The sequence below is a fragment of the Blattabacterium cuenoti genome (assembly GCF_014251955.1).
Lineage (GTDB): Bacteria > Bacteroidota > Bacteroidia > Flavobacteriales > Blattabacteriaceae > Blattabacterium > Blattabacterium cuenoti_L.
Genome location: NZ_CP059203.1, coordinates 541,305 through 588,782 on the forward strand (window position 1 = coordinate 541,305; position 47,478 = coordinate 588,782).

Here is a 47,478-nt window from a genome sequence, read left to right on the forward strand (position 1 = left end):
GAAGATGAATAATTATACAATTTCAACAATCGACTCAAAATAGCATAATCCATTTTAGCATTTGCTTGATGAATAAGAATTTTATTAATATCCTTAAGATGTAAATCTGCATGATCCAATATGCTTTTTATCATATTAGGAACTTCTGTTAATGCATATTCATAAATACGTCTTCCATTCATTTTAATATTCACTAGAGATTTTTTATAACTAGGATTTAAAGAAGGACCATTCGATAAATAATGTAATTCTTCATTATTATTACATTGAGAATCATAATAAATAATTCCGTGATTCTCATTTTCTATTTCAATTGCAGATAAAACGGCAGCTCCTGCTCCATCCGAAAAAATCATTGCATTTCTATCATGTGGATCTATTACTTTAGATAAAGTTTCAGAACTTGTTATCAAAATATTCTTAGCATATTTAGATCGTAAAAGTTGATCAGCTAAAATCATTCCTTCTATCCATCCTGGACATCCAAAAATCATATCATATGGACGACATTTTCTATTTCTGATTTGAAGTTTATTTTTAACTCTAGCTGCTAAAGATGGCATCAAATCAGATTGAAAAGAAATAGGATTGATATCTCCATAATTGTGAGCAGATATAATATAATCTATTTTTTCTTTATAAATTTTAGAATTAATTAAAGCTCTTTTTGCCGCAATAGTAGCAATATCAGAATTCAATAAAGTATTATTGATATATCTTCTTTCTTCTATTTCTGTTATTTTTTGGAATTTATTAATAATTTCTTTGTTAGACTTATTAATCTTTAATCCTTTCTTGTCGTAAAATGTATATTTAAAAAAATGATTACTTTTTATAATCTTTTTTGGTAAATAATGCCCAGTTCCTGTAATGATTGATCGAATCATTTTTAATACTTTGAAAATAATAACTAAAAAAATCCTTGTAAGAAAATCGTTTTTTTATTAATTTCTTACATAAAAAATTATGTAATATAAATAATCTTATGAACAAAGATCCTATTTTTTCAAAGGAAAAAGAATTAACGAAAATGTTTGACGCTATTTCCTATAAATATGATTTGATTAATCATATTTTGTCTTTTGGAATAGATTTTTTATGGAGAAGAAAAGCTGTACATCTACTTAGTCAGATGACTGTAAAAAAAAAAAAATATTAGATATAGCTACTGGAACTGGAGACTTGGCGATCCTACTTGCTAAAAAATTTTACGATACCAATGTTATTGGATTGGATCCATCTGATAAAATGCTCAAAATAGCTAAAGAAAAAATAAAAAATAATTTTCTGGAAAAAAAAGTTAAAGTTATTCAAGGATATTCACAAAAAATTCCATTTGAAAATAATACTTTTGACGTAGTGACTATTGCATTTGGATTAAGAAATTTTCAGTCTTTTCATCTTTCTTTTAAAGAAATATATAGAATTCTTAACCCTTTAGGAATTTTAGAAATTATGGAATTTTCCAATCCTTCAAATATTTACGTAAAAGAATTTTACCATTTTTATTCTCATTTTATTTTGCCTAAAATAGGAAATTTTTTATCTAAAAATCATTTTGCCTATAACTATTTAGAAAAATCTATTAAATCTTTTTCTTATTCCTATTACGGAAAAAAAATGAAAAAATTCTTAAAATATCACAGATTTAAAACTATTTATACAAAAGAATTAACATGTGGAATTGTATCTATTTATTTATCAAAAAAAATAGTTTAATTTTTTTAAAAAAAATAACTGATTTTTAATCAATTAAAATTTAAAATTACTTATGAAGTATTTATCTGGATATTTAACATCTGCTTTTATCAAAAAAAGAATTAGAAATATAGAATCTATTATCCGTAATCCAATAGAAATACAACATAAATTATTAATTCATCAATTGATTTTATATGCAAAAAACACTGAATTTGGAAAAAAGTATGGATTTTGTGATATCAAAAAATATCAACAATTCTCTGAAAGAATTCCCCTATGCAAATATAGGGATTTGCATTTTATCATTGATAGAATTCGTAAAGGAGAAAAAAATATATTATGGCCAGGTCAAGTTAAATGGTTTGCTAAATCATCTGGAACAACAAATACAAAAAGTAAATATATTCCTGTCACAAAACATTCTATGAATGAATGTCATTATAAAGCAGGAAAAGATATGTTATCTATATACATTCATAATCATCCAAAAACAAAATTTTTTTTCGGAAAAGCTCTTCGTTTAGGAGGAAGTTTTGAATTATACAAAAATTATAACACTTTTTATGGGGATTTATCTTCTATTTTGATAAAAAATCTTCCATTTTGGGCAGAATATATTAGTATTCCTAAGAAAAAAATTGCTTTAATAAGTGAATGGGAAAAAAAATTAAAAACTCTTATCAAAGAAACGGCATATAAAGATGTGCGGATTCTTTTAGGAGTTTGTTCTTGGCTATTGATTTTTTTAAATCAATTGTTAAAAACATTTAAAAAAAATAAAGTTAATGAAATATGGACTCACATAGAAGTGATCTTCCATGGAGGTGTAAGTTTGAAACCATATCTTACTCAATTTAAGAATTTATTTTCTAAACCTATTAATTATTATGAAATATACAGTGCCTCAGAAGGTTTTTTTGCTGTACAAGATAGAAAAAATAAAGAAGATCTTTTACTTTTGTTGGATCATGGAATTTTTTATGAATTTATCCCTATGGAAGAATTTGACAATCCCTACCCAAAAATTATTCCTATTGAAAAAGTAGAATTAAACCAAAATTATGCCCTTGTCGTTTCTACAAATGCTGGATTATGGAGATATGTGGTTGGAGATACAATAAAATTCACTAGCTTATCTCCATATAGAATATCTGTTTCTGGAAGAACGACCCATTATATTAATTCTTTTGGAGAAGAATTAATCATTGAAAATGCTGAAAAAGCATTATACATAGCTTGTATAAAAACGGATTCTATCATTCATGAATATACAGCGGGTCCTATTTATATGAATCAAAAAAATTCTGGAGCTCATGAATGGATTATAGAATTTAAAAAATATCCAAAAAATTTGAACGATTTTAGAGATATTTTAGATAATGAATTAAAATCATTGAATTCTGATTATGAAACAAAACGATACAAAAATATGATCTTACGTCCTCCTGTTATATACGTTGCCAGAAATGGATTATTTTACGACTGGTTAAAAAAACAGAAAAAGTTAGGAGGACAAAATAAAATTCCACGTTTATCTAATGACAGAAAATATATAGATTCTCTACTTAAAATAAAGTAAATAGAATGAAAAATATTTTTAACTTTATCACCAAAAAGACAAAAAAAACTACTAAATAACTATATATGTATTTGACATCAGATAAGAAAAAAGAAATATTTAAAACTTATGGGACATCTATTTTAGATACAGGTTCATCCAAAACACAAGTTGCTTTATTTACTTATAGAATTAACCATTTAAGTAAACATCTAGAAAAGAACAAAAAAGATTTCAATACAGAAAGAGCCCTGGTAAAATTAGTAGGGAAAAGAAAAAAATTCCTGAAATATATAGAAAAATATGATATAAATACTTATAAAGAACTCATAAAACTCTTAGGTTTAAGAAAATGAATGAATGCCCACTCCTTATTTATTATTATTGCATTTTATTCTAAAATATTAGTAGTTAGTATAGTAGTAGATTTTTTATCTAGGTTAGGAGATAGAAAAAAAATAATACTCTAATTAATCTATGTTTAGAATACTAGGTTAGTTAAGTTAGTTATTAAGAATAAAAATAGATAACGCTGCTGCTATACAATAAATACATATCATGATTATGTGATTTCTTTTCAAATCAAAAAGAATAGAAACACAATCTTTTTGTTTTTTATAAAAGAAAAAAAATTCAATATGTCAGATACAATAAAAGAAATCATTTCTCTAGAAAATGATCGTACTATTGTTCTAGAAACAGGACAATTAGCTAGACAAGCAGATGGGGCCGCTATTGTACGTGTAAAAAATACAATGCTGTTAGCGACTGTCGTTGTTTCTAAGGAAATTAATAAAAAAAATGAAATAAATTTTTTACCATTAACAGTAGATTATAGGGAAAAATATTCTGCTGGTGGAAAAATTCCTGGTGGATTTATAAAAAGAGAAGGAAGGCCTTCTGATGAAGAGATTTTAACAATGAGATTAGTAGATCGTGTTTTGAGACCTACTTTTTCCGAATCTTTTCGAAGAGAAATACAGATTATGATATCTTTGTTATCATATGATAAAACTGTATTACCAGATGGATTAGCTGGATTAGCAGCATCTACGGCTTTATCTGTGGCAGGAATTCCATTTGACGGTCCTATATCAGAAATACGTATTATCCGTGTCAATGAAAAATTTATTCTAAATCCTAGTTTAGATCAATTGGAAAAAGCAGATATAGATTTAATAGTCGGAGCTTCTATCAATTCCATTATCATGATAGAAGGAGAAATGAAAGAGATTCCAGAAAAAGAATTTTTAAACGCTATTACTATAGCTCATCAAGCTATAAAAACTCAAATAAAAGCACAAATTCAACTTGTGGAAAAATTACCAAAAAATCGTTTTTTTTTCTTTGACTATGATTCTGATATGGAAGACTCTTTGTTAGAAAATGAAAATTTTAAAAAAAAACTATTTTCCTTCTCCTACAAAAAAGTTGAAAGAATTTATAAAAATTTTTTGAATAAAAAAACGAGATCTATTCAGGAAAAAAAAATATTAAATAAATTCAAAAAAAATTTGTCTTTAGATGAAAGGGAAAAAAATGAAATTTTTATTCATCAATGTTATGAAGAAATTAAAAAAAAAATAATTAGACATATGATTTTGGAAGAAGGAATTAGACTGGATGGAAGAACGAATCAACAAATTCGACCAATATGGAGTATTGTTGATTATCTTCCTGGAGTTCATGGATCTGCATTATTTTCAAGAGGAGATACTCAATCTTTAACTACAGTCACATTAGGATCTTCTTTAGATGCTAATAGAATAGATAATGTTATCATGGAAAATCAAGAAAAATTTTATCTTCATTATAATTTTCCTCCCTTTTCCACTGGAGAAATTCGTCCTATTAGAGGAGTTACTAGACGTGAAGTCGGTCATGGAAATTTAGCACAAAGAGCATTAAAAAATATTATTCCTAATAATCCATACACAATTCGTGTGGTTTCCGATATATTAGAATCTAATGGATCTTCTTCTATGGCGACAGTTTGCGCAGCAAGTTTAGCATTAATGGATGCAGGTATTCCTATTGAAAATCCTGTTTCTGGGATTTCTATGGGGTTGTTTACAGATAAAGAAAAAACAGTTATTATTTCTGATATTATGGGAGATGAAGATGGTTTTGGAGAACTTGATTTTAAAATCACAGGAACAAAAAATGGAATTACAGCATGTCAAATGGATGTTAAAAAAACACAAGGATTGACATATAATCTTTTAAATAAAATTTTAATGCAAGCTTTAAAAGGTCGGATATTCATACTTAAAAAAATGCTAGAAAGTTTACCAAGTTATAGAAAAAAATTGAAACCTAATGCTCCAAAAATATATACTTTAAATATTCCAAAAGATTTTATAGGGGCAGTCATAGGCCCAGGAGGAAAAGTCATTCAAGAAATACAATCTGATACAGATACAAGTATCTTAATTGAAGAAAAAGGAGGAATAGGATATATTGAAATTATAGGAAAGAATTATAATAAAATGGAAAAAGCTGTTAATAGAATCAAAGAAATTACTTTTGTTCCTGAAATAGGAAAGGTTTATAAAGCAAAAGTAAAATCTATAAAAGATTTTGGAGCTTTTGTTGAAATATCTAAAGGAATAGAAGGATTATTGCACATTTCTGAAATAGGATGGAAGAGGTTAAGTAATATAGAAGAGGAATTGCACGTAGGAGATCTTATTGATGTCAAATTTATGGGTATTGATGATAAAAACAAAAAAATGAAACTATCTAGAAAAGTACTTTTACCTCGTCCTACAAAAAAATAATTCTATTACAAAAAATGAAAAAAAAACATGAGACAACTCAAAATTACTAAACAAGTAACAAATCGTGAATCTGAATCGTTAGATAAATATCTTCATGAAATAGGAAAGATTCCATTATTAACCCCAGAAGAAGAAGTAGAATACGCTCGTAGAGCAAGAGAAGGGGATGCATCTGCTATAAATAAGCTTGTTAATGCAAATTTACGGTTTGTTGTTTCTGTTGCAAAACAATATCAAAACCAAGGATTAAGTTTATGTGACTTAATCAATGAAGGAAATTTAGGGTTGATCAAAGGGATATTACGTTTTGATGAAACAAGAGGATTTAAATGTATTTCTTATGTTGTTTGGTGGATCAGACAAGCTATTTTACAAGCAATAGCAGAACAATCACGATCTATTCGTCAACCTACCAACAAATTAGCTTTATTAAATAAGATACTTAAAACTCTTTCTCAATTAGAACAAGAATTACAAAGAACTCCTTCTGTAAGAGAAATAGCAGAACATTTAAATATGAATGAAAAAGATGTGGAAGAATCCATAAAAAATTCAGGAAGACATGTTTCTATGGATGCCCCTTTAGTAGAAGGAGAAGATTCTAACTTATATGATTTAGTTAGATCTGATGAATCCCCTCGTCCAGATGAACATTTAGAAAAAGAATCTCTTAGAAAAGATATAAAAAGAATTTTAGAAACTTTGAGTGAAAGAGAACGTCGTGTCATCATTTTGCATTTTGGTTTAAATGGATCTCCACCAATGACATTGGAAGAAGTAGGACAATCTTGTGATTTAACAAGAGAAAGAGTGAGACAAATTGAAAGCATTGCTCTAAAAAGATTAAAACATTCTTCTAGAAGTAAAATACTTAAACCTTATCTAGGATAAAAAAAGACCTCGAAGGGATTCGAACCCATAATCTTCTGATCCGTAGTCAGATGCTCTATCCAATTAAGCTACGAGGTCGTTGTTTCTATGTAAAGAAAAAATAAAAAACAAAGATAAAAAAAATATTTAGGATGAAAGTATTTTTAAGAATTTTTCTATTTGAAGTGAAGAATTTCCAACAAGACCTCCATCTATATCTTCTTTAGAAAAAAAATTTTTTGCATTAATCTCGTTGAGACTTCCTCCATACAAAATAGAAATTTTTTTGGATATTTTTTCTCCATATTTATCTATAAACAAAGTACGAATATATTTATGCATTTTCTGAGCTTGTTCAGGAGTAGCTGTTTTTCCTGTTCCAATAGCCCATATAGGTTCATATGCGATAATAAAATCGATCATTTTTTCTGAAGAACATTGAAAAACAGTTTCTTCTAACTGGTTTTTTACGACAGTAAATTGTTCTTTTCTTTCTCTTTCAAAAAATGTTTCTCCAACACAAAAAATAATGTTTAATCTATATTTAAATGAAATATGAATTTTTTTTAGTAAAATATCATTTGTTTCATAACAATACTTTTTACGTTCACTATGTCCTAATATTACCTTTTGAATTCCTATAGACTTTAGCATGGAAGCAGACACTTCTCCCGTATAAGATCCATTTTCCATTTGATGAACATTTTGAGCCGCAATGCTGAAAGCAGTTCCCTGTAAAATTTGATTTGAAATTTGTAAAAAAGGAAAAGATGGGGCTATAATTACTTTTTTTTTGTGATTTATTTTTTTATCAAGAAGAATTTTTAATAAATTTCTAAGAAACGAAGTAGTTTCATAGAAATCATGATTCATCTTCCAATTTGCAATTACAATTTTTTTTTTCATTTTTATTCTATTCTTTCTTGAGAAAAATTCTAATTTATTTTATCTATCTTTTTAACTAATAAAAATGTTATCATTTTTAACATTTTTAAATAAAATTTTTCCAAATTTTGGGAAAAAAAATTTTTTTTCTTTTTACAAGATAAAATATTTTCTATTATTGTATCTATTGAAACCTCATCATTATCATTTACTTCTTTTTCGTTAAAATTTTTAATTTTATTTAATTCTTTAGTATAAATATTAAAAATTTCATAATGTGAAATGTTTCTTTTTTCTAAAAAAGAAGTAAAATTTAATTTTATTAATGTTATTATAATATAATTAATAACATCTAGATATGTATCTACAATGTTTTCTTCTTTTACTTTTTGATTCCCTTTTTTTTGAAGATTTTGTATACGTACGATTTTTATAAAAATTTGATCTATCATAGAAGAAATTTTTATAATTTTCCATGACAAATCATAATCTTTTAATTTTTCTTGAAATAATTTTTTACATTTTTTAATGATAAAACCAACGACAATATGATTCATATCATTTAATTTTATTATTCAATAAATTACAAAAATAGTTTTTGAATGACAATTAATTTTGCAGGATCTTTATTACGGTTCAAGGAACCAAAAATTATGGGAATAGTAAATGTAACTCCTGATTCTTTTTATGATGGAGGAAAATTGAGTTCGGAATACAAAATATTACAACATGTAGAATCTCTATTAAATGAAGGATGTGATTTTATAGATATTGGAGGTTGTTCTACTCGTCCAGGAGCTAAATTCCCAACAGAAAAAGAAGAACTCAAACGAGTAATCAGTCCCATTCGTTCTATATTAAAAACATTTCCAAAAACTAGAATCTCTATAGATACTTTTCGTAGCAAAGTAGCAGAAATATCTGTAAAAGAAGGAGTTGTAATGATAAATGACATATCTGGAGGAATGCTGGATAAAAAAATGTTTCTCTTATTGTCTAAAATGAAGATTCCATATATATTAAATCATATGAATATCAAAAAAAAAATTGATGAAAAAAATATCAATACAATTATTATAGAAATCAATAATTTTTTTTCTACAAAAATTTACTATTTGAAACAATATGGGGTCAATGATATCATTTTAGATCCTGGATTTGGTTTTGGAAAAACATTGAAACAAAATTTTAAATTATTGAAACATTTATCTCTGATAGGTTTTGAAGATCATTTAATTATAATCGGTATTTCTAGAAAATCTATGATTCAAAACTTTCTAAATATTTCTTCTGAAGAATCATTAAATGCTACTTCTATCATTCATACTTTATCTCTATTACAAGGAGTCAAATTGTTACGTGTACATGATGTGAAAGAAGCTATAGAATGTATAAAATTAGTACAATATTATAGAAAAATATAATAGAAAAAAACTTATATTATTTTTGTGTAATCCCGTTTTTTTATTATTATTTTTTTTGAAAATTTCCTTCATAGATATTTTAGATATTTTTCTAGTAGCTATTATTTTATTACAAGTCTATAGACTTGTTTATAACACAGCGGCTTTAAATATTTTTTATGGAATTATTGCTACTTTCATTTTTTGGAAAATAGTAGAAATGTACGAAATGAAACTCCTTAGCATAGTTATAAGTGCTTTTTTCAAAGGGGGTTTCTTAGCTTTAATTATCCTATTTCAACCAGAAATAAGAAAATTTCTTCTTATAGTTGGTAGCAGAATTTTTTTGAAAAAATTTGTTCTTTCTCTATTTGGAAAATCAGGAATTACTTCTTCAATAAAAACTGAAACTATAGATAGTATTGTCAAAGCTTGTGCTATTTTATCAGGAGATAAAACAGGAGTATTGATAGTGATTCAATTACATCAAGATCTAAAAGAATTTATCCAAAATGGAGATGAAATGGATGCTAAAGTTAATATTCCTATTTTAGAAAGTATTTTTTATAAAAATAGTCCATTACATGATGGAGCTGTTGTTGTGATAGGAAATAAAATCGTGAGAACAAGAGCCATTCTTCCAGTTTCTTATAACAAAGAAATTCCATCTCGTTTAGGTCTTCGTCATAGAGCTGCTATTGGATTATCTGAAAAAACAGACGCAATCTGTCTCGTTATTTCTGAAGAAACTGGTTATATATCTTATATAAAAGATCAAAATAGAATAGTCATTACTAATATTAATAATCTAAAAATGAAACTTGAAGAAGATTTGCTTTAATTTTATTTATTCAAAATAGTTTTAATCACGTATGTATTTTATGAACATCATTAATTTATATAGATTATATACTATTTCTTCTGGGATAGGAATAAATAGTAAAAAAGTAAAAAAAGGTTCTATTTTTTTTGCTTTAAAAGGAAAAAATTTTGATGGAAATCAATTTGCTAATGAAGCCATTTCAAATGGAGCAATGATGGCAATAGTAGATAATCCAAAATATTCTTTTCCTTTTAGGAATATTTTTTTTGTAAAAAATACTTTGTTTTTTTTACAAAGACTAGCAATCTATCATAGATTACAACTTAAGAACATTCCGATTATTGCCATTACTGGAAGTAATGGAAAAACAACAACTAAAGAATTAACAACAGCTATTTTAACTGAAAAATATAATTTTGTTCATTCTACTAAAAATAATTTCAATAATCATATAGGTATTCCATTAACTATCCTATCTATGTCTAAAAAAACACAAATTTCTGTGATAGAAATAGGAGCAAATCATGAAAAAGAAATACAAAAAATGTGTTCCATAATTAATCCAGATTATGGATATATAACTAATTTTGGAAAAGCTCATTTAGAAGGATTTAAAAATATAAAAGGAGTGATTCGTGGAAAATTAGAATTATATGATTTTTTGAAAAAAAATAAAAAAAAAGTTTTTGTAAATGGAGATGATCCCATTCAATTAACCAATAGTTTAGGAATTAATAGATATATTTTTTCTGAAAAAAAAAATTCAGATGTAACAATTCAATACTTATGGAATCAAAAAAATTTAACATCTATTTTATGCATAAAAAATATACAAATAATTTCCAAACTAATAGGAAATTATAATTTATACAATATAGCTTCTGCCATTACTATTGGTAATTATTTTCAAATACCTTTAAAAAAAATTAAAAAAGCTGTAGAAGAATATGTTCCCAACAATTATAGATCTCAAATTTTAGAAAAAAAAAATATAAAAATTATTATAGATTGCTATAATGCCAATCCTACTAGTATGAAAAAAGTTATTGCATATTTTAATAATCAAATTGAAGGAAAAAAGATGGCTATCTTAGGAGATATGTTGGAATTAGGTCGCTATTCTAAAGAGGAACATCAAAAAATTATTTCTTATTTAGAAGAGAGTAATATAAACACAATTTTTTTAATTGGAGAAATATTTTTTCACACAACTATAAAAACTTCTGATAAAATCAAAAAATTTATTAATAAAAATATTTTCATCCAATGTATGAAAAATTCTTATTTTAAGAATATAGATTATCTTCTTATTAAGGGTTCTAGAAAAAATTCTTTGGAAAATTTGATAAACTTAATCTAATTTGTAGATTTAGATCTTAAAGATTAAATTTGTATCAAAAACTTCATAGAAATTTTTTTTATGAAAGAAATTACCACAGAAACCTATCTGAAGTGGTTTAAAGATATGTCTTTTTGGAGAAAATTTGAGGACAAATGTCGTTCCCTATATTTAAAACAGAAAATAAGAGGTTTTTTGCATTTGTATAACGGTCAAGAGGCGATTCCTGCAGGATTAACTCATGCAATGGATTTATCTAAAGATAAAATTATAACTGCTTATCGATGTCACATTTTACCCATTTCTATGGGAGTTGATCCAAAAAAAGTAATGGCAGAACTTTTAGGAAAAACGACAGGAACTTCTCATGGAATGGGAGGTTCTATGCATATATTCAGCAAAAAACATCGTTTTTATGGAGGACATGGAATAGTAGGAGGTCAAATTCCATTAGGAGCGGGAATTGCTTTTGCTGATAAATATTTTAACAGAGATTCTGTGACCCTAACACTTATGGGAGACGGAGCAGTGAGACAAGGTTCTTTACATGAAACTTTTAATATGTCTATGATATGGAAACTTCCTGTTGTTTTCATTTGCGAAAATAATAAATATGCTATGGGTACATCTGTAAAAAGGAGTACTAATGTAGAAGAAATTTACAAAATAGGGGGATCATATGGAATGCCATCTTATCCTGTAGATGGAATGGATCCTGAAAAAATAGCAAAAATAGTTTTCTCCGCTATTGAAAGAGCTAGAAGGGGAGATGGCTCTACATTTATAGAGGTGAAAACTTACAGATATAGGGGCCATTCTATGTCTGATGCAGAATCATATCGTAATAAAGAAGAAATTCATTTCTACAAAAAAAAGGACCCCATTTTAAAATTAAAAAATATTATTATTAAAAACCAATGGGAAACTATAGAAAATTTAAATTTGATTGAAAACGAAATAAAAAAAGAAGTAGAATCCTGTGTTGAATTTGCAGAAGAATCGGATCCTCCTTCTTTAGAAGAAATGTATAATGTTGTTTATAAAGAAACAAGTTATCCTTTTTTAGATAAAAAAGTTATCCCAAAATAATTAAAATAAAATAATATATTAATTAAAACAAAGAATGGCAGAAATAATATCTATGCCCCAGTTAAGTGATACAATGGAAGAGGGAACGGTTATAAAATGGAATAAAAAAGTAGGAGATAAAGTTTCAGAAGGAGATATTTTGGCTGAAATCGAAACGGATAAAGCAATTCAAGATTTTGAAATTGATGTAAATGGAATTCTACTTTTTATTGGGGTAAAAGAAGGAGAAAAAACACGTGTTAATGATACATTAGCTATCATTGGAGAAGAAGGAGAAGATATCAGTTTTCTTTTATCTAAGTTTAAAAAAAATAAAGAAAAAGAGAGAAGATTTATATCTCCTGTAGCAAAAAAAATGGCAAAAAAAATAGGAATTCCTATCAATCAAATAAAAGGAAGTGGGGAAAAAGGTCGTATCATTAAAAGAGATATTGAAACATATGAAAAAACATTTGATATAAAAAATTTAAATCATAATAAAAATAAAGAAGTCATAACGCGATATCCTCATTCTTCAATGAGAAAAAGAATTGCAACACATTTAACAAATTCTAAATTTACGGCTCCTCATTATTATTTAGTCATTGAAATTAATGTAGGAGAAATGATACAATTAAGAAAAAATTTGAATGAAAAATTATCTATAGAAGATAGAATTTCTTTTAATGATATTATTATTAAAGCAGTCTCTATATCTTTGAAAAATCATACTAATGTAAATGCTTCATGGAAAAAAGAAGAAATTATATATCATCCTCATATTAATATTGGTGTCGCAGTATCGGTAAAAGATGGATTGCTAGTTCCAGTAATTAGAAATACTGATCAAAAATCATTACTTCAAATATCTAAAGAAATAAAAGATAAAGTATTGCGTTCTAAATCAAGAAAAATACAACCAGAAGAAATAGAAAATAGTACGTTTACAGTTTCTAATTTAGGAATGTATGGAATTGAATTTTTTACTTCTATAATTAATATTCCTAATTCATCTATTCTTTCTGTAGGTGCTATTATGGAAAAACCTATTGTTAAAGATTCCAAAATTGAAATAGGACATGTTATGAAAGTGACTCTTTCTTGTGATCATAGAATTATAGATGGTACAACAGGAAGTAGTTATCTTCATTCCCTAAAAAATCTGTTAGAAGACCCTATTACCATATTAGTTTAGTTATTTATTGATTTATGAATTTTTATGTTTTTTTTTTGGAATTGGAAAAAAATAAGATATAAAAATTGGAAATAAAAATATAATCACAGTAAAAAATGGAAAAAACTTTTCAAAATAAATCAGGAATTGATTCAATATGTAAAAATGATATTTTCTCTCTAAAAAAGAAAAAATCAGTTTTATTCCAAGTATTATGATTACATAAAAAGCAGAATCTTTCAAAAAAGAATTTTTTTCCATTAATTTTACAAATATTTGAGTGACCCATCTCATAGACAAAATTCCTGCAAAAACACCTAAAAAAATTAGAATTAAATTTTCTGATAAAGCAATAACTGCAAAAATGTTATCTATAGAAAAAGCTAAATCCATTATTTCTATAATAATAAGGATTTTCCAAAAAGAATCTATCCTTTTTATATTTTTTTTATTATTTACATAATTTTTTTTAGAAAATTTAGAAAAAAAATACCTTGATCCAAGATAAATTAAATAGATTCCTCCCAATAGTTTTAACCACCATATTTTAATTAATTGATATGTAAATATTAAACATATACTTCTAAAAAAATAAGCACCAAAAATACCATATTTTATAGCTTTTTTTCTATCTTTTTTTTTTATATGATCCATTATCATGGATGCCAACAATACTGCATTATCTATTGATAAAATGCTTTCTATCAAAAAAATATTTCCTAGAATAGAAATAGAAACTATAGGATGATTAATGATGTTTTTAATGTCATTTGCAATGAAATCATTATTCATAAAAAACTTTGCAAAGTGAGTAAGTTTCTGTAAGCACCTTTTTTTGAAATCAAATACTTATGTTTTCCTTGTTCAATAATTTTTCCTTTTTCTAATACAATAATATAATCTGCGTTTTGTATGATAGGAGAAGATAGTCTATGAGCTATTACTAATGAAGTTTGGTTTTTCATCATCTGATTTAAAGCTCTCTGAACAGCTATTTCAGATTCTGTATCTAGGGAAGAAGTTGCCTCATCTAATATCAGAATGGGAGGTTTTTTTAACACGGCTCTTGCAATGCTAATTCTTTGTTTTTGTCCCATAGATAATTTGTTTCCATTATATCCAATAACTGTATCATATCCTTTTGGAAGTTTTTTAATGAAACAATGCGCATTTGCAACTTTAGCTGCTTGTATTACAGAATCCATAGAAACTATTTTTTCTCTACCTAATGCAATATTATTGAAAACAGAATCATTAAAAAGAACTGGTTCTTGAGTAACCATTCCTAATAATCTTCTATAATCTCTGGTTTTTAAACATTTAATATTTGTTCCATCAATAGTAATTTCTCCAGAAGAAACATTATAAAAATTAGTAAGCAAATTTGCTATAGTAGATTTCCCACTGCCAGATCTTCCGACTAAGGCGATGGTTTTTCCTTTTTTTAGAGAAAAATTCAAATTTTGAATTAAAACTAATTTATTATATGTAAACGATACGTTACGAAATAAAATTTCATCTTCAAAATGAAAAATAGATTTGTATCGTTTTTTTTCATTTGAAACACATTGGGCCTTTAATATTTCCACAACACGTTCTACAGATGCTCTTCCTTTTTGAATATTAGATATAGAATTTACTAAACTTTTTGCCGGATTAATCATTTGAAAAAAAAGACCTATAAAAGGAAAAAGAATTTCTGGTTCCATTCCTTTTTTTTCTAAAAAAAGTTTTCCTCCATACCAAACAATTAAAATCATAGTAATAGATCCCAAAAATTCACTAATAGGAGAAGCTAACTCTTTTTTTCTATTTACACGTGCGGAAAGTTTTTTTTGACATTCAGATATGTTTTCAAAACGCCTTTGCATTTGATTTTCTGCATTAAAAATATTTATAACTTTTATAGAAGTTAATGTTTCCTCTATAACAGAAAATAATTTTCCTAATTGATTTCTAGATCCTATTGCATCTTTTTTCAAACTTTTTCCTATAATAGATATAAATGTTCCCATTAACGGAAGTAAAATAAAAACAAATAATGTTAACTGATAACTCATAAAAAATAAAGTAAATAAATGAAAAAAAACCATAATAGGATAACTAATAATGTTAGCGAAAGAACTAACGATAGATCCTTCTATCTCATTTACATCATTAGACAATCTTGACATTAAATCTCCATTTTTTTTATTAGAAAAAAAAATGATAGGTAAAGACAATATTTTCTTATGGAAATCATTTCGTATATTTCTAACTATAGAAGTCCTTATTCCTATCATAAAATATTCTGCTAAATATCTAAAAATATTTCTTATTAAAAAAAGGACCATAAGAAAAATACAAAAAATGGCAAGTGTATTTATTTTTCCATATTGATATGACAATAAATCTATATAATGGTGAAAATATTTTCTCACAAAGTCAAAAGATCCATTAAAAAAATTAAAAAATGTTATTTTATTTTCTTCTTTTTTGTCAGGAATTTCAAGTAAAAGACTTAATACGGGAGAAATAGATATTATAGATATAACTGAAAATAAAGAATGTAAAAAATTACACGATATATTAAGAATATAGTGATATTTATAAGGTTTCGAATAAGTTAAAATTTTTTTCAAATACATTCATTTAATTTCTTTAAATTCTATTTTTTTTCTTTGTTTGTTTTTTAGAAACAAAGTTATGTTATTATATTAATATAAAATTTTATAATTAAACGACTAACCTCATATCATCATAATAACACAAAGAAATAATTTCATATCTAAATTTTATATTTTTAATTATGAAAAAAATACAGATATTTTATACAAAATATTTTTATTGGTAATATTTATTTATATTTTGATTAGATTAAAAAAATAGATTGTTATTGGGATTTTTTCTAAAATTTCTATTCTAGAATTCTAGAAATAGATCAATCATTTATAGCATATTTCCTTAGAATGGGGATTCTATTATCAATGATACTATGATAAAATTATAAAATTTTCTACTAAAAAAAGTGATTTTATGAGTCTGATAAGAATAAATAATGGAATTTGTAAGACTTTAAGAACTATGAATAAATACTACTTCATTTATTATTATTATAATATAATTACCATACTAGTTATCTCTACTATTTTTTTATTTGGAGAAATAACTATTCGAAGTTTTTTTATGCTATGTTTCTTCTAGACTTACTTATTGGAATAAAATAAGTATTGGAACTTATTCCTACATATTTATATAGCAGCGCTATCCTATGATTTTTCAAAAAAAAATACACAATCAAAGAATGAACCTTTTATTTATTAGCATTGAAGAAAGTTTTTTCATCATTTTTATAGCTCTTCTTATATTTGGACCAAAAAAAATACCGGATATCGCTCGTGGAATAGGAGAAGGAATTCGATATTTAAAAAATGCTAGAAATAAAATTCAAAATGAAATAATGAAAAATACCATTCACAATCCTATTGAAAAAAAAAAGAAAAAATTTTTTTCAGATCAAAAAGAAAATAAAACAAATATATTTCCTATAAAACGGAACAATAAATAATAATTAAAAACTAAATATTTTTTCTATTTCTATAATCTTTTATGATTGATTTATCTATCAAGACTCTTCCTAAATTTTCTAAATAATTTTTTCTTAAATAAGAATTTAAGACTTCCATTTCAGAAGAAAAATAAGAAGGTTTTTTATAAGGAAAAATATGTTTTAAAGGTCTTACAAAAAAGATTCCTTTTTCTCCTAATATAGGTTTAGAAGTTTCATATAATTTTAATGAAGAAGCAAAACCAACAACTTTAGGTTCTTTATGATCATCAATCATGGAATCATGAAAATTTATTTTATAAGACTTTTTTATTTTTTTAGAAAAATAGAATCCTATTTTTTCCAAATTTTTATTAGGAAATTTTTCTTTCATCATTTTAGACAAAAACCTATCTATTTTTTCTTTTTTTAGAAAAAAAATCAAATTTTTTTTTATTTCTTCAATGGAAAAAACTCTATTTTGAATCTTAGAAAGATATACGAGTATATAATCTTTATTTGAAGTAGAAATAATTTTACAATCTCTTTTTTTTCTATTTTTTTCAAATGCCCAATGAATGATTTCTTTATCTACTTCTGTATTTAATTCATCAATATTAGATTGAGAAAATCTAACATTTTTCAAAAATATAGTTTCATATTTATTTTTTCTTGCATGATTAATAAATGTATTTAAACTAGAATTTTTGTTTTTTATCAAAAACTTTCTCACTTTTTTGTAAAGAGAATCTTCTGTTTTTTTAGATGGAGTTAAAGTTTTTAGAATGATTGCAAATTGATAAGCAGGAATAGGAATACTTTTATTATCAATTCTAAGAATATGATACCCAAATTTTGTTTCAGTAATTCCTATCGTTCCTTTTTTATTTTTCAATGCAAAAATATCAAATGAACCAATAGAATTTTGATCCTCATATTTCATCCATCCCAAACTTCCTTTATTTTTTTTTGCATTTATTAAATCATCTGATTTTTTTCTTACAAAAAAATCAAACAAATAAGGATTTTTTTTAAGAGTATTATATATATTTTCAGATATTTTTTTAGCTTCTTTTTTTGTTCTCTTATGATTAGAAGAACGTATTGCGTTTTTATGAGATATTAAAATATGGCTTACTAAAACAGAATCAGATATCATTTTTTTTCCAGTTAATTTAGCCATTATATAAATATTTTCTTCTTTAATAGGTCCAAAAATACTTCCAATTTGATTGTTTTTTGAAATAAAATTTTGTAAAACAGTAGGAAGAGATCTTTTTAAGTAAAAATTTGAATCAAAAGGTTTTTCAGATTGATTGGAAACAAAAATAGAATCCTGATTGGTGGATTGAAATTGATGAAATAATTCTTTCATTTTTTTTCTCATTTTATTTTCATCATCTAAAGAAGGTTCAGAACGAAAAATAACAAAACTAAGACTTCTTATATTTTCTTTTTTATAAAAAAATTTGTGTTTTTCAATATAATCATAAATTTCATTATCGTTTATTAAAAACATGTTTTTATATCTATTTTCGATTTCTGAATAGGGAATAAAAATATAATCAATGAAAGAAAAAAAATTTTTATCCTTATAATTCAATTCTGCTTCTACTAAAGATGTATTTAATCCATACATTAACATCTCTATATATTTTTTTGCAAAAATTCTTTTTATGATATTCTTTTTTTCGTATGACCAAATATTTTTTTCTTCCTCAATTTGAGGATTAGAAATTTTGGATGTTTTCTCCAATTTTTTCAAATAAGATTGAAATTTTTCAAGATCCATTTCTCCATTAAAATCATGAAAATCAGATATATTACTATAAATAGATTGCTTTGCTACAGCGTTCCAAAAATCTTTTTTCGTACTTTGTATTCCTAATTTTACAGCTTGTTGATTTAAAATTTTTTCGTAGATTAATAATTTCCAAGCTTCATTTTTTAAATAAGCATCTGGTTCTCCTTGACGAAATCGTTTTAAAAATTGAAAACAATCAATATATTCTTTTATAAAAATGTTTTCCCCATTTACTTTTCCAATAATATTTGGATTTTCAGAAAAAATTTTTAACAATACATTAGGATCTAATATAAAAAGAAACAAAGAAATTCCTATAAATAAAAATAGAATCCATGTATTTTTTCTTATTTTTTCTAAAAGACTCATTTATAATTTTCTTTTCTTTTTTGAAGAAAAACTTCTTCTATTTTGTTTTTAGATACTTTTTTTATTTCAATATACAAAATATCACTAATCATTATTTTTTCTCCTTTTTTAGGAATATTTCCTGTATGAGACACAATCAAACCTCCTAAGGTTTCATATTCCTCTGATTTAGGAAGATCTAATTTATACTTAGCATTAAGAAAATCAATCTCTAAACGAGCCGAAAATAAAAATTCATTTTCATTTAATTTTTTTTCTACAAAAAAAATTTCATCATGTTCGTCTTTTATATCTCCGAGAAATTCTTCTAAAATATCTTCTATAGTTATCATTCCTGCTGTTCCTCCGTATTCATCCAATACTATCGCGATACTTTTTTTTTTCTTAATAAGAAGATCCATTATTTTTCGTATGGGAGTAGTCAAATGAACTAATTCTACTGGTAGAATTATAGATTCAATATTCTTTGGATTTTTAAAAAGTTTCAAATAATGAATATACCCTATGATATTATCTATATTATTTTTGTAGATTACAATTTTTGAAAATCCTTTTTCTGTAAACTTATAACGGATCTTATCAATAGAAGAAGTGTATATATTAGAAGAAACCATTTCTTTTCTAGGGATCATACACTCTCTCGCTTTTTTTTCAGAAAAATCTAAAGCTTTATGAAAAATTTCTACTTCTGATTCTACTCTTTCCTGAAGATTATTTTCTATCTTTTCTGAAAGAAAAGAAATTAAATCTTCTTTATCAAAAATTTTGGTTTTTTCATTTTCTTTTTCTCCTAAAAAATTTAGAAAAATATTGGATATGAAAATAATAAAATTTGTAATAGGAGAAAAAATTTTGTATATAAGATATACAGGAACAATAAATAAACTTAACAATTCATTGGAATATACACTAAATATCATTTTTGGAATAAATTCTCCAATAACAAGAATGATAATAGCGGAGAAAACTGTTTCTAAAAGAAGAAACCAAAAAGAATGATTGTAAATCAAAAACCATTTTGGAAGTATAAATAAAAATAATTTCCCCATATGAATTCCATATACGACTAAAGATATAGTATTCCCTATTAACATTGTTGTTATAAATTTTTTTGGATGTTTAATGCTTTTAGAAAGTAATTTAGAACGAAAAGAACCTTTCTTTTTTTCTAATTCTATTTGAAAAAAACTAGAAGAAATTAAAGCCATTTCTATTCCAGAAAAAAAAGCAGATATAAGTATAGTCGCAAAAACTATACTAATGTGAAAAATCATAGTATTTTTTATATAGAGAGAATTCCACTAATATTTTTTAACCTAATATTTTTTAAATCATCAGATGCTTCCAATCCATTCATTGCATGTAATATAGTTCCATTAGAATAATGGATAATTGTATACTTATTATTAAATATTTTTTTGTCTTTTTTATTCCAAAAGATTTCATTTGTTTTCAAAAAATCTCCATTAGGACTTATAATTATAATATTTCCTTTAATATGATAAAATATTTTTTTAGTTAATTTTATCCAATCTGCAGTGAGATAAATATATTTATTTGGATTTGTTTTTTCATAAAAAAATAATTTTACTCCTTTTGGAAACAAAGTATAAATAGAATATTCTTCCACAACTGGAGAATAAATAAAAAATATAGGAATTCCATCTTCTTTATATAAAATACTTGTACGAGTCAAAATCCTATGAGGGAGTTCTTTCCTATTTTTTTTCAATTTGATTAAAACTTTTTTTTCTGTAGTACATGAAAAAAAAGAAAACACTAATAATAAAAAAAATATTTTTACGAAATTTTTCAGATGATTCCTTCTTACTTTTATTGTATTTTTGTATTTTATTGAAATACTACTACTACCAACATCATAACATCATCTATGTATGTTATGTTATGTATTATGGGATGTATGTTGTATATTATTATAGTTGGTATCTTAGCTCAGTTGGTAGAGCAAAGGACTGAAAATCCTTGTGTCCCCGGTTCGATTCCGGGAGATACCACTTTATTTTTATAATATAAATTAATTATTAATCAAATTCCTAATTCTTTTCTTACTTCCTCTGTAAGATCTATTCCTTTATTAACTAAAACTCCTTTTCCAGGACTACAATCATCAACACGGATAATAGTTTTATTTCTTTCCATTACTCTATTAATAGCATTTTCTATTTTTTTATACAGAGGATTGAACAATTTATTTTGTTTTTTAGATAAGTCATCTGCAGCGGTTTTTTGATATGCATGAGCTCTGGCTTGTAATATTTCTAATTCTTTTTTAAGAATTGGATTTTTATTTTTCTGAAATTTTTCCGCTTTTTTATGAAATTCCTTTGCTAATTTTTCCAACGCATTTTCATGATTTTTAGTTAATTTTTCTAATTCTTTCTGAGCAATAGAAAATTCAGGCATTTTTTCTATAATAATCGTACTGTTAAGACAAACAATTTTTTGACTACATTCTTTAGAATATCCTTTTATACAAAAGACACCAAAAAAGATAAAAAATAATAGACAATAAAAAATCGTGTTTTTTTTCATACAAAAATTTTTTAAAATTTAAATTTATTATATTTATTATTCATTTTCATCAATCTTTACCTACAATAAAATGTGTTTTCCATTTTGATTTTAAAAAATGATTTTTTTCCTTATTTATGGGATATCCAAAATCTATTCCAAAAAATCCTATTGGAGAAAAATAAATACGAAATCCAAATCCAAAAGATTTATTCATTTTAAATAATGGATTAAATTTTTTATAAGAATCACTAATACTTCCTCCTTCTATAAATACAAAAGTCCAAAATTTGGATATATTAGAAGAAAACGTTTTAATCAAATAACGAATTTCAAAAATAGATTTATTATAAATAATTCCTCCATCATTGGGAGTGATAGAAGACTCTAGATGATTATTCCTCATATGAGGAGAGGAATATCCTCTCAACGGAATATGATCTCTATCTTCTAACTTTAACGCAGTTCCACCCATATAAAATTTTTGAAATGGAAATAATTTTTTTGCATGATTATATTTTCCTAACATTCCAAATTCCCCACCAATTTTAACCACCATTTGATCTATAATTTTTTTATACCAAAAAGAAGTAATTTTAAATTTAAAAAATTCCATCCAATCAAATTTATTTTCATCATCATAATTAAAAATAATAGAATAAGGAAGAGTAAAAATGGTATTTACCTGTATTTTTGATCCATTAATAGGATAAATTAAGTCTGGTTCTCCATAAAATCTTTTCAAAGAAATTAAATAGCTTAAGTTATTAAATTGGAAAAACCTCTCCTTATGATCCGAATCTAAATTTTTGTTGTAAACAAACTTATCATAATCTATAGATAATCCTATTTTAGAATAGGGGTCCAAAAAAGTTAAAAATTTATTTAAATGAATAGAAGCTCCTATTTTTTCTAAGAAAACTTCATGTTTTTCTGTTTCAGAGTTAAATTTTTTGGTGGAAAAATAAAAGGATTCATCGTTTTTTATTTTCTTCTTTAAAAAATTAATTTCAAAAGTAATAGATGTGGGAGTTGTTTTTTCTATCCAAGGTTCTGTAAAAGAAATTCCATAAAATTTCTTATCTTTTCCAAATTGACTAAATAACAACAATTTTTGTCCATCTCCTTGAGGAATAGGTTTCCAATATTTTAATTTATAAAAATTTCCAATAGAAAAATTTCCAAAACTTAATTTAAAATTTCCAATAAGTTTTCCTTTTTCATATCCTCCATGTAATTGGATTTGATTGGATCCTTTTTCAACTACACGCCATTCTATATTTACACGATCATTATCTTTATTAGATCGACTAATAGATGTATTTATTTTATTATTATCAAATAGATTTAAATTCACTAAACGAAGTAAACTAGATTTAATTTTTCTAGGAGAAAAAATATCTCCTGGATAAGTGGTTAACTCACGTCGAATGACATGATCTTTGGTTATTGTATTTCCTGATATATTGACTTTGTTTATATATACTGGATTATTTTCTTCTATTTTTATTTCTAAATGAATTTGATTCTTATTATCTATTTTTGTTTCTACAGGAATAATTTTTACAAAAAAATATCCTAAATCCAAATAGTTTGAAATAATACTAGATGCATAAGTTGCATTTGCAATATTATTATTAATTCCAATTTTGTCATAAACATCACCTTCTTTATAAAGAAAGATTTTCCTCAAAAGATCTGTTTTAAAAACAGTATTTCCTACAAAATTAACATTTCCTAGATAATATTTTTCTCCTTCAATCACTTTGATTTTTATGCTGTAATTACCAGATTCTTCTTTCCATATAGAATCTAAAATAACTTGAATATCTAAAAATCCCATTGATAGATATTTATCTTTAATATTTTTTAAATCATCTTTTATATTTTCATATACAAAAAAAAAGGGTTTTTCTATTATAGGAATATAGAATTTTTTTCTAGTCTTAACCATAAGATTAAGTAATATTTTTGGATTTAGAATTTTATTTCCATCAAAAAAAATATTTTCTATCCAAATTTTTTTTCCTTTTTCTACAGATATATTTAAAATATTCTTATTATTACAAGGAATAATCTCTTTTTTTATAGAAATTTCTTTATATCCTTTTTTAAGATAATAATCTTCAATTTCATTATGAATAGATTGAATCAAATCATATGAGATTTTTTTATCTTCCTTTTCCTTATGGATTTGTTGAACAGTATTAAATTGTGTTGTTCCAGTTCCTTTAATGTTTATTTTATGAATTTCGATTGAATCTTCTAAATCAAAAAATAAATCAATTTCATTATTTTTTGATGATGAAACTCTATGTTTCTTATAAATAGATATTGTTTTAAACAGATTACTTTCCCATAACTTTTTAATGGCATGATCTATTTCTTTACCAGGAAGATCAATTTTATTTCCAGGAAAAATACGAGATAAATTTGAAATAAAAATAGGATCATATTTTGTTTTTCCTATTATTTGAATGTTTTTTACAACGAAAGAATTTTTTTTTGTTGTATGAATCCAATCTCTAGTTTTTTTAGAATTTTTAGAAAATGAAAAATGCATCATCATTAACAATAGAAAGAAAAATATTATATTTTTTTTCATAAAAATAATACTCTAGTCAGTTAGTTAGTTTATTAGTTTTTTTATACAACTCTTCCAAATCGACGTTTTCTTTTTTGATAATTTATTATAGCTTCAAAAAAATCTTTTTTACGAAAATCTGGCCATAATACGTTTGTGAAATAAAGTTCTGCATAAGCGGATTGCCAAAGTAAAAAATTGCTAAGACGTTGTTCTCCACTAGTTCTAATTATAAGATCTACATCTGGGATATCGTTAGTATATAAATGATTTTGAAAAGAAGAATGAGTCACATCTTTTAATGATAAATGTCCAATATGAACTTTTTTAGCAATATTTTTTGCAGCTCTTAGAATTTCTTCTCTTCCTCCATAACTTAAGGCTAAAATTAAGGTTCCTGATCTATTATGTTTTGTTTTTTTTCTAAAAAAAATTAATTCATTTTGAATAAGTTCAGAAAATTTTTCTATTTCCCCTATGGGAATAATTTTTACATTATTTTCATGTATTTCTTCTAAATGATTTTTTAAATGAACATGAAATAAATGCATCAAATTATCTATTTCTTTTTTAGGACGATTCCAATTTTCTGAAGAAAAAACATATAAAGTGATATAGGGAATTCCTAATTCTTTTCCTACAGTTATAGTTTCCCTTACAGATTGAATTGCGTTTCCATGACCAAATGTCCTTAATTTTCCTCTTTTTTCAGCCCAACGTCCATTTCCATCCATGATAATAGCTACATGATGAGGAATATTCCTGTAATCTATTTTTTCTAATAAATTTTCCATAAAATCATAATACATCGTTACTAATCTTAAGAACAAATATATTATAAAATTTTTATTACAGATTTAAAGAAAAGAAAAAATAAAGATAGATTAGATTGTTTTTATTTTTTTAATTTCTTTGATCCATTCCCCATAATAATTTTTCTCGTAAAGTTTTATAATAAGTTTGTTTTTCTTCTTGAATTAAATATATATAAAAAGGAGCTTTTTTGATGTATAATTCATTCTCTTTATTCAAAGAAGTAAGTCTTGTATCCAGAGATAATGAATAAGATTTAACACGACTATGTATTTTTAAATGCACTTTTTGATGATCTGAAATGATTAATGGTCGTGAAAATAAATTATGTGGAGATATAGGAGTAAGAACAAAATTTTGATTATCTGGAGTAATAATTGGCCCCCCACAACTTAAAGAATATCCGGTAGAACCGGTTGGGGTAGATATAATTAATCCATCTGACCAATAAGATGTTAAAAATTCATTATCAATGTAAGCATCGATAGTGATCATAGAAACTGTTTCTTTACGAAAGATTACTATTTCATTTAACGCAAAATTAAAAAATAGATCATGATTTACGATTGAGGTCTCTAACCATAATAAACTACGAGGAATTAAATGAAGTTTTCGATTAAAAATTTGATCTATTTTTTTGATAAAAACATCTTTGTTGAAAGTGGCTAAAAATCCTAAATTTCCTGTATTTACTCCAACTATAGGAATTCCTGAATCTCTAATGAGTGTGATGGCAGATAATATGGTCCCATCTCCTCCAAAAGTAAACATTAAACTGAAATCTTTCGTTAATTCTTTGTAATGAGAAAAAACTGGAAAATTCAAATTTCTAAATTCTTCAAAAGAAGATAAAACATTAAAAAATGATTTTTCAATATAAATTTCTATTGAATAATTTGATACATAGCCTATTAACTGATTTAGGTATGGTATATTTTTCTTTACAAATTTTTGTCCATATACGGCTATTTTCATCGTTTTTGTTGATTTTTTTCTAAGTTAGAAGAAAGAAAAATTACGAAATTAATTTTTTTGTTTATTAACAAAATTGATTCACGTTTAAAAAAATAATTAGTTTCGTTTTAATTAAACTAAATTTGTTTCCTTATAAAAAAGGAAAGGAAAAATGAAACAATCTTTATTTCATGCTAAAGTTCTTTTATTTGGAGAATATGGAATACTGGAAAATTCTAGTGGTCTTTCCATTCCTCATGATTCTTATCAAGGGACTTTAAAATTCCAATCTACTTGTAATAGTAAAGAGTTTTTTTACTCTAATTTAGAATTAAAAAAATATTCTAAATTTTTATTTTTTTTAGAAAAAAAAAGAAAAAATTTAGCCTCATTAGATCTTATAAAATTAGATGAAGATATTCAAAAAGGAATTTCTTTTTATTCAAACATTCCTCAAGGATATGGAATTGGAAGTTCAGGGGCGCTAGTTGCCGCTATTTATGAAAAATATGCTATAAATAAATTAAAAAAATGTGTAAAAAAACACGGAATAAGTTTAAAAAAAATATTCAGTCAAATGGAATCTTTTTTCCACGGAAAGAGTTCTGGAATAGACCCTTTAATTTGTTACTTAAATCTTCCTTTACTCATTCGTTCCGAAACGAATATTTCTACTACAAGAATTCCTGACAAAATAATAAAAGGAAAAGGAGCTATTTTTTTACTAAATTCTGGAATACCTACTAGAACATCATCTATGATAAAATTTTTTTTCGGAAAATTAAAACATGATAAATTTAAAAAAATATTGAAAGAAGAATTTCTAAAATACAATGAAAAATGTATTGAAACTTTTCTTCAAGGAGATTTTCAGGTTCTCCTAAAATACGTAAAATTACTTTCTTCTTGGGTTTTTCATCATTTTCGACCGATGATCCCAAAAAATTTTTGGAAAATATGGGAAGAAGGACTTTTCACGAATCTCCATTATCTAAAACTATGTGGTTCTGGAGGAGGAGGGTTCATATTAGTATTTACTCCAAATTATGATTTATCTAAAGAAAAACTAAAAAAATATACAACAGAAGTTCTTTTTAGGTTTTAAAACATTGATAATGAATAAAAAAAAAGATGGTTTTATACGATTAAATCATTATTTATCGAATTCAGGAATTTCTTCAAGAAGAAAATCTGATCAACTGATTCAATCAGGAATTATAGAAGTTAATGGAAAATCCGTTTCAAAATTAGGGACCATGGTTCACGTAAATGATGTTATAAAATTCCATGGACATAGGATAAAAAATAAAAAAAAAATATATATACTTCTTAACAAACCAAAAGGTTTTATTACTTCTACACAGGATCAATATGAAAGAAAAACAGTTATGAATTTAATTCCTACAAGTTTTTTCTTTAATTATAGAATTTATCCTGTAGGAAGACTTGATCGTTCAACGACAGGAGTATTACTTCTTACAAACGATGGGTATGTAACTGAAAAATTAACTCATCCAAAATATAATCTAAAAAAAATCTATCATGTTTTATTAAATAAAGAAGTTCAAGATCAAGATATTGATAAAATTAAAAAAGGAAAAATATATCTTCATGAAGGAAGAGTTCAAATAGATTTTATCTACAGAGGAAACACAAAAAATAGAATAACAATAGGATTACACATAGGATGGAATAGAATAATTAGACGTATTTTTAAAAAACTCACTTATCAAGTAATACAACTGGATAGAGTTAATTTTGGAGGGTTGACTAAAAGAAATCTGAAAGTAGGATGTTGGTGTTTTTTAAGTAAAAAAGAAATAAATAACATAATTCATGAAAAAAATAAGCATTATTAATGGCCCTAATTTAAATTTATTAGGAAAAAGAGAACCAGAATTATATGGAACTGAAAGTTTTGTAGATTTTTTGAAAAATTTGAAAAAAAAAAACTTTTTTGCAATATAGATATTACTTATCATCAAAGCAATCACGAAGGGAAAATTATAGATATTTTACATGTTATTGGATTTCAAGTTCATGGAATTGTAATCAATGCAGGCGCTTATACTCATACATCTTTAGGGATTGCTGATGCTATTAAATCAATTCCAGCTCCAGTTATAGAAGTTCATATTTCTAATCTTCATTCAAGGGAATCCTTTAGAAAAAAATCGTTTTTATCTTCTGTATGCAAAGGAACTATTTTTGGATTTGGATTAAAATCTTATGAATTGGGAATCATTAGTTTTTTTCTATAAAATTGGTTCTCATAAATTTTATTGAATTTTTCAATTAAATGAATAATTTTATCTTTTCCAGATTTTTCTTTGACAGAAACTTTAAAATATTTTGGAATTGAAAAAATTTGTTTTTCAATTTTTTTTTGACATAAAAAAATATTTTGATTAAGAGTTTTTTGATTCAATTTATCTATTTTTGTAAAAATAATACAAAAATGAATTCCAAATGCTTTTAATTTTTTCATAAAATCTATGTCTATTTTTTGCACAGAAATTCTACAATCTATCAATAAGAACAAACAGGTTAAATTTTTTTTAAAAAAAGAAATATAGTCTGTGATTAATTTTTGTGTTTCTTTTTTTCTATTTTTGATAATAGAATATCCATATCCAGGTAAATCTATCAAATACCATTGATGGTTGATTAAAAAATAATTAATAAATTGTGTTCTTCCTGGATGTGAAGAAACTTTTGCAAGTTTTTTTCTATTAGTAATAAAATTAATCAAACTAGATTTTCCTACATTAGAACGTCCAGCAAAAACATATTCAGGAAAGTCAGAAAAAAAAAATTGATTTGATTTAACTGTACTTTTTTCAAATTGTGCAGAAAAAATTTTCATGGTTTTTTTTATCCAATTGAGAAAGCCATTTTTCTAATATTTCTATGAATTTTTTTGGATGTTCCATCATAGGAACATGTCCGCATTTATCGATCCAATGTAATTCTGAATGAGGAAGTAATTTATGAAATTCCTCTGCAACTTCTGGAGGTGTTATATGATCTTGTTTTCCCCAAATTAAACAAATAGGCTGTTGAATAAGAGACAAATCTTTGGACATATTATATTTCATAGCGCTTCTTGCAAGATACAAAGTTTTAATTCCTTTTTTTTTATCGTTCACAATGTGAAAAACTTCATCTACTAATTTTTTAGTAGCAATTTTAGGATCATAAAAGACTTCCTGTGATTTTTTTTTAATATATTCGTAATTTTCTCTTTTCGGAAAAGCATATCCAAACGATTTTTCAAATAATCCTGAACTTCCTGTAAGAACAACAGAATGAACTAAATCTAGTCTTTTTTTTGCTATTATTAAAGCAATATGTCCTCCAAGAGAATTTCCTATTAATGTAGCTTTTTCAACGCCTATTTCTATCAATAATTGAGTTACATATTTAGATAAACTATAAATATTTGTAAGAAATAAAGGCATATTATAAAATGGAAGGGAAGGAATAATCACTTGATATCCTTTTTTTGGAAAAAAATCTAAAAGAGCATTAAAATTACTTAATCCTCCCATTAATCCATGAAGTAATATCAAAGGATGACCTTTTCCTTTTTCTATATAGGAATCCTTTTTTTTTTTATTAATACATAAAATCATATGTTTTTATTTTCTTTGATTGATAGACAAATATTATTAAGTTGTTTTTTTATATTTTTCTTGAATTAAAAAATAGGCTTTTTTTGCTGCAATTTCTTCTGATTTCTTTTTTGATGGACCTCTTCCTTTTGTTTTAATTCCGTATTTAAATACGGTAAATTCAGACAAATAGGTAATGACATGTTTATTTTTTTTTGAAATTCCTTTTTCTTCTCTAAAAGTGTTAAAATTTATAAAAAATTTGTTTTTTTGAGACCATTCTATAATCCATACTTTATAACTAAAAATCTCCTTTTGTAATTTTGCAACATTAACATGAGAATGCAATATTTTTTTATAGACAAAATCTTTACAACCTTTATACCCTATTTCTAAATAAATAAATCCTATTAAAGCTTCAAGGATATTTCCTAATATATTATCCGACATAATTGTATTTTCTTTTTTAAAAAAAATATCGGTAAGAGTTAGCTTTCTAGAAATTTCATTTAAATTTCTTCTACACACGATTTTAGATCTTACTTGAGTTAATTCTCCTTCTTTTTTTCCAGGAAGTTTTTCACATAAAAAATGTGAAATGATGGAATTTAATACAGCATCTCCCAAAAATTCTAATCTTTGAAAATCAAAATAATAATTTTGATTAAAATTTCTTTTTTTTGTTGAAAAACTATGGATAAATACTTTTTTTAAAAATTGAAGATTGTTAGGACAAAAACCCAATATATTTTTTAGTTTACTAACTAAAATAGAATCATCATCTTCATCATATTTTTGATGAAAAGTAATGTTATCAGATAACATCTATTTTCTTAAATAAAATACAAACGTTGTGTCCTCCAAAACCAAAAGTATTACATATACTAATTTTAACTTCTCTTTTCCTAGCTTTATTTGGTGTAAAACTAATTTTTGGATCTATATTTTCATCTATATGAAATAAATTAATAGTTGGTGGGATAATTTTTTTTGTTAAAGGAAGTATAGAAGCAATGGCTTCTATTGCTCCTGATGCTCCTAATAAATGTCCTGTCATAGATTTGGTAGAATTAATATCAATATGATATACATTCTCATGAAAAACTTCTTGAATAGCTCTTACTTCCGCAAGATCTCCTAAAATAGTGGAAGTTCCATGAGAATTAATGTGATCGACTTCGGAAGATTCAATTCCAGCATCTTTAATCGCTGCTTTCATTGCTAAAATGACCCCTTTTCCTTCTGGATGAGGGGCCGTAATATGATAAGCATCTCCAGACATTCCTACTCCTCCTATTTCTGCATAAATAGTAGCTCCTCTTTCTTTAGCATGTTGATATTCTTCAAGAATAAGACTTCCAGCTCCTTCTCCTAAAACAAATCCATCTCTATCCTTATCAAAAGGTCGTGAAGCTGTTTTATAATCCTCATTTCTAGTTGATAATGCATGCAAAGCATTAAATCCTCCTACTCCGCTTTGTGTGATAGCAGCTTCAGAACCACCAGTAACCATGATATCTGCCTTTCCCAAACATATTAAATGATAAGCATCTACTATTGCATTAGATGATGAAGCACAAGCTGATACAGTTGCATAATTGGGGCCATGAAGTCCATAATTCATAGAAATAAATCCAGCTGTAATATCTATGAGCATTTTAGGAATAAAAAATGGACTAAATCTAGGATATCTTCCTCCGTTTACGTAATCTGAAATAGATTTTTCTAAATTTAAAAGACCTCCTATTCCAGAAGCCCAAATGACACCTATTCGTTCTTTTTTCTCTTTAGAAAAATTTATACCACTATTTTTAACAGCTTCTGAAGAAGCTAAAATTCCATATTGAGCACACGGATCCAATTTTTTTCTTTCTTTTTTATTAAAAAAAATACTCGGATCATAATTTTTTAATTCACAAGCGAATTTAGTTTTATATTTTTTTGTATCAAAATATGTAATAGGAGCAGCTCCACTTTTTCCACTAATAAGTGATATCCAATATTCCTCTATATTATTTCCTATTGGATTTATAGAACCAATTCCAGTAACGACTACTCTTTTTAATTCCTCCATACCTACTACTATTATATAATAAATAAGTAGAAATAATCAATCAGTCTTTATTGATTATTTCTATGATTTATTATTAGAATCATTCTCAAAAAAACCAGTTTCACCCTCTTTATTCATCTTTTTTTTCTCATTTAAAAGATCTTCTATTGCCTGTATAGCTTCACCTACAGTAGTGATTTTTTCTGCTTTTTCATCAGAAATACTAATATTAAATTCTTTTTCGAATTCCATAATAAGTTCCACTATATCTAAGGAATCTGCACCTAAATCATTAGTAAAGCTAGCTATTGGAAGAATTTCATTTTCTTCTACACTCAATTTTTCTACGATAAGAGCATTAACTCTTGATGCAATATCAGACATAGGATCTATAGTTTTTGTTTTTTTTATGGTACAAAATTAGTAAACTTTTATAAATCATATATAAATTTGTATTGCATAGAAATTCAATAAAATATTATGAGTTCTCTTTCTCTAGAAAATTACGGAATCCTGAATTCTTCAAATTATTGTCAATTATCTCCTGATAAATTACAAAATTTAGTTATTCAAAATGGAATGGGAATCGAAACAAAATCTGGAGTATTAGCGGTTAATACTGGGTTATTTACTGGAAGATCTCCTAAAGATAGATTTATTGTTAGAGATAACATTACAGAAAATAAAATTTGGTGGGATGAAAAATTTAATCAATCATTTGATCCAAAAAAATTTGATAATTTGTATCAAAAAGTAGTTAATTATTTATCTGGAAAAACATTATATATAAGAGATGGGTATCTTTGTTCCGATAAACGTTATCAGTTAAATATTCGTTCTATTAGTGAATATCCATGGTCTGATCTATTTATACATAATCTTTTTTTAAGGATTCCAAAAATTGGTAAAATCCTTCCAGATTGGTTATTATTATGCGTTCCTGGATTTCATGCAAATCCAATAACGGATGGAACACGAAAGAAAAATTTTTCTATATTAAATTTTTTCAAAAAAATTATATTAATTGGTGGATCTGGATATACAGGGGAAATAAAAAAATCCATTTTTTCTGTTCTAAATTTCATACTTCCTACATATAAAAATGTATTTCCTATGCATTGTGCTGCAAATGTAGGAATACATCAAAAAGATACTGCTCTTTTCTTTGGATTATCTGGAACTGGAAAAACGACTATTTCCAGCGATAAAAATAGAAAATTAATAGGGGATGATGAACATGGATGGACATATGACAACATTGTTTTTAATTTTGAAGGAGGTTGTTATGCAAAAATATTGGGAATTTCTAAAAAAAAAGAACCTATGATTTATCATGCTATAAAAAAAGGGGCCATGTTGGAAAATGTAGTCTTCAAAAAAGGAACTAAAGAAGTTGATTATTTTAATGATTCTATCACACAGAATATACGAATTAGTTATCCTATTAATTTTATAGAAAATATTGAAACAAAATTATTATCTTCCAATATTAGAAACATTTTTTTTCTAACTTATGATGCTTTTGGAGTATTACCTCCTATAGCAAAACTAAATAAAGCACAATCTGCTTATTATTTTTTATTGGGATATACTTCTAAAGTAGCTGGAACAGAATTTAATATAAAAAAACCACAAGCAACTTTTTCTTCTTGTTTTGGAGCTCCGTTTATGCCTCTACATCCTATTCAATACACTAATATGTTAATAGATAAATTAGATAAAACGAAAATCAGTGTGTGGATGGTGAATACCGGATTTATATATGGAGAAGATTCTTCAGGTGGATTTCGTATTAAATTAAAAGACACACGAAAACTTGTGCAATCTGCTTTAAATGGATCTTTATCTCAAGTCCCTTATGAGAAGGATCCCATTTTTAATTTTAAAATTCCAAAATTTTGTCCAGGAATATCTCCTAATATATTGAATCCCAAAAAAACATGGAAAAATCAAAAAATGTATAAAGTTCAAGTAGAAAAACTTGTAAAAAAATTTATTAAACAATTTGATCCATACAGAAAGTATACGAATGAAAATATCTTATCTGGAGAACCTAAAATAAATTATCATTCATAATTTTTTTTCAACATATTTACTAATATACTTTCCTAGTATATCAAATTCTATATTCACAATATCTCCAATTTTTAAAAATTGGAAATTTGTTTTTTTATATGTATAAGCAATAACAGATGTGCTAAATTCATATTTAGCACATTTTACTATAGTTAAACTGATTCCATTGACGGCAATAGATCCTTTTTCTACAACTATATAATCTAAATTTTTTTTTTTATGATGAAAAGAAAAAGAAAAAATCCAACTTCCATTTTTATTATCTATTTCAATTATTTTAGCTGTTGTATCTATATGTCCTTGTACAATATGTCCGTTGAATCTTTCATTAATTTTCATTCCACGTTCTAAATTAACTTCATCATTTATTTTTAAGGCATTTAAATTAGTACGATATAAAGTTTCTTCAGAAGCAATGACTGAATAAATTTTTTGATTATTATTTATATTTATTATGGTGAAGCATATTCCATTATGAGAAATACTTTGATTAATTTTTATTTTATCTAAAAACGGATTATTAAAAGTAATATAAAGATTGTTTTTCTCACGATATAATCTATGGACTTTTGTTGTACATTCTATAACTCCAGTAAACATAAAAAAAAAATTAATTTTAATCTAATAATAAAAAACATAATTTCAATTAAAAATTGAAAAAAATTCATGTTCTATGAATAGGAAAAATAAAATTAAAGTCGGAGTCTCCACTGGAGATATCAATGGAATAGGAATGGAAATATTTTTAAAGGTATGTCGTAAAAAAAAACTTCTAGATTTTTTTACCCCAATATTATTTGGATCTAAAAAATTATGTCATTATTACAAAAAAATTCTAAATATTGAAGTTAGTAATATCCGAGAAATAAAAAATTTAAAAGAAGTTGTTGATTATAAAATCAATGTTATAAATATTTGGAAAGAGGATATTCAATTTGATTCAATTAAAATGAATCCTGATTCAGGAAAATATCCTATTTTATCTTTACAAAAAGCAGCAAAAGCTTTAAAAGAAGAAAAAATAGATGTTCTTGTAACATCTCCAGTAAACAAAAATTGTATGAATGTTAAAGGATTTTCTTTTTTTGGTCATACCGAATATTTACAAAATATTTTGGAAGGAGAATCATTAATGATCATGATTCATGATACTTTAAAAATAGCTTTAGTTACGAATCATTTACCATTGAAAAATGTGAGTTATGAACTCACTTTAAAAAAAATTATAAAATCTATAAAAATTTTACATCAATCTTTAATAGTCGATTTTGCTATAGAAAAACCAAAAATTGCAGTGTTAGGATGCAATCCTCATTCAGGGGAAAATGGATTAATTGGAGACGAAGAAAAAACAAAAATTAAACCAGCTGTTGATTATTTTTTTCAAAAAAAAAAATTATTAGTTTTTGGTCCTTATTCCCCAGATGGATTTTTTGGAAATCATAGTTTTCGTAATTTTGATGCTGTTTTAGCAATGTATCACGATCAAGGGTTGATTCCTTTTAAAACATTAACATTTAATGAAGGAGTAAATTTTACTGCAGGTCTTTCTCAGATACGAACTTCTCCCGATCATGGAGTTGCATATGATATTGCCAAAAAAGGAATTGCTAATGAAAATTCTTTTGAAGAAGCTATTTTCAGTGCAATAAAAATATTCAAAAATAGAAAAGAACATATGAAAATTATAACTTCAAAAAATATTCTATAATCTATAAAATGACAATAACAATATTTTTTTTGACTTGCAACAATCCTCCATTGATTTTTTTTATTAAAAAATTTTTATGATTATTATGAGATAATTTTAGGAATCCTACTCCTAATAAAGATATCATAGAGTCATGATTTTCCAATATTTGAAAAGATCCATTGATTCCAGGAACTGTCATAGATATTATTGCACTATCTTGATACAAAACTTTTTCATAATTAATAATTGTAACCTTCATGTTGTTTTGTTAAAAATTTTATTTTTTATTATTTATGTTGATAACATTTTTTTTCCAGTTTCGATCACTTGTTCAATGGTTCCTTTCAAATTAAAAGCTGTTTCTGGAATATTATCCAATTTTCCATCCATTATCATATTAAATCCTTTAATTGTATCTTCTATCTTTACAAATTCACCTTCAATCCCTGTAAACTGTTTTGCTACATGAAATGGTTGAGATAAAAATCGTTGAATACGTCTAGCACGACAAACTATTAATTTATCTTCGTCACTCAGTTCTTCTATCCCTAAAATAGCTATAATGTCTTGTAAAGAATTATATTTTTGTAAAATTTCTTTAACACGTTGTGCACAATCATAATGATCATTATGAATGATATCCGGAGATAAAATACGTGAAGTAGAATCTAATGGATCAATTGCAGGGTAAATTCCCAAAGAAGCTATTTTTCTTGAAAGAACTGTTGTTGCATCCAAATGAGAAAATGTAATAGCTGTAGCTGGATCTGTTAAATCATCTGCAGGAACATAAACAGCTTGTACAGAAGTGATAGACCCCCTTTGAGTAGATGTTATTCTTTCTTGCATAGATCCCATTTCCGAAGATAAAGTGGGTTGATAACCAACAGATGAAGGAATTCTTCCTAACAAGGCTGAAACTTCTGATCCTGCTTGAGTAAATCTAAATATATTATCTATAAAAAACAAGACATCTTGTCCTTTTTTTTCTCCTTTGAAACTTGTTGTAGACTGATCTCTATAATACTCCGCTAATGTTAATCCAGATAAAGCAACTCTAGCTCTTGCTCCAGGAGGTTCATTCATCTGTCCAAAAACAAAAGCGGCCTTAGATTCCTTGAGAACTTCTTTATCTACTTGAGTTAGATCCCAACTTCCTTTTTTCATTGATTTCATAAATAAATCCCCATATTTTATAATTCCAGATTCCAACATCTCTCTTAACAAATCATTTCCTTCTCTAGTCCGTTCTCCTACTCCTGCAAATACAGAACGCCCTCCATGTCCTTTTGCTACATTATTAATTAATTCTTGTATTAATACAGTTTTCCCCACTCCAGCTCCTCCAAATAATCCAATTTTACCTCCTTTTGGATAGGGCTCTATCAAATCAATGACTTTAATTCCTGTATATAATATCTCTGTTTTTGTAGATAAATCTTGAAGTTTTGGAGGAATTTTATGAATAGGTTTAGTTTTTAATTTATCTCTAGATAAATCATCTAATCCATCTATACTATCTCCCAGAACATTAAATACACGTCCATTAATAGATTCTCCTACAGGCATCCTAATAGGCCCCCCACCATCATCATACAGAATTTCTACTTCTTGCCCTCTTTGTAATCCATCTGTTGTCTCCATAGAGATACAACGAACAGTACATTCTCCAATATGTTGCTGTACTTCTAGTACAATTTTCTTTTTTTTATTATTTTGATTATTATTATCATTAACTTTTAATGCATCGTATATTTTAGGAAGAAAAGAGATTTCTTTAAAAGAAACATCTATGACTGGGCCTATAATTTTAATTATTTTTCCCTTTAATTTTTTCTTCTGCATATGATTTTTTTTCTATGAGTATACGCAAATCATTTATCTTTGTAAATGTAAGAGAAAAAAGGTAAAAAATTTTGAAAATTTATTCATTCATTGATGAATTTTCTTCTCTTCTCCCATGTGTATTTACACTTGGAGTTTTTGATGGAGTTCATAGAGGTCATCAAAAAATCATTCAAAATTTAGTTTTTAGAGCAAAAAAAGAGAAATTATTTTGTTCAGTTTTAATTACTTTTCATCCACATCCAAAAGAAATATTAGAGCCTAACAAAAAAATTTTCTATTTAAATACTCTTTCTGAAAGAATTTATAACCTGAAAAAAACAGGAATAGAGCATTTAATCATTCATCCTTTTACTGTCAATTTTTCAAAGTTAAGTACAAAAGATTTTTTGCAAAAAATAGTATCTTCTAAATTAAAAATTAAACAATTTATTACAGGATATGATTCCCATATTGGAAGGAATAGAGATGGATCTTCTCATCATTTAAGGAAACTTTCTTCTATTTATGGATTTAAACTTTTTCAAGTAAATCCTTGTAAATTTAACAATAAAATTATAAGTTCTACTAATATCCGTAAATCTCTTATCAAAGGAAATATAGAATGGGCGAATAAAGCTTTAGGATACTCGTATACTTTATCTGGTTTTGTGATCAAAGGAAATGGAATCGGAAGAATTTTAAATTATCCCACTGCTAATATTCAAGTTGATCCAAAAAAATTAATTCCAAAACAAGGAGTCTATGCTGTAAAAATTAATTATTTACATAATACTTATCAAGGTATGTTAAATATAGGAATATGTCCTACTATTAGAAGAAAAAATAAAAAAGTAAAGATAGAAGTTCATATATTTGATTTTCATAAAAATATTTATGGAAAAAAAATAGAGATATTGATCATTCAAATTATTCGTGAAGAAAAAAGATTCAATACACTTCAAAATCTAAAAATGCAAATGGATCAAGATAAAATCAAAATAAAAGATTTTTTTCATAAAAAATTTTTTCAATAAATCATTGATTGTGAATTGTGAAAAATAAAATAGATCAAATAATTCAATATCTTCTTTTTTTAAGAAAAAAAAAGGAATATGTCAAAAAAAAATTTCTAATAGTATCATTTGATAATTGTCTTATAGAAGAGATAAGAAAAAAATATAGTACAAAGTTTAACAGTTTTTCCAAGACTCCTCCTCCTACGAAAGTAGTTATCTCTACAATAGAGAAATTTCTAGAAAAAATTTCTGGATTATCTTTATCCCATAGAGATTATGTTCTTTTGTTTTTTTTCTACATATTAAAAAAAAAAACAGTGTTTTAGCAAAAAATTTCAATGATTTTTTAAAATGGGCTCCTAATATTTTGAATGATTTTCATGATTTGGATATGAATCTGATTCAGTTAAAGTCTTTTTTTTCTTATATCATTTCTACAGAAAAAATAAAAGATTGGAATCCAAATCTTTTAGAAAAAGAAAAAAAAAATTTTTTCTTTTGGGAAGAAATTTATAAGTCTTACTACATTCTTCAATATCAACTTTTGAAAAAAGGAAAAGCTTATCCTGGAATGCTTTTTAGAATTTCTTTTTTTAGATTAAAACATTTTTTAATCCACAATAAAAATGTACAGATAGTATTCTTGATGACAAAATATCATTTGATTCATGAATATGAGAAAAAATTCATGAATCAAATGATTCATTTGAATCAAAAATCTATTATAATAGATCATTTATCTAATGATAATAAAAATAAAAAAGATAATTATTATGATTTTTTTATCAAAAAAAAATGCCAACCAATTTCAATAAGTGAAATTATCAATTTCAAACTTAATCAGATAAAAATAATTAGTGTTTCTAAAGAACTTGAACAAGTTTCTATTGTAGAAAAACTAATTTGTAAACTTATTAAAAACGGAAAAAAACCACATCAAATAGTTATAATCTTAGGAGATAATTATTTATCTATTCCTTTATTTCATTCTCTAAAAAAAATTATAGGAGTTAATTTATCCATCATGAATTATCCATTCAAATATCTTCCTATTCATTCTACTTTTTATTCAGTTTTTCAATTACTCTTAAGAAAAGAAAAATTTAAAAAATTTCATAAAAAAGATATTATGAGAATATTATTTGATGGATATATCCAAAAAATTTTTTTTTGGAAAAAAAAATTATCATTAATTATGGAAAATTTGAATACTGAAAATTCAGATTTTCTATCTGAATCTATGATTCATAAATATTTATCAAAAAACGATTTAGAAATTATTTTTCAAATACAAACTAATAGTGCTAAAAAATGCCTTATTGGCATTATTAGTTTCATAAAATTATTAAAAAACTTTTTTTTTCTGAAAATAGAAAAACATATGTTAGAATTAAAATTTCTATCAAGATTAGAAGTTTATATGAAAAAACTAAAAATACTAGTCAGAAAAGCAGAAGATAGTTTTTTTGGAATCAAAGACGTATTCAATATATATCAACAATTTATAAATACAGAAAAAATACAATATAGACAACTTCATGCTCATAAAGAAAAAGGATTATTGCCTGTGATAGGATTTATGGATAAGAATCCACTATTATCTTTTGAAGATTTTGAAATAACAATTATGACTTCTGTTAACGAAGGAATTATTCCACCAGACAAAAAAAAATATAATACTTTTATTCCCTTTGATATTCGTAAAAAATTAAATCTTCCTATTTTTCAAGAAAATGAAGAAATCTATTTTCATCATTTTAGAAATATTTTGCAAACATCGAAAAATGTTTATTTGATATACAAAAATCAACCAGATGAACTGAATTCTGGAGAAAAAAGCCGTTTTATTCATCAAATAGAAATGAATTATGATTTTTCAACTGAAAAAAAAGAAAATATTCCATTTATTAATTTTTCAAAAAGATCTCCCCTTGTTATCAAAAAAACGGAATCTATGATTCAACGTTTATATGAACTTGCTAGTCATGGATTTTCTCCTTCTTCGATTCATTTATATAATTGCAATCCACTTCTGTTTTACTATAAAAAAATTATTGGATTAAAGAATATAGAAGAAATTTCTTTCAAACAAAAAATAGGAAAAATAGTACACAAAATATTGGAAATTTTATATAATCCTATTAAAGGTCATTTATTAACTATAGATTGCATAAATACAATCAAAAAAAATTATGAATCTATTACAAATAAATTTTTATTAGAAACTCAAAAAACTTTCCTTTCTTCTATGGAAGGAAAAAAAATGTTAATACTTTCAATTGTAAAAACTTACATAAATAATTTTATTTTATGGGATGAAAAATTTGTTCATAAAGGTCATCAAATTGTCATTAAAGAATTAGAATATAGTCTTTCAACAAAATTAGACATTCGATTTCAAAAAAAAGTAAATCTATACGGAATTATAGATCGTATAGATGAATGTGATGGAATTACACGTATTATTGATTATAAAATAGGAACAACAAAATTAAAAAATATTCATATTTACTTGAACAAAATTGAAAATATATTTCATAACCCTAATCATGGAAATATTATGCAATTATTAATTTATGTTTATTTATGGTTTAAATCCTCTAAATTTTTAGGATACAAAAAAAAACCTCCAATTATTGGAATTGTTTCTCCTGAAAAAGGAGGAGAAAACTCTATGTTAATAACTCCTATAATTTTTTTTCATAAAAAAAAAATGAATATTTCGTATAAAAATTATATAAAAAACTTTCTTCCCCATCTAATGAATAGAATTTATGAAATTTTAGATCCAAAAACTCCTATTATAGAAAATAATAATACTAATTTTAGTTTTAATTTTAATGATCCTTAATATATTTTTCTATATAATTTCCCACTTCTTCAGTGGTTACGAAAGAAGAATCTATTATATCAGATGTACAAATTTTTTCTTCAATAGAGCTTTTTACTGCTTTTTCCAAAAGAATTTTTTCTTTGTACATTCCAAAATATTCTAACATCATAGATGCTGAAAGAATACATCCTAATGGATTTGCTATATTTTTTCCTTCTGCTTGGGGATAAGATCCATGTACTGGTTCAAACAGAGATTGATTTTTTCCAATAGAAGCTGATGGAAGTAATCCCAAAGAACTAGTAATAACACTTGCTTCATCTGAAAGAATATCTCCAAACATATTATCCGTTAGAATAACATCAAATTTTTTGGGATTTAGAATAATTTGCATAGCAGCATTGTCTATATATAAAAACTCTAAATATACATCAGGATAATTTGATGACATTTTCTTAATAACTTCACGCCATAATCTAGAAGTTTCTAAAACATTAGCTTTATCCACTAAAGATATTTTTTTCTTACGAGAAAGTGCTGCTTGAAAAGCCATTTTTCCAATTCTTTCAATTTCTTTCTTGGAATAAACACAATAATCATAAGCTTCTTTTCCATTTTTAGAACGACCTTTTTCCCCAAAATAAATTCCACCAGTTAATTCTCTATATATCAAAAAATTAACTTTTTTTAATCGTTCTTTTTTGATAGGAGATTTCTCGATATTTGAATAAGGAATTATAGGACGTATATTACAATACAACCCCATTTTTTTTCTAAGTTTCAATAGACCATCTTCCGGTCTCATTCCTATTGGATAATGATCGTATTTTGAATTTCCTATAGATCCAAATAAAACGGCATCTGATTTTAAACAACTGTCTATAGTTTTTTTTGGCATAGGATTTCCAAATTTCTCTATAGCTTTAGATCCTGCTATCATTTTTTTAATCATAAAATTATGACAAAATTTTTCTCCAATAGAATTCAAAACTTTTATTGCTTGTTTTATTACTTCAGGGCCAATCCCATCTCCTTCTATGACTACTACATTTTTTTTCATATATCAAAAATTAAAAAACAATCTTCTCTTTTCAAAAGACTTTATCTTTTCTTTAAGAGAAACTAAAAAATCTATATCATCAGATCCATTTATAAAACAATTTTTTTTGTATGGATGAATATAGAATTTTTCAAACTCTCCTGTTTCTACTATTGTTACAACTTGTTCTATTAAATTGACTCTAACATTTGTAGATGGTTGATTGATAATAATATCAAATAATTTTTTCAAAAAATATTCTGAAATTTCTACAACTAACAATCCATTATTTAAGGCATTTTCTTTAAAAAGATCTGCAAAAAAACTAGATATAACTACTTGAAATCCATAATCATAAATACCCCATACTGCATGTTCACGACTAGATCCACATCCAAAATTTCTTCCTGATAAAAGAATTTTTCCGGAAAAAATAGAATTATTTAAGATAAAATCTTTTTTTAAAGATCCATTTTTTTCATAACGCCAATCTCTAAAAAGATTTTTTGCATATTCTTCACGTTTTGTTTGTTTCAAAAAACGAGCTGGCATAATTTGATCTGTATCTACATCCACCATGGACAAGGGAACAACTCTGCTAGTTAACACAGTGAATTTTTTCATAAATATTTTTTTACATCTACAATTTTTCCTTCTATAGCGATAATAGAAGCTGTCAAAGGACTTACAAGTAAAGTACGAACTCCTGGACCTTGTCTTCCTTCAAAATTTCTATTAGATGTAGAAACACAATATTCTCCCATAGGAATTTTGTCTTCATTCATTCCTAAACACGAAGAGCATCCTGGTTGACGGAATTCAAATCCAGCATCGATTAAAATTTTATCTAATCCTTCCTTTTTAGCTTGTTGAATGACTTTTTGTGATCCAGGAACCACCATAACTCTTACTACATGATTAGCCTTCTTTTTTCCTTTCACTATGGATGCGACTAATCTTAAATCTTCTATTCTAGAATTAGTACAACTTCCTATAAAAATATAACTGATGATTTTACCTATTAATGACTCTCCAGGATAAAATCCCATATAATTTAAAGACCTTTTATCATCATCAGAAAGTGATTTCGGAATCTGGTCAGAAATTTTCATACTCATTCCTGGAGTTGTTCCATAGCTGATCATTGGCTCTATATCTTCTGCATGAAGAAAATATTTCTTATCAAAAACTGTATTTTTATCTGTCTTCAAAGTCTCCCAATATTCCATATTTTTATGATATTCCTTTTCATTTTTTAAATACTTACATTTTTTAATGTAATCAAAAGTGATTTTATCCGGAGCTATTAATCCTCCTTTTGCTCCCATCTCAATACTCATATTACAAATTGTCATTCTTCCTTCCATACTCATATTTTTAATCATTGATCCCGTATATTCTATAAAATGTCCTATTCCCACATCTACTCCTAATTTTGAAATTATATACAAAATAACATCTTTTGGAGTTACTCCCTTTTTTAAATTCCCCTCTAATTGAATTTCCATTTGTTTAGGTTTAGAGAGCAACAAACATTGGCTTGCCATAACCATAGAAACTTGACTAGTTCCAATTCCAAAAGAAATACTTCCAAAAGCTCCATGAGTGGATGTATGACTATCTCCACAAACTATTGTCATTCCCGGTAAAGTTAGACCTAATTCAGGACCAATAACATGAACGATTCCATGATTTTGATGTCCAAGTCCATATAACGTAATTCCAAACTTTTTACAATTTTTTATTAAGCAATCTATTTGTTTTTTAGATAAAGGATCAGAAATGGGTAAATGTTGATTTATTGTAGGAACATTATGATCTACAGTCGCTATGATTTGTTTTGGTCGAAAAACAGAAAAACCTCTTTTTTCTAATTCTAAAAAAGCTTGAGGACTTGTAACTTCATGAATATAATGTCTATCAATGTAAAGAACATCAACCCCATTTTCCAATATTTTTACTGTATGTGATTCCCAAATTTTATCAAATAATGACTTAGACATGTTTTAAATTTATTCTTCTCATGTGTTGCAATCTATTATTATTTAAATTGGCTTTTTCTAAAAGAATTCTTAATTCTTTATCAGAAATATCTTTCTTTTTATCAGCATACTTTAAAAAAATAGAATAAACTAACTCTAAAGAGTTTTTATTTAAAAAAAATCCTAATTTTTTATAACGATAAGATAAAGCCGCTCTTCCACTTCTAGCGGTTAAAACAATTGAAGTGTGGTTATTGATTCCAACATCTTCTGGATTAATACTTTCATAAGTTTCCCTTTTTTTTATTACTCCATCTTGATGAATTCCTGATGAATGAGAAAAAGCGTTAATCCCTACAATTGCTTTATTAGATTGGACTTTCATCCCTGTGCATTCAGAAACTAAATGACTAGTTGAAAAGATAAGCTTTGTTTTTATATTTGTAAAAAAATTCAAACGAGAATTTTGTTTGATGATCATAACAATTTCTTCTAATGAAGTATTTCCAGCTCTTTCCCCAATTCCATTAATAGTGCACTCTACCTGTTGTGCCCCATTGATTATTCCAGATAAAGAATTTGCAGTAGCCAATCCTAAATCATTGTGACAATGAGTAGATAATGTAATATTATGAATTCCTTTAACATTTTCCTTGATATATCTAATTTTTTTTCCATATTCTTCTGGTAAGCAATACCCTGTAGTATCTGGAATATTAATAACCGTTGCTCCATATTTAATTACAGCTTCACAAACTTTTGCCAAAAAATCGTTTTTTGTCCGTCCTGCATCTTCCGCATAAAACTCCACATCTTCTACAAATTTTTTTGCATATTTTACAGCTTGTATCGCTCTTTCTATAATTTTTTCTGGAGTACTATTAAATTTATAAAGAATATGACAATCAGAAGTTCCTATTCCAGTATGAATTCTAGATCTTTTTGCGTATTTTAAAGCACTTCCTGCTATTTTTATATCTTTCTCAACAGCTCTAGATAAAGCACAAATAATAGGGTTTGAAATGGATTTACAAATTTCTTGAACAGATTGATAATCTCCTGGACTAGAAGTTGGAAACCCCGCTTCAATCACATCTACTCCCAAATATTCTAGTTGTTTAGCTATTTTTACTTTTTCTTTAGTATTTAGTTTACATCCTGGAACTTGTTCTCCATCACGCAACGTTGTGTCAAAAATGTAAATTTTTTTCTTTTCCATACTATCCTATTAGATTGATTATTTGAATTCCATTTCAAAACTATTTTTTACAAAAAAAAGATCATACAAAATTATTTTCATATTTACAATGTATAATAATTACAAATATTTCACATTTTTCTGTTTATCAAATTGAATATATTTAAAATATTACAATGTAAAATAATAATAAATAAAAATGTCAAATAGTAAATTGGATCATCTTCTTCTATTAATTCAATCTTTGTCAAAATCAGAAAAAAGAAATTTTAAGCTTTATGCAAATCGAATAAAAAAAAACAAAAACGCTAAGTTTATAAAACTTTTTGAGATAATGAGCAAAATGAATTTCTATCAAGAAAAAAAAATATTGGAAAATACATTTATAAGAAAAATTCAATTATCTAATATGAAAGCTCATTTATATAAACAAATTTTATCTAGTATTAGATTACAACAACATACTATAAAAAATTCTGATATCCAGATCCATGAATTTTTAGATTTTGCTAAAATATTATACAATAAAGGTCTTTATATACAAAGCTTAAAATTTTTAAAAAAAGCAAAAATCATAGCGATATGGAATGAATCAAACACGATTCTGTTAGAATTAGTAGAATTTGAAAAAATGATAGAATCTCAACATATAACCAGAAGTATTTGTTCTAAATCTGTAGAATTATCCTTGGAATCTAAAGAATTAATTGAAAGAGTTCAATGTAATAATGCTTTATCTAGCTTATCTTTAGAATTATACGGTTTATATTTAAAAGTTGGATATGTAAGAAATGAAAAAGATAAAATATTTATAGAAACATATTTTCGTACCAATCTTCCAAAATTTGATATATCTAAACTTAGCTTTTATGAAAAATTATTTTTATATCAAGCTCAAGTCTGGTATCATTCTATTAGACAAGATTTTATAATGTGTTATAGATCATCTTGCAAATGGGTTGAGTTGTTTCAAAATCATGTAAGAACTAAAAAAATAGCTCCTGTAAGTTATTTAAAGGGATATCATTATTTACTAAATACTTTATTTTATTTGAATCATTATTCTAAATTCATAAATGTTTTAGAAAAATTTGAAAAAGAAGTCCAAAATGGAGGTATTATTTTAAATGGAAATACTAGAATATTAATTTTTATGTATAAATATACTAATCGAATTAATAAACATTATATGGAAGGAACCTTTTCTGAAGGAGTAAAAAATATTCTCCCTTCTTTGTTTAAAGATTTGAATCAAATTTCTACTTTTTTAGATTCCCATTATATTATGGTTCTTTATTATAAAATTGCCTGTTTATATTTCGGAAGCGGAGATAATCAAAATACCATTAGGTATTTGCTAAAAATTATGGAAAATAAAGAAAAAAATTTAAGAAAAGATTTACAATGTTTTGCTAGACTTTTGCATTTAATTTCTTGTTATGAAAGTGGATTAGATGAAAATATGGATCGTAAAATACAATCTGCATACAAATTTTTTATTCAAATGGATGATTTATACATTGTCCAAAAAAAAATTATCCACTTTTTCAAAAACCTAGGATCTTTTTATCCACATCAAATGAAAGAACAATTTCAAAAATTAAGAGATAAATTAATTAAATATTCCGATCACCCTTATGAAAAAAGAACTTTTCTATATCTGGATATCATTTCCTGGTTAAATTCCAAAATAGAAAATAAATCTATAGAAATGATCATAAAAGAAAAATTTTCAAAAAATCATTCTTAATTTAGCAAAAATATGGTTTTAAAAAAAAGAAAAAAAAAATATGAAAAAACAAAATTAATAAATGTTACAAACATATTAGAAATGTTATTATTGTCTCTCATAATCAAATAAAAAAAAACAAGAATACTCAAAAATAATTTTAAAACCGCACATATAACATATAATATATAAAAGTAAAAGGTTAAACTAGGTTTTTTATTAATAATAGTGTACA

Annotated in this window: 43 protein-coding genes, 2 tRNA genes and 1 pseudogene (1 of these 46 cut by a window edge); 21 read left to right on the forward strand and 25 right to left on the reverse strand. The window is 25.3% G+C overall.

Going from position 1 to position 47,478, the window contains the following annotated elements:
• A protein-coding gene (locus H0H53_RS02570; protein WP_185870431.1) for a 3-oxoacyl-ACP synthase III family protein crosses the window boundary here: on the reverse strand, positions 1-887 show its 5' portion. The gene continues 214 nt to the left of window position 1, outside the view; the window shows 887 of its 1,101 coding nt (coding positions 1-887); the start codon lies at positions 885-887; the stop codon falls past the left edge of the window.
• Between the two features lie 98 nt (positions 888-985).
• Here H0H53_RS02570 and H0H53_RS03110 point away from each other — a divergent pair, with 98 nt between their 5' ends.
• The 6 genes from H0H53_RS03110 (at position 986) to H0H53_RS02595 (ending at position 6,930) form a co-directional block, all read left to right on the forward strand.
• On the forward strand, positions 986-1,159 hold the full coding sequence (locus H0H53_RS03110) for a class I SAM-dependent methyltransferase (RefSeq protein ID WP_262887274.1): 174 nt from the start codon (positions 986-988) through the stop codon (positions 1,157-1,159).
• A gap of 23 nt (positions 1,160-1,182) precedes the next feature.
• Positions 1,183-1,719 carry a ubiquinone/menaquinone biosynthesis methyltransferase gene (locus H0H53_RS02575; RefSeq protein WP_262887275.1) on the forward strand — a complete coding sequence of 179 codons (537 nt, stop codon included), beginning with the start codon at positions 1,183-1,185 and terminating at the stop codon, positions 1,717-1,719.
• 52 nt (positions 1,720-1,771) lie between these two features.
• The gene (locus H0H53_RS02580) at positions 1,772-3,280 is read left to right on the forward strand and encodes a GH3 auxin-responsive promoter family protein (protein WP_185870432.1); all 1,509 of its coding nucleotides are present in this window, start codon (positions 1,772-1,774) and stop codon (positions 3,278-3,280) included.
• A gap of 65 nt (positions 3,281-3,345) precedes the next feature.
• Positions 3,346-3,615, forward strand: a complete 270-nt coding sequence (rpsO, locus tag H0H53_RS02585) for a 30S ribosomal protein S15 (protein ID WP_185870433.1) — start codon at positions 3,346-3,348, stop codon at positions 3,613-3,615.
• Between the two features lie 282 nt (positions 3,616-3,897).
• The gene (locus H0H53_RS02590) at positions 3,898-6,039 is read left to right on the forward strand and encodes a polyribonucleotide nucleotidyltransferase (RefSeq protein WP_185870434.1); all 2,142 of its coding nucleotides are present in this window, start codon (positions 3,898-3,900) and stop codon (positions 6,037-6,039) included.
• A 27-nt stretch (positions 6,040-6,066) separates the two neighbouring features.
• Positions 6,067-6,930 (forward strand): sigma-70 family RNA polymerase sigma factor, encoded by an 864-nt coding sequence (locus H0H53_RS02595; protein WP_185870435.1) that lies wholly within the window; start codon positions 6,067-6,069, stop codon positions 6,928-6,930.
• 4 nt (positions 6,931-6,934) lie between these two features.
• Here H0H53_RS02595 and H0H53_RS02600 read toward each other — a convergent pair.
• From H0H53_RS02600 to H0H53_RS02610, 3 genes are all read right to left on the reverse strand, one after another.
• Positions 6,935-7,008 (reverse strand) — tRNA-Arg (locus tag H0H53_RS02600).
• 48 nt (positions 7,009-7,056) lie between these two features.
• Complete coding sequence (gene tpiA, locus H0H53_RS02605) at positions 7,057-7,815, reverse strand: triose-phosphate isomerase (RefSeq protein ID WP_185870436.1); 759 nt, start codon at positions 7,813-7,815, stop codon at positions 7,057-7,059.
• Positions 7,816-7,844: 29 nt separating this feature from the next.
• Positions 7,845-8,351 carry a DUF1599 domain-containing protein gene (locus H0H53_RS02610; protein ID WP_185870437.1) on the reverse strand — a complete coding sequence of 169 codons (507 nt, stop codon included), beginning with the start codon at positions 8,349-8,351 and terminating at the stop codon, positions 7,845-7,847.
• Positions 8,352-8,396: 45 nt separating this feature from the next.
• Here H0H53_RS02610 and folP point away from each other — a divergent pair, with 45 nt between their 5' ends.
• The 5 genes from folP to H0H53_RS02635 are packed head-to-tail and all read left to right on the forward strand — an operon-like array spanning position 8,397 to position 13,622.
• Positions 8,397-9,218: a dihydropteroate synthase gene (folP, locus tag H0H53_RS02615; RefSeq protein ID WP_185870438.1), complete on the forward strand. Its 822-nt coding sequence runs from the start codon at positions 8,397-8,399 to the stop codon at positions 9,216-9,218.
• Between the two features lie 55 nt (positions 9,219-9,273).
• Complete coding sequence (locus tag H0H53_RS02620) at positions 9,274-10,038, forward strand: diadenylate cyclase (RefSeq protein ID WP_238784260.1); 765 nt, start codon at positions 9,274-9,276, stop codon at positions 10,036-10,038.
• 31 nt (positions 10,039-10,069) lie between these two features.
• Positions 10,070-11,380 carry a UDP-N-acetylmuramoyl-tripeptide--D-alanyl-D-alanine ligase gene (locus H0H53_RS02625; protein WP_394798642.1) on the forward strand — a complete coding sequence of 437 codons (1,311 nt, stop codon included), beginning with the start codon at positions 10,070-10,072 and terminating at the stop codon, positions 11,378-11,380.
• A gap of 60 nt (positions 11,381-11,440) precedes the next feature.
• Entirely contained in the window at positions 11,441-12,448 is a 1,008-nt protein-coding gene (gene pdhA, locus H0H53_RS02630) for a pyruvate dehydrogenase (acetyl-transferring) E1 component subunit alpha (RefSeq protein ID WP_185870440.1), read from the forward strand.
• 34 nt (positions 12,449-12,482) lie between these two features.
• The gene (locus H0H53_RS02635) at positions 12,483-13,622 is read left to right on the forward strand and encodes a dihydrolipoamide acetyltransferase family protein (protein ID WP_185870441.1); all 1,140 of its coding nucleotides are present in this window, start codon (positions 12,483-12,485) and stop codon (positions 13,620-13,622) included.
• 12 nt (positions 13,623-13,634) lie between these two features.
• Here H0H53_RS02635 and H0H53_RS02640 read toward each other — a convergent pair whose 3' ends face one another.
• Complete coding sequence (locus H0H53_RS02640) at positions 13,635-14,393, reverse strand: TerC family protein (protein WP_185870442.1); 759 nt, start codon at positions 14,391-14,393, stop codon at positions 13,635-13,637.
• The gene (locus H0H53_RS02645; protein WP_185870443.1) at positions 14,390-16,228 is read right to left on the reverse strand and encodes an ABC transporter ATP-binding protein; all 1,839 of its coding nucleotides are present in this window, start codon (positions 16,226-16,228) and stop codon (positions 14,390-14,392) included. Before H0H53_RS02645 ends, H0H53_RS02640 begins: the two co-directional genes overlap by 4 nt.
• A gap of 656 nt (positions 16,229-16,884) precedes the next feature.
• Here H0H53_RS02645 and H0H53_RS02650 point away from each other — a divergent pair.
• Positions 16,885-17,148, forward strand: a complete 264-nt coding sequence (locus H0H53_RS02650) for a Sec-independent protein translocase subunit TatA/TatB (RefSeq protein ID WP_185870444.1) — start codon at positions 16,885-16,887, stop codon at positions 17,146-17,148.
• Between the two features lie 10 nt (positions 17,149-17,158).
• Here H0H53_RS02650 and H0H53_RS02655 read toward each other — a convergent pair whose 3' ends face one another.
• Genes H0H53_RS02655 through H0H53_RS02665 form a run of 3 tightly spaced genes read right to left on the reverse strand, consistent with a single transcriptional unit; the run spans position 17,159 to position 21,032 of the window.
• Complete coding sequence (locus H0H53_RS02655; protein WP_185870445.1) at positions 17,159-19,300, reverse strand: SurA N-terminal domain-containing protein; 2,142 nt, start codon at positions 19,298-19,300, stop codon at positions 17,159-17,161.
• A complete protein-coding gene (locus H0H53_RS02660; RefSeq protein WP_185870446.1) occupies positions 19,297-20,574 on the reverse strand; it encodes a hemolysin family protein in 1,278 nt (425 codons plus the stop codon). Before H0H53_RS02660 ends, H0H53_RS02655 begins: the two co-directional genes overlap by 4 nt.
• An 8-nt stretch (positions 20,575-20,582) precedes the next feature.
• A complete protein-coding gene (locus tag H0H53_RS02665; protein WP_238784261.1) occupies positions 20,583-21,032 on the reverse strand; it encodes an LptA/OstA family protein in 450 nt (149 codons plus the stop codon).
• A gap of 210 nt (positions 21,033-21,242) precedes the next feature.
• Between H0H53_RS02665 and H0H53_RS02670 the strand changes: the two genes are divergently transcribed.
• Positions 21,243-21,315, forward strand: a tRNA-Phe gene (locus H0H53_RS02670).
• 31 nt (positions 21,316-21,346) lie between these two features.
• On the opposite strand, the gene H0H53_RS02675 is transcribed toward H0H53_RS02670, so the two are convergent.
• The 4 genes from H0H53_RS02675 to H0H53_RS02690 all read right to left on the reverse strand — a co-directional run bounded on the left by H0H53_RS02675 (position 21,347) and on the right by H0H53_RS02690 (position 26,204).
• Complete coding sequence (locus H0H53_RS02675; RefSeq protein WP_185870447.1) at positions 21,347-21,853, reverse strand: OmpH family outer membrane protein; 507 nt, start codon at positions 21,851-21,853, stop codon at positions 21,347-21,349.
• Positions 21,854-21,902: 49 nt separating this feature from the next.
• On the reverse strand, positions 21,903-24,437 hold the full coding sequence (locus H0H53_RS02680; RefSeq protein ID WP_185870448.1) for a BamA/OMP85 family outer membrane protein: 2,535 nt from the start codon (positions 24,435-24,437) through the stop codon (positions 21,903-21,905).
• A 41-nt stretch (positions 24,438-24,478) separates the two neighbouring features.
• The gene (locus tag H0H53_RS02685) at positions 24,479-25,210 is read right to left on the reverse strand and encodes an isoprenyl transferase (RefSeq protein WP_185870449.1); all 732 of its coding nucleotides are present in this window, start codon (positions 25,208-25,210) and stop codon (positions 24,479-24,481) included.
• Positions 25,211-25,319: 109 nt separating this feature from the next.
• Positions 25,320-26,204 (reverse strand): NAD kinase, encoded by an 885-nt coding sequence (locus H0H53_RS02690; RefSeq protein ID WP_185870450.1) that lies wholly within the window; start codon positions 26,202-26,204, stop codon positions 25,320-25,322.
• A gap of 151 nt (positions 26,205-26,355) precedes the next feature.
• Here H0H53_RS02690 and H0H53_RS02695 point away from each other — a divergent pair, with 151 nt between their 5' ends.
• From H0H53_RS02695 to aroQ, 3 genes and pseudogenes are all read left to right on the forward strand, one after another.
• Complete coding sequence (locus H0H53_RS02695) at positions 26,356-27,288, forward strand: mevalonate kinase family protein (protein WP_185870451.1); 933 nt, start codon at positions 26,356-26,358, stop codon at positions 27,286-27,288.
• Positions 27,289-27,298: 10 nt separating this feature from the next.
• Positions 27,299-28,042 (forward strand): pseudouridine synthase, encoded by a 744-nt coding sequence (locus tag H0H53_RS02700; RefSeq protein ID WP_185870452.1) that lies wholly within the window; start codon positions 27,299-27,301, stop codon positions 28,040-28,042.
• Positions 28,020-28,444, forward strand: a pseudogene (aroQ, locus tag H0H53_RS02705) (type II 3-dehydroquinate dehydratase). The gene H0H53_RS02700 and the pseudogene aroQ overlap by 23 nt, the downstream one beginning before the upstream one ends.
• Here the strand turns inward: aroQ and yihA are convergent.
• From yihA to H0H53_RS02730, 5 genes are read right to left on the reverse strand one after another with little or no spacing between them, the layout of a single operon-like run.
• On the reverse strand, positions 28,411-29,049 hold the full coding sequence (gene yihA, locus H0H53_RS02710; RefSeq protein ID WP_185870453.1) for a ribosome biogenesis GTP-binding protein YihA/YsxC: 639 nt from the start codon (positions 29,047-29,049) through the stop codon (positions 28,411-28,413). The pseudogene aroQ and the gene yihA overlap by 34 nt on opposite strands.
• A complete protein-coding gene (locus tag H0H53_RS02715; RefSeq protein ID WP_185870454.1) occupies positions 29,024-29,818 on the reverse strand; it encodes an alpha/beta fold hydrolase in 795 nt (264 codons plus the stop codon). The genes yihA and H0H53_RS02715 overlap by 26 nt, the downstream gene beginning before the upstream one ends.
• 36 nt (positions 29,819-29,854) lie before the next feature.
• Positions 29,855-30,622 carry a ribonuclease III family protein gene (locus H0H53_RS02720; RefSeq protein ID WP_185870455.1) on the reverse strand — a complete coding sequence of 256 codons (768 nt, stop codon included), beginning with the start codon at positions 30,620-30,622 and terminating at the stop codon, positions 29,855-29,857.
• Positions 30,612-31,871, reverse strand: a complete 1,260-nt coding sequence (gene fabF, locus H0H53_RS02725) for a beta-ketoacyl-ACP synthase II (RefSeq protein WP_185870456.1) — start codon at positions 31,869-31,871, stop codon at positions 30,612-30,614. Before fabF ends, H0H53_RS02720 begins: the two co-directional genes overlap by 11 nt.
• A gap of 60 nt (positions 31,872-31,931) precedes the next feature.
• Positions 31,932-32,234 carry an acyl carrier protein gene (locus H0H53_RS02730; protein WP_185870457.1) on the reverse strand — a complete coding sequence of 101 codons (303 nt, stop codon included), beginning with the start codon at positions 32,232-32,234 and terminating at the stop codon, positions 31,932-31,934.
• A gap of 96 nt (positions 32,235-32,330) precedes the next feature.
• On the opposite strand from H0H53_RS02730, the gene H0H53_RS02735 reads away from it, so the two are divergent.
• Positions 32,331-33,926, forward strand: a complete 1,596-nt coding sequence (locus tag H0H53_RS02735; protein WP_185870458.1) for a phosphoenolpyruvate carboxykinase (ATP) — start codon at positions 32,331-32,333, stop codon at positions 33,924-33,926.
• Here H0H53_RS02735 and H0H53_RS02740 read toward each other — a convergent pair.
• Positions 33,921-34,526 (reverse strand): riboflavin synthase, encoded by a 606-nt coding sequence (locus H0H53_RS02740; protein WP_185870459.1) that lies wholly within the window; start codon positions 34,524-34,526, stop codon positions 33,921-33,923. The two genes, H0H53_RS02735 and H0H53_RS02740, sit on opposite strands and share 6 nt — an antisense overlap.
• 73 nt (positions 34,527-34,599) lie before the next feature.
• On the opposite strand from H0H53_RS02740, the gene pdxA reads away from it, so the two are divergent.
• Positions 34,600-35,637 (forward strand): 4-hydroxythreonine-4-phosphate dehydrogenase PdxA, encoded by a 1,038-nt coding sequence (gene pdxA / locus H0H53_RS02745; protein WP_185870460.1) that lies wholly within the window; start codon positions 34,600-34,602, stop codon positions 35,635-35,637.
• Position 35,638: 1 nt separating this feature from the next.
• Here pdxA and H0H53_RS02750 read toward each other — a convergent pair whose 3' ends face one another.
• A complete protein-coding gene (locus H0H53_RS02750) occupies positions 35,639-35,878 on the reverse strand; it encodes a F0F1 ATP synthase subunit epsilon (protein ID WP_185870461.1) in 240 nt (79 codons plus the stop codon).
• Positions 35,879-35,910: 32 nt separating this feature from the next.
• Positions 35,911-37,464 carry a F0F1 ATP synthase subunit beta gene (atpD, locus tag H0H53_RS02755; protein WP_185870462.1) on the reverse strand — a complete coding sequence of 518 codons (1,554 nt, stop codon included), beginning with the start codon at positions 37,462-37,464 and terminating at the stop codon, positions 35,911-35,913.
• Positions 37,465-37,535: 71 nt separating this feature from the next.
• Here atpD and H0H53_RS02760 point away from each other — a divergent pair, with 71 nt between their 5' ends.
• Together H0H53_RS02760 and H0H53_RS02765 are read left to right on the forward strand one after the other, a co-directional pair.
• Entirely contained in the window at positions 37,536-38,480 is a 945-nt protein-coding gene (locus H0H53_RS02760) for a bifunctional riboflavin kinase/FAD synthetase (RefSeq protein WP_185870463.1), read from the forward strand.
• 349 nt (positions 38,481-38,829) lie between these two features.
• Positions 38,830-41,313 (forward strand): PD-(D/E)XK nuclease family protein, encoded by a 2,484-nt coding sequence (locus H0H53_RS02765; protein ID WP_238784262.1) that lies wholly within the window; start codon positions 38,830-38,832, stop codon positions 41,311-41,313.
• On the opposite strand, the gene leuB is transcribed toward H0H53_RS02765, so the two are convergent.
• The 4 genes from leuB to H0H53_RS02785 are packed head-to-tail and all read right to left on the reverse strand — an operon-like array spanning position 41,300 to position 45,535.
• A complete protein-coding gene (gene leuB, locus H0H53_RS02770) occupies positions 41,300-42,355 on the reverse strand; it encodes a 3-isopropylmalate dehydrogenase (protein WP_185870464.1) in 1,056 nt (351 codons plus the stop codon). The two genes, H0H53_RS02765 and leuB, sit on opposite strands and share 14 nt — an antisense overlap.
• A 3-nt stretch (positions 42,356-42,358) precedes the next feature.
• Complete coding sequence (leuD, locus tag H0H53_RS02775) at positions 42,359-42,958, reverse strand: 3-isopropylmalate dehydratase small subunit (protein WP_185870465.1); 600 nt, start codon at positions 42,956-42,958, stop codon at positions 42,359-42,361.
• Complete coding sequence (leuC, locus tag H0H53_RS02780; RefSeq protein WP_185870466.1) at positions 42,955-44,337, reverse strand: 3-isopropylmalate dehydratase large subunit; 1,383 nt, start codon at positions 44,335-44,337, stop codon at positions 42,955-42,957. The genes leuD and leuC overlap by 4 nt, the downstream gene beginning before the upstream one ends.
• Complete coding sequence (locus tag H0H53_RS02785; protein WP_185870467.1) at positions 44,330-45,535, reverse strand: 2-isopropylmalate synthase; 1,206 nt, start codon at positions 45,533-45,535, stop codon at positions 44,330-44,332. Before H0H53_RS02785 ends, leuC begins: the two co-directional genes overlap by 8 nt.
• Positions 45,536-45,713: 178 nt before the next feature.
• Between H0H53_RS02785 and H0H53_RS02790 the strand changes: the two genes are divergently transcribed.
• Complete coding sequence (locus tag H0H53_RS02790; RefSeq protein WP_185870468.1) at positions 45,714-47,264, forward strand: hypothetical protein; 1,551 nt, start codon at positions 45,714-45,716, stop codon at positions 47,262-47,264.
• The last annotated feature ends 214 nt before the right edge of the window (positions 47,265-47,478 follow it).

What these genes read in the sequence shown, in the direction of transcription:
- H0H53_RS03110 (WP_262887274.1), top strand. Translation starts at nt 986, where the DNA reads ATGAACAAAGATCCTATTTTTTCAAAGGAAAAAGAATTAACGAAAATG.
- H0H53_RS02580 (WP_185870432.1), top strand. Translation starts at nt 1,772, where the DNA reads ATGAAGTATTTATCTGGATATTTAACATCTGCTTTTATCAAAAAAAGA.
- rpsO (WP_185870433.1), top strand. Translation starts at nt 3,346, where the DNA reads ATGTATTTGACATCAGATAAGAAAAAAGAAATATTTAAAACTTATGGG.
- H0H53_RS02590 (WP_185870434.1), top strand. Translation starts at nt 3,898, where the DNA reads ATGTCAGATACAATAAAAGAAATCATTTCTCTAGAAAATGATCGTACT.
- H0H53_RS02595 (WP_185870435.1), top strand. Translation starts at nt 6,067, where the DNA reads ATGAGACAACTCAAAATTACTAAACAAGTAACAAATCGTGAATCTGAA.
- tpiA (WP_185870436.1), bottom strand. Translation starts at nt 7,815, where the DNA reads ATGAAAAAAAAAATTGTAATTGCAAATTGGAAGATGAATCATGATTTC.
- H0H53_RS02610 (WP_185870437.1), bottom strand. Translation starts at nt 8,351, where the DNA reads ATGAATCATATTGTCGTTGGTTTTATCATTAAAAAATGTAAAAAATTA.
- folP (WP_185870438.1), top strand. Translation starts at nt 8,397, where the DNA reads ATGACAATTAATTTTGCAGGATCTTTATTACGGTTCAAGGAACCAAAA.
- H0H53_RS02625 (WP_394798642.1), top strand. Translation starts at nt 10,070, where the DNA reads ATGTATTTTATGAACATCATTAATTTATATAGATTATATACTATTTCT.
- pdhA (WP_185870440.1), top strand. Translation starts at nt 11,441, where the DNA reads ATGAAAGAAATTACCACAGAAACCTATCTGAAGTGGTTTAAAGATATG.
- H0H53_RS02635 (WP_185870441.1), top strand. Translation starts at nt 12,483, where the DNA reads ATGGCAGAAATAATATCTATGCCCCAGTTAAGTGATACAATGGAAGAG.
- H0H53_RS02640 (WP_185870442.1), bottom strand. Translation starts at nt 14,393, where the DNA reads ATGAATAATGATTTCATTGCAAATGACATTAAAAACATCATTAATCAT.
- H0H53_RS02645 (WP_185870443.1), bottom strand. Translation starts at nt 16,228, where the DNA reads ATGTATTTGAAAAAAATTTTAACTTATTCGAAACCTTATAAATATCAC.
- H0H53_RS02650 (WP_185870444.1), top strand. Translation starts at nt 16,885, where the DNA reads ATGAACCTTTTATTTATTAGCATTGAAGAAAGTTTTTTCATCATTTTT.
- H0H53_RS02655 (WP_185870445.1), bottom strand. Translation starts at nt 19,300, where the DNA reads ATGAGTCTTTTAGAAAAAATAAGAAAAAATACATGGATTCTATTTTTA.
- H0H53_RS02660 (WP_185870446.1), bottom strand. Translation starts at nt 20,574, where the DNA reads ATGATTTTTCACATTAGTATAGTTTTTGCGACTATACTTATATCTGCT.
- H0H53_RS02675 (WP_185870447.1), bottom strand. Translation starts at nt 21,853, where the DNA reads ATGAAAAAAAACACGATTTTTTATTGTCTATTATTTTTTATCTTTTTT.
- H0H53_RS02680 (WP_185870448.1), bottom strand. Translation starts at nt 24,437, where the DNA reads ATGAAAAAAAATATAATATTTTTCTTTCTATTGTTAATGATGATGCAT.
- H0H53_RS02685 (WP_185870449.1), bottom strand. Translation starts at nt 25,210, where the DNA reads ATGGAAAATTTATTAGAAAAAATAGATTACAGGAATATTCCTCATCAT.
- H0H53_RS02690 (WP_185870450.1), bottom strand. Translation starts at nt 26,204, where the DNA reads ATGAAAATAGCCGTATATGGACAAAAATTTGTAAAGAAAAATATACCA.
- H0H53_RS02695 (WP_185870451.1), top strand. Translation starts at nt 26,356, where the DNA reads ATGAAACAATCTTTATTTCATGCTAAAGTTCTTTTATTTGGAGAATAT.
- H0H53_RS02700 (WP_185870452.1), top strand. Translation starts at nt 27,299, where the DNA reads ATGAATAAAAAAAAAGATGGTTTTATACGATTAAATCATTATTTATCG.
- yihA (WP_185870453.1), bottom strand. Translation starts at nt 29,049, where the DNA reads ATGAAAATTTTTTCTGCACAATTTGAAAAAAGTACAGTTAAATCAAAT.
- H0H53_RS02715 (WP_185870454.1), bottom strand. Translation starts at nt 29,818, where the DNA reads ATGATTTTATGTATTAATAAAAAAAAAAAGGATTCCTATATAGAAAAA.
- H0H53_RS02720 (WP_185870455.1), bottom strand. Translation starts at nt 30,622, where the DNA reads ATGTTATCTGATAACATTACTTTTCATCAAAAATATGATGAAGATGAT.
- fabF (WP_185870456.1), bottom strand. Translation starts at nt 31,871, where the DNA reads ATGGAGGAATTAAAAAGAGTAGTCGTTACTGGAATTGGTTCTATAAAT.
- H0H53_RS02730 (WP_185870457.1), bottom strand. Translation starts at nt 32,234, where the DNA reads ATGTCTGATATTGCATCAAGAGTTAATGCTCTTATCGTAGAAAAATTG.
- H0H53_RS02735 (WP_185870458.1), top strand. Translation starts at nt 32,331, where the DNA reads ATGAGTTCTCTTTCTCTAGAAAATTACGGAATCCTGAATTCTTCAAAT.
- H0H53_RS02740 (WP_185870459.1), bottom strand. Translation starts at nt 34,526, where the DNA reads ATGTTTACTGGAGTTATAGAATGTACAACAAAAGTCCATAGATTATAT.
- pdxA (WP_185870460.1), top strand. Translation starts at nt 34,600, where the DNA reads ATGAATAGGAAAAATAAAATTAAAGTCGGAGTCTCCACTGGAGATATC.
- H0H53_RS02750 (WP_185870461.1), bottom strand. Translation starts at nt 35,878, where the DNA reads ATGAAGGTTACAATTATTAATTATGAAAAAGTTTTGTATCAAGATAGT.
- atpD (WP_185870462.1), bottom strand. Translation starts at nt 37,464, where the DNA reads ATGCAGAAGAAAAAATTAAAGGGAAAAATAATTAAAATTATAGGCCCA.
- leuB (WP_185870464.1), bottom strand. Translation starts at nt 42,355, where the DNA reads ATGAAAAAAAATGTAGTAGTCATAGAAGGAGATGGGATTGGCCCTGAA.
- leuD (WP_185870465.1), bottom strand. Translation starts at nt 42,958, where the DNA reads ATGAAAAAATTCACTGTGTTAACTAGCAGAGTTGTTCCCTTGTCCATG.
- leuC (WP_185870466.1), bottom strand. Translation starts at nt 44,337, where the DNA reads ATGTCTAAGTCATTATTTGATAAAATTTGGGAATCACATACAGTAAAA.
- H0H53_RS02785 (WP_185870467.1), bottom strand. Translation starts at nt 45,535, where the DNA reads ATGGAAAAGAAAAAAATTTACATTTTTGACACAACGTTGCGTGATGGA.
- H0H53_RS02790 (WP_185870468.1), top strand. Translation starts at nt 45,714, where the DNA reads ATGTCAAATAGTAAATTGGATCATCTTCTTCTATTAATTCAATCTTTG.